Raw genomic sequence first — 56,964 nt, 5'->3', positions numbered from 1 at the left:
TGGAGGCGGCGGCGAAGGGTCACATCGAGGCCCAGGCCCGCCTCGACAACTCCAAGCGCCGGCAGGTCGCGCTGAATGGGCAGCTCAAGCAGATCGAGCTACGCCTGGTCGAGTTGAAGGCGCAGGTGGGTGAGGTGGCCGCGCATTCGTACCGGGTGGGCCGGCTGACCCCGGTGTCGGCGCTGCTGGCCAGCACCGATCCGGACTCGTTCCTGCAGCGCGCCGCCGAGCTGGACGTGATGGCCCAGCGGGACAGCCGACGGCTGCGGGACCTGCACGAGGCGCAGGCCGAGGCCACCCGGGCCAAGCTGGCCCTCGACGCCGAGGTCCGCGAGCAGCAGAAGCAGTTGGCGATTCTGGCGAAGAAGAAGCGGGACGCCGAGATCGCGCTGGCCAAGGTCAGCTCCGGCAGCAGCCGCGGGTTCAGCGGCGGCTCCGGGTCGGCCAAGCCCGCCCCGCGCAACCCCGACGGCTCGTGGCCGCCGGAGTCCTGCTCGGTGAACGACCCGACGCCGGCCGACGGCTGCATCACCCCACGCACGTTGCACATGCTCCAGCAGGCCAAGGCGGCCGGCTACAAGCGGTACGTCTCCTGCCACCGCAGCGGTGGCGGGGGTGAGCACCCGAAGGGGCGGGCGTGCGACTTCTCCGCCGCCAGCGGCGGCTTCGAGAACGTCTCGGCCACCGGCGGCGACAAGGCGTACGGGGACAGCCTCGCCAGCTACCTCAAGAACAACGCGAGCAAGCTCGGCGTCATGTACGTGATCTGGTACCGGCAGATCTGGATGCCGAACACCGGCTGGCGGTCGTACAGCGGCGGGGGCAGTCCGGCCGCCGACCATACAAACCATGTTCATGTCTCGATGTACTGACCCTGGTTGCCTGGAACGCTGCGTAGCATCGCCACGGTGAGCAGCACATCGTCCGACGTCGAGGCGGAGCCGGCCCCGAGCGCGCCGGCCCCGCCCCGGGCCCTGCCGAACGGGCTCGCCGCGTTTCTCGTCTTCCTCTCCAGCGGGGCCGTGCTGGTCCTGGAGACCGTCTCGCTGCGCCTGGTCGGCCCGTACGTCGGGGTGACTCTCCAGGTGACCAGCTCGGTCATCGGCATGGCGCTGGGCGCCATCGCGTACGGGGCGTGGATGGGCGGGTGGCTGGCCGACCGGCGGGACCCGCGCACCCTGCTCGCCCCGGCGCTGGTGCTGGCGGGCATCGCCACCGCGGTCACCCTCCCCGTCGTCCGGTACGCCGGCGAGGCGCTGCGCGGCGGCGCGGCGAGCGGGGTCCTCCTGCTGACCGCGCTGGCGGTGCTGGTGCCGGCCGCGCTGCTGGCCGGGGTGACCCCGCTGGTGGTCAAGCTCCAGCTCGCCGACCTGCGACGGACCGGGCAGGTGGTCGGCCGGCTCTCCGGCATCGGCACGCTGGGCGGGATCACCGCCACCCTGGTCACCGGCTTCGTGCTGGTGGCGGCGCTGTCCAGCACGGTGATCGTGCTCGGGCTGGCGGCGGTGCTGGGGGTGACCGGGCTGGCGCTCGGGGCGTACCTGCGCCGGCGGGCCGGGACCGGGCTGCCCGCCCCGACCCGGGTCAAGGCCACCCTGGCGGTGCTCGGCCTGGCCGCGGCGGGCCTCTCCGCGGTCGCCCCGAACCCGTGCGACGTGGAGACGGCGTACCACTGCGCGAAGGTGGAGACCGACTCGCAGTGGACGCAGGGGCGCGTCCTCTACCTCAACTCGGCCGAGCACTCGTACGTGGACCTGGCCGACCCGACCCACCTGAAATACGCGTACACCCAGTGGATCGGCCTGGTCGCCGACCTGGCCGCGCCGGCCGGGCAGCGGCTCGACGCCCTGCACCTCGGCGGCGGCGGCTTCACCATGCCGCGTTACCTCGCCGCGACCCGGCCGGGCACCGACAACCTGGTCTTCGAGATCGACGGCGGGCTGGTCGACCTGGACCGGCGGGAGTTGGGCGTGCGCACCGGACCGCAGTTGCAGGCCCGGGTCGGGGACGCCCGGGTGCTGCTCGGCGCCGAGCGCACCGACAGCCGCGACTTCATCGTCGGCGATGCCTTCGGGCACCTGGTCGTGCCCTGGCACCTGGCCACCCGGGAGATGGCCGCGGAGGTCCGCCGGGTGCTCCGGCCCGGCGGGATCTACGTGCAGAACGTCATCGACGTGCCGCCGGGCCGGTTCATCCGGGCCGAGCTGGCCACCGTCCGGGCCGAGTTCCGGCACGTCGCGCTGATCGCTCCGCCCTGGGGCATCGAGGGGCGGTCCGGTGCGAACTTCCTCATCGTCGCCTCGGACGCGCCGCTGCCGCTGGCCGGCGCCCTGTCCCGGCTGGGCATGCTGCCCGAGCCGGCCAGCCTGCTGTCTGGGGACGAGCTGACCGGGTACGTCGGCGACGCGCTGGTGCTGACCGACGACTACGCCCCGGTGGACCAGCTCTTGGCGACCGCCTGAACGGGTGACTTTCCTGACCGATTCCGACCCTTCAGGTGTACGGCGGTCCGCTCCGGGCAACAGGACCGACCATGGGTGCAGCGGTGAGGGGCGGCGCGCAGCTGCTGGGTGAGCGGTACCGGCTGGTCGAGCAGCTCGGTGCGGGAGGCATGTCGGTGGTCTGGCGCGGCTACGACGAGGTGCTCGGTCGGCAGGTCGCGGTCAAGGTGCTCGCCTCCCGGCTCGCCAGCGACAAGGCGTTCCGGCACCGGATCCGGATCGAGGCGCAGGCCGCCGCCCGGCTCTGCCACCCCAACATCACCAACGTGTACGACTACGGCGAGTCGGATCAGGCCGGGCTGACCGTGCCGTACGTGGTGATGGAACTGGTCGACGGCGGCCCGCTCAGCGCCCGGCTCGGCCGCGGCGGGCAGCTGCCCTGGCGGGAGGCGGTGACCATCGGCGCGGAGGTGGCGTCGGCGCTGGCCACCGCGCACGCCCGGGGCGTGGTCCACCGGGACGTGACCCCCGGCAACGTCATGCTCACCTCGACCGGGGTGAAGGTCGTCGACTTCGGCATCTCGGCGCTGGCCGGGGAGAGCGAGCAGGGCCCGGACGGCGCCCTGCTCGGCACGCCCGCGTACCTGGCTCCGGAGCGGCTGAACAACGGCCAGGTCTCCCCGGCCACCGACGTGTACGCGGTCGGTCTGCTGCTGTACCGGATGCTCACCGGCCGGCTGCCCTGGCAGGCCAGCACCACCACCCAGATGCTCCGGGCGCACATGTACCACGATCCGGAGCCGATGCCGCCGGTGCTGGGACTGCCCGACGAGGTGGCGCAGCTGGTCCGGCAGTGCCTCGCCAAGCGCTGCGCGGATCGGCCGGCGACCGCCGAGGTGGCCCGTACGCTCGCCGAGGCGGCCGGCATCGCGGCGATCGTGCCGGTCTCGCCGGCGGTCGGCCAGGTCGATCCGACGCTGGTGGAGAACGCCGGGACCACCATCCTGCCCTGGTCGGCGGAGACCGACGCGCTGCCCTTCTCCGCCGTCCGCACCCGTACCCGGGCCGCCGCGCGCAGGCGCAGGGTGGAGGCCGGGGTGGCCGCCGCCGGCCTGGTCGCGGTCACCGCCACCCTGTGGGGGATGACCTCGAAGAGCTCGGCCAGCGGCGGCGTCGAGCCGGCCCAGGCCCGGATGGAACTGCCGCAGTCGATCCCCTGCGCGGTCGACTACACGCTGCGGCGGGACTCCGGAAAGGACTTCACCGCGGAGCTGACCCTGACCAACACCGGTAACCGGGAGCTGCGCGGCTGGACGATGAGCTTCACCTTCCCGGGCCGGCAGACCGTGACGAGCGCCCAGCCGGCGGTCCACCAGCAGGGGCGGACCGTGCAGCTCCAGGCACCGGCCAGCGACCCGGCGCTGGCGCCGGGCGCGTCCCGGAAGATCTCGCTGACCGGTCGCTACACGGGCGGCAACCTGCTGCCGGTGGAGTTCAAGGTCGGCGACAGCACCTGCGGCGTGCAGGTCTCCGGGGTGGCCGGCTCAGTGCCGACCACCGCCCCGGCCCGCACGACGGCCCCGAAACCGCCCCCGAAAGCGAGCACGGCGAAGAGTAGCGGCAGCCGGGCCAACCCCGAGAAACATGGCAAGGGCAAGGGGGACGGCAAGGGAAAAGGCGACTGACCGAGGGAAAGGGGGACCACGGCGGCAAGGACCAGGACCGGGGCAAGGTCAAGGCCAAGCAGAAGTGATGCTCAGCCGAGCGCGGCGAAGCGCTGCACCTGGCTGATGCTGCCCTCCACGACGAGCACGCTGTCCGGTTGCAGCACCGTGTCCGGGCCGGCGTAGCGGAACGGCTCGCCGGGCAGTTTCGCGCCGACCACCATCACCCCGTACCGGTCCGCCGGGGTCAGCTCCCGCAACGGCCGCCCGACCATCGTCCGCGGTACGCGTACCTTGGCGATCGCGAAGTCATCGCCGAACTCGACGAAGTCGAGCATTTTGCTGACGATCAGGTGCGCGACCCGCTCGCCGGTCTCCGCCTCCGGAAAGATCACGTGATGCGCCCCCACCGAGCTGAGGATCTTCGCGTGCTTCTCCGAGGTGGCCCGGGCCCAGATCTGCGGGATGCCCAGCTCGGTCAGGGCCAGCACGGTCAGCACGCTCGCCTCCACCGAGGCGCCGATGGCGACCACCACCCGCCGGAAGTCCGCCACGCCGATCTGGCGCAGCACGTTCTCCTCGGTGGAGTCCGCCTGCACCACCCGGTCCAGCCGCGCCGACCAGCGCTGGACCCGCTCCGGGCCGCGGTCGATGGCCAGCACGTCGTGATCGAGGTGGGCCAGCGAGCCGGCCAGCCGCGAGCCGAACCGGCCGAGGCCGATCACCGCGATGCCGCTGTCGTCCGTCTTCCTAGCCGACAATGGGTTGCTCCTCCGGGTAGCGGTACTGGCGTCGTCGGGTGTTCAACGCGATCGCCGACCCGAGGGTGAGCGGGCCGATCCGACCGATGTACATGAGCGCGGTCAGCAGGTACTGCCCGGGTTCCTTCAGCTGCGCGGCGAGCCCGGTGGTCAGGCCGGTGGTGCTGAACGCGGACGTGACGTCGAAGAGCGCGGTGTAGTAGCGGACGTGCTTGGTCGTCGCGATCACCACGACCGTGCCGGCGACGACCAGCGCCACGCTGATCAGCGCCACGGTCAACGCCTGCCGCTGGCTGGCGGTGGCGACCCGTCGGCCTCCCACCGTCACGTCCGGTTCGCCGCGCAGCTCGGCCCAGATGACGAAGGCGAGCAGGAAGAAGGTGGACACCTTGATCCCACCGGCTGTGCTGGCGCTGCCGCCGCCGATGAACATCAGGACGATCAGCAGCGGGTAGCTCTCCTCGCTCAGCCGATCGATGTGGATCACGTCGAAGCCGCCGGTGCGGCTCAGCGCGATCTGGGTGAACGCGGACAGGATCTTTCCCCGCGCATCGAAGGTGCCGATGGTGGCGGGATTGCGCCACTCGGCGAACAGCAGGGCGCCGAAGCCGAGCGCGATCAGCGTCAGGGTGCCCCAGATCGTCAGCTTGGTGGCGATCGCCCAGCCCTTCGGCCGCCGTCGCTCCCGGACCGCTTCGAAGATCGCCGGGAAGCCCAGCCCGCCGATGATCGCGCCCAGCCCCAGCGGCAGCGCCACCCAGGGGTCGCGGGAGAAGGCGACCAGCCCGTCGGAGTAGAGGCTGAAGCCGGCGTTGTTGAACGCCTGGATGGAGTGGAAGGTGGCGTACCAGAGGGCCCGCCACGGGGGGTAGCCGTAGGTCAGCCAGAGCCGGCCGGTGATCACCGCCGTCATCACCGCCTCGGTGACGAGGACCGTCGCCGCGATCCGGGTCAGCAGCCGCCGGACGTCGCCGACGCCGAACTCGGCGGTCTCGGCCTGCACCAGCAGCCGGTTGCGCAGGCCGAGTTGGCGGGAGACCACCAGGATCACCAGCGCCGCGACGGTCAGGATGCCCAGGCCGCCAAGCTGCGTCAGCACGGTGATCATCGCTAGGCCGAAGCCGTTCCAGTAGTTCGGGGTGTCGTTGACGGCCATGCCGGTGACCGACACCGCCGAGGTGGCGGTGAACAGCGCCGTGAGGAACGGGGTGTACCGGTGGTGGCTGGTGGCCCAGGGCAGCATCAGCAGGCCGGTGCCGAGCAGGATGGCCGCCAGGAACCCGAACGGCACCAGCCGCACGGGGTTACGGAGCAGACGGCGCACCAGGTCATCTTCCGTCCGGACATTCACCGGCAGGTCAGGAAACGACCAACTGCCGGCCAACCGCGACCGGTCTGCTGTGCGTACCCATCGACGACAGGAGACGGTGTTGCGACGTACCCTTTCCGCCCTCGGCGTGGCCGGCACGCTGCTCGCGGCGGCCGTGGCGGTGCCGGCCGTGGCCGCCCAGGCCCGGCCCGAGGCCGCCGCCGACCAGCCCCGAGGGGCCCACCGCCCCATCGTGATCGCCCACCGCGGCGCGAGCGGCTACCGGCCCGAGCACACCCTGGAGGCCTACCGGCTGGCCGTCCGGATGGGCGCCGACTACATCGAGCCTGATCTCGTCTCGACGAAGGACGGCGTGCTGGTCGCCCGGCACGAGAACGAGATCTCCGGTACGACCGACGTGGCCGCCCACCCCGAGTTCGCCGCCCGCAAGGCGACGAAGACCATCGACGGGGCGCAGGTCACCGGTTGGTTCACCGAGGACTTCACCATGGCCGAGTTGAAGACGCTGCGGGCCAAGGAGCGGCTGCCCCAGGTGCGGGTGGCCAACACCGCGTTCGACGGGAAGTTCGAGGTGCCGACCTTCCAGGAGGTCATCGACCTGGCCCGGGCCGAGTCGAAGGCGCGGGGCCGGACCATCGGCGTCTACCCGGAGACCAAGCACCCCAGCTACTTCACCTCGATCGGGCTCCCGCTGGAGGAGCCGCTGGTCGCGGTGCTCGAAGCCAACAAGCTGACCCACCGCAACGACCCGGTCTTCATCCAGAGCTTCGAGACGGCCAACCTGCGCAAGCTGGACCGCATGATCGACGTACGGCTGGTGCAGTTGATGGACGCGGCCGGCCGCCCGTACGACTTCACCGCCGCCGGCGACCCGCGCAGCTACGCCGACCTGGCCTCGGCTTCCGGCCTGGCCTGGGTGGCCCGGTATGCCGACGGCGTCGGCCTGCACAAGAACCTGATCGTGCCCCGGGACGCGGCCGGCAAGCTGCTCGCCCCGACCACGGTGATCCGGGACGCGCACCAGGTGAAGCTGCTGGTGCACGCCTGGACGTTCCGCGCGGAGAACCAGTTCCTCCCGGTCGACTACCGGATCGGCACCGACCCGAATGCCCGCGGTGACATCACGTCCGAGTACGAGCTGTTCTTCGGCCTCGGCCTGGACGGCGCCTTCGCCGACCAGCCGGACACCGCCGTGGCGGCCCGCGCCGGCCGGTAGACGGTGTCCGCGCCGGGGGCCTCGGGGCCCCGGCGCGGCGCTCCCGCGATGTGGGGTGCCCGGCGGTTTCCGGGCACCCCACGTGCTGTTTCTCCGGCTGTTTCCTCTGGGCGCGGCGCAGTCGTGGGCGGCCTGGCCGGGCGCCGGGCGGCCGGGCGAGAGTGCTCCCGTTCGACGCTACGAACTTGATGACGTGAATGGATCGGCGAACCGGGCGGAGGTTGCGCTCATCGGTTCCTTTAGCTGATGGCGCGAACGATTCAGGCGCGGCCCAGCGTGCCTGAATCGTTTACGACATCAAGTCTGTAGGGAGTGCGGACCCTACTGCCCGGGGCGCTCGGCGACATAGGTGCCACGACCGGGGTGGCCGATGATCAGTTCCCGATCGTGCAGCAGCGAGAGGGCCCGCGAGGCGGTGTTCATGTGGACGCCGTAAGCCTCGGCCAGACCCGGCTCCGCGATGGCGGGGTGCGACACACCGGCCGGCGCCTCGATGGCGGCGGCGGCCATCCGGAGTCGACGAGGTTACGCGAGGATGTCGGGGGTTGTTACGCGGGGCCATCCCACCCCGATCACTTGTGTGTTTCGACCACATAGCTCGTGGGTGACGTCACTTCTAGCGTGAGCCGACAACTGACGTTCCCCCCTGTCCTCACCTGGAGTCGCAATGACGATCCGGCACACGCGACGGGTGTTCCTTTCCGCCGCCACGATGATGGCGGCCGCGGTGGCCGTCACGGCGTGTGGCAGCCCGCAGGACACCGCCTCCGGCGGCGGCGAAACCGCCCCGGTCAAGGTCGGGCTGGTGTATTCCCAGTCCGGGCCGCTCGCCAGCTACGGGAAGCAGTACATCGAGGGTTTCAAGGCCGGCCTCGACTTCGCCACCAAGGGCACCGGCAAGGTCGGCGACCGGAAGATCGAACTCACCGAGGTCGACGACGCGGGTGACCCCGCGAAGGCGGTCTCCGCGGCCAAGGACCTGATCGGCAAGGGCGCGAAGATCATTGCCGGCTCCACCTCCTCCGGCGTGGCACTCCAGGTCGCCCCGATCGCCGCGCAGAACAAGGTGCTCTTCATCTCCGGTCCGGCCGCCACCGACGCGGTGACCGGGGCGAACAAGTACACGTTCCGGTCGGGCCGGCAGTCCTACCAGGACGTGGTGACCGCCAAGTCCTTCATCGGCGACGCCACCGGCAAGAAGGTGGTCGTGTTCGCCCAGGACGGTGCCTTCGGTGACGCGAACGAGGCCGCCGTCAAGGCGGTGATCGGCGGTGCCGGCGCGACCGTGAGCAGCGTCCGGGCCCCGGCGAGCGCCACCGAGTTCACCCCGTTCGCCAGCCAGATCAAGGCCGCCAAGCCGGACCTGCTCTTCGTCGCGTGGGCCGGCACGACCGCTCCCGCCATGTGGCAGACGCTCGACCAGCAGGGCGTACTCGCCGCCACCACGGTCGTCACCGGCCTGGACATCCGCGCCTCCTGGCCGACCTTCGGCGCGGCTGGCAGCAAGATCTCCTTCCTGTCGCACTACTTCGACGGGGCCAGCGACACCGAGGCGGCCAAGGCGGCCAAGGCCAAGATCCCGGGCGGCACCCTCGACCTGTTCCACCCGGACGGCTTCGCCGCCGCCCAGATGGTGGTCCGCGCCGCGCAGGAGGGTGGCGACGACGTCGACAAGATGATCAAGGCGCTGGAGGGCTGGCAGTTCGACAGTGTCAAGGGCCAGATGACCATCCGGCCCGAGGACCACGCGCTGCTCCAGCCGATGTACCAGGCCAAGCTGTCGGGCAGCGGCACCGCGTACACGGCGACCGCGCAGAAGACCCTCACCGGTGACGAGACGGCGCCGCCGGTCACCCAGATGAAGGGCTGATCCGTGCTCGCCACCCGCGGTCTGACCTGGCGGATCGGTGAGGTCGCGATCGTCGACAGCGTCTACCTCGACCTCGCGCCCGGCGAGTTCCTCGGCGTGATCGGGCCGAACGGCGCCGGCAAGACCTCCCTGTTCAACCTGATCACCGGCCTGCGCCGGCCCACCGAGGGGCGGATCCTGCTGGACGGAGAGGACGTCACCGCCCTCCCGCCGCACCGGCGGGCGCGCCTCGGGCTGGGGCGCACCTTCCAGGCGTCCTCGGTGTTCGGCTCGCTGACGGTGCGGGAGAACGTCCGGCTCGCCGTACAGGCGCACCGGGGTGGCTCGATGAAGCTGTGGCGGCGGGCGGCGGCCGACCGGGAGGTGGCCGCCGCCGCCGACGCGGCGCTCGACCGGGTCGGCCTCGCCCACCGGGGTACGGCGCTCGCCGGCGCCCTGGCCCACGGCGAGAAGCGCAAGCTGGAGATCGCCCTGCTGCTCGCCGGGGAGCCCCGGGTGATGCTGCTCGACGAGCCGATGGCCGGGGTCAGCGCCGAGGACGTGCCCGAACTGGTCGCCGTCATCAAGTCGTTGACCGGCGACAGCGGGCGGTCGGTGCTCATGGTGGAGCACCACATGGACGTGATCCTGGAACTGGCCGACCGGATCGCCGTGATGCACCACGGGGCGCTGCTGGCCTGCGACACCCCGGACACGGTGATGGCCAACGCCACCGTGCAGGAGGCGTACCTGGGGGAATCGCTATGAGTGAGCCTGTCCTCAGCGTCCAGAACCTGTCGGTGCGGATCGCCGGGCTGCACATCCTCCAAGGGGTGTCGTTCGAGGTCGCGCCGACCGGGGTGACCGTGCTGCTCGGCCGCAACGGGGTCGGCAAGACGACCACGTTGCGCGCGATCGTCGGGCTGACGCCCCGCAACGGCGAGGTGCGCGGCACGATCCGGATGGGCGCGCGCAGCCTGCTCGCCCGCCCCACCCACCGGCTGGTCCGCGACGGCCTCGGCTACGTGCCGGAGGACCGCTGCGTCTTCGCCGGCCTCACCGTCGCGGAGAACCTGCGGCTCGCCGAACGGCGGGGCACCACCCCGGCGTACGACAAGGTCTTCGCCCTCTTTCCCGAGCTGGACCGGCGCGGCCGGCAACGGGCCGGCTCGCTCTCCGGCGGGCAGCAGCAGATGCTCGCCATCGGTCGGGTGCTGCTCAACGACAACCGGCTGCTGCTGATCGACGAGCCGACCAAGGGGTTGGCGCCGAAGGTGGTGACCGAGGTGGCTGAGGTGCTGGAACGGGTGGCGGAATCCGTGCCGGTGCTGCTGGTGGAGCAGAACCTGGCGGTGGTCCGGCGGCTGGCCAGGGACGCGGTGGTGCTCTCCACCGGCAAGGTGGCCTGGACCGGCGATGCGCAGGAACTGCTGCTGGAGACCGCGCTGACCAAGTCGCTGCTGGGCGTCGGCTCGGAGGTCACGGGGAGCGCGAGGAGCGAGCCGGGTCCGCGGGCCGCGCAGTCGCGAACGAAGGATGGCATCGCGTGAGCACGGTGATCCTGTTGGCGCTGACCGGGCTCGGCCTGGCGGCGCTCTACTTCCTGGTGGCCTCCGGCCTCTCCCTGGTCTTCGGCCTGGCCGACGTGCTCAACTTCGCGCACGGCCTGTTCCTCGGCGGCGGCGCGTACGCGACCTGGTGGGCGGCGGGCAACCTGCCCGGCGCCGGGCCGGGCGGCTTCGGGTTCGTGGTGGCGGTCGCCTTCGGCGTGCTCGCCGGGGCGATGGTGGCGGTGCTGGTCGAGCTGGTGCTGATCCGACCGCTCTACTCCCGCACCATCGAGCAGGTGCTGGTCACGGTCGGCCTGTCGCTGGCCGGGGTGGCACTGCTCCAGGCCACCTGGGGCGCCGACCCGCGGCCGTTCCCGCGCCCCGCGTGGACCCGTGAGGTGACTTCGATCCTCGGCGCGAACGTGCCGAACGCCGGGCTGCTGCTGATCATCGCCGCGGTGCTGGTGCTCGGCGGTCTGCTCGCCTTCCTCCGGTTCACCAGGTACGGCCTGATCATCCGGGCCGGCGTGGAGAACCGGGAGATGGTGACCGCGCTCGGCATCGACGTACGTAAGGCGTTCACCCTGGTCTTCGCGATCGGCGGGGCGGCCGCCGCGCTGGCCGGCGCGCTCGGCGGGGTCTACTTCGGCACCGTCTCGCCCGGGCAGGGCGGCTCGCTGCTGATCTTCGCGTTCATCGTGGTGGTCATCGGTGGGATGGGCTCGGTGGTCGGGTCCGCGTACGCGGCGGTCGCGGTCGGGCTGCTGCAACAGTTCGTCAACTACTACGGCACGTCCGGGCTGGGCGACCTCTGCGTCGTCGGGCTGCTCGCCGTGGTGCTGCTGCTGCGTCCGCAGGGCCTGGCCGGAAAGGTGGCTCACGCATGACCGAGGTGAAGAGTCCCGAGGTCGCGGCGCCGCCCGCAGCGGTGCCCGACGAGCTGACCCCCGGGCACTCCCGCTGGCTCGGGCTGCGCCCGTACGCGCCGCTGGCCGCCCTGGTGGTGGCGGCGATCCTGCCGTACTCGACGCTGAACCTGCCGGGCATCTTCGAGGGGCCGCTGAACTCGCCGGGCACCCTGCAACTGCTCGCCATCTGTCTGGTGTTCGGCGGCCTCGCGGCGGGCTACGACCTGCTCTTCGGGCGGACCGGGATGCTCTCCTTCGGGCACGCCCTCTACTTCGCCGCCGGCGTGTACGGCACCGACATCCTGATCACCCGGTTCGGGCTGCCGCTGTGGCAGGCCGCGCTGTTCACCGTCGTCGGCGGGGCGATCCTCGCCGCGCTGCTCGGGGCGGTCGCGCTGCGCACCGTGGGGATCGCGTTCGCCATGGTGACGCTGGCCTTCGCCCAGGTCGGGGCGATCCTGGTGGCCCGCGACTTCGGCGGCCTCACCGGCGGCGAGGAGGGGCTGCCGCTGGACGTGTCCGGGCTGCCGTCCGCGCTGGTCGGGGTCGCCAACACGGTGAACCTCTACTGGCTGGCGCTGGCGTACCTGGCCCTCGTGGTCTTCGTGGTGCACCGGGTGAGCGGCTCGCCCACCGGCCGGGTGCTGGCCGGGCTGCGCGACGACGAGCGCCGGATCGGGGTGCTGGGGCTCGACCCGTACCGCTTCAAGCTGGTCGCGTTCACCCTGGCCGGCGGGCTGGCGACGGCGGGCGGGGTGGTCTACTGCCTGATCGTGGGCGGTGCGAGCCCGCACGTCACGTCGTCCGAGCTGACCCTGTCGCTGCTGGTCATGGTGGTGCTCGGCGGTCCGGGCACCCGGTGGGGTCCGGTGCTGGGCGGCATCCTCTACATGTACCTGGACCACCGGCTGACCGCCTTCGGCACCAGCGACGCGGTGAACAGCCTCCCGGCGTTCCTCAGCCACCCGCTGTCCCAGCCGCTCTTCGTCCTCGGCACCGTCTTCATCCTGGCCGTCTACTTCTTCCCCGGCGGCCTGGCCAGCCTCCGATCCCGCCTAACCCCGGTGCTGGCCGCCCTCCGCCGCCACTGACCCCCACCTCCCGGGCCCTCGAGTTGATCAAGAGGGTTGCGTCAGGATTCCGCCGTAGGATGACGCAAACTTCTTGATCAACCGCCAAAGGGGAGGCGTCGTGGGGGAGAGCAAGCTCGCGGTGGTCAGTGGGGGTGGGACCGGGATCGGGGCGGCGGTGGCCGGGGGACTTGTCGCCGACGGGTACGACGTGCTGATCGTGGGGCGGCGGGCGGACGTGCTGCTGGCCACCGCCGAGCGGATCCGGGCGGAGTGCGGGCGGCCGGAGGCGGTCAGCGCGGTCACCGCGGACCTCACCGACCCGGCGCAGCTCGCCGGGGTGGTCTCGGCGGTGGGGGAGCGGACCGTCGACGCCGTGGTGAACAACGCCGGCGGCTACCTGGGCGGCCCGACCGACACGGTCGCCGACGTGGCGGCCTGGTGGCGGGCCAACCTGGACGCCAACGTGCTCACCGCCGTCCTGCTCACCGAGGCGCTGCGGCCCGCCCTGCGCCGCCCCGGCGGACGGGTGCTGCTGATCAGCTCGATCGCCGCCCAGCGGGGCGGGGCCGGGCCCTACTCGGCGGCGAAGGCGGCGCTGCACGGCTGGGCGTACGACCTGGCCGCGCAGCTCGGTCCGGAGCAGATCACGGTCAACGTGGTCAGCCCCGGGTACGTCGCGGAGACCGAGTTCTTCGGCGACCGGATGACCCCGGAGGGGCACGCCAAGCGGGTCGGCGCCACCCTGGTCGGGCGGGCCGGCGTGCCGGACGACATCGCGGCGGCCGCGCGCTACCTGGTCAGCCCCGCCGCCGGCTACGTTACCGGCCAGGTCCTCGGGGTCAACGGCGGCTCGGTCCTCGGCCGCTGACCCGACAACGACGCGGGGGCGGCGGCCCCCCGTGTGGCCGCCGCCCCCGCCCGTCGTGGGTCAGCCGTTCAACAGCTCGTACGCCAGCGAAGGTGCCTTCGTCACCGCGCTCCCGGTCGGCGCGGTGATCTTCTCCGTGCTGCCGAAGTCGGTGTAGGCGACGACGTACTGGTACGCCTTCTGCTTACCGGCCGCGGGCATCTCCAACACCAGCGAGGTGAGGTGCCCGTCCGGCCCCACCTGTGCGGTGAACGGCACGTGCTTGCCCGCCTCGCCGAGCGCCGCCGCCTCGCCGTCGTCCAGCGCCTTGGCCGCCTCGCCGCCGGTCACGTCGATGAACCCGGCGTACTTCCCGGGGCCCTGCTGCTCGACGGAGGTCGCCGCGTCGAGCAGCGGGCCCGCGTTGCCCTGGTCCGCGCCGTCGTAGCTCGGCACGCCGCTGGCGTCGGTCAGCTTGGCCTTGTCCAGCGCCATCCACTTCTCCGGGAGCTTCGGCAGGCCCGGCTTACCGCTGAACTTCGCCTTCATCCAGACCTTGTCCTCGATGACCAGGAACGACATCTTCACGGTGATCCCGTCCTCGGGTGGCATCGCCATGTTCATCTCCAGCGCCTTCGACGCCGGATCGATCCGCCCGCTCAGACTGGTGGAGGCGTCCTTGCCGGTGAACCGGAACGCGCTCGTGGCCTCGTCCGGGACTGTTGCGAGGAGCGCCTGCTTCGGGTCGACGGACGGGGACGCCGCAGGGGTGGATCCGGCGCCGGTGGAGGCGCCGTCCTTGATCGTGCCGCACCCAGCGGACAGGGCGGTGGCGGCCAGCACGGCCGTCGCGATGCCCGCGACCCGCCGGATCGTCGCGGCGGTGCCGATACGCTGCGTCATTTCGTTGACTCACTTTCCCAGGGGGCTGTTGCGGGGAGATCTTGGCAGGTCACCACGGCCGTCCCGCTGCCGATATGCTGCGGTCCGACTGCCGCGGGCCGCCGTCGGCGTACGGGGCGGGGTGTAGGAGCGGGAAACTCGCATGTCACAGGTCTTGCGCTTCGAGATCCTCGGGCCGCAGCGGGCCTGGTACGCGGACCGCCCACTCGATCTCGGCGCCGGCAAGCAGCGGGCGGTACTCGCCGTGCTGCTACTCTCCGCCGGCCGCCCGGTCTCCACCGGACAGGTCGTCGAGGCGGTCTGGCCGGAGGACCCGCCCGCGAACGGCCCCAACGTCGTGCAGAAGTACGTCGCCGGGCTGCGCCGGGTGCTGGAACCGGACCGGTCCCCGCGTACGCCGGGGCGGGTGCTGACCCTCACCGACGCCGGCTACTTGCTGCGGGTCCCGCCGGAGTCGGTCGACGCGGTCCGTTTCGAGCGCGGCGTGCACCGGGCCCGGCAGCAGCACGCGGCCGGGCGTACCGCCGAGGCGCTGGCGGAGCTGACCGCCGCGCTGGACCTGTGGCAGGGTGACCCGTTCACCGGGTTCCCGGGGCTGTACTTCGACACCGCACGGCACCGCCTCGTGGAGCTGCGGGCCGTCGCCCTGGAGACCCGCGCCGAGCTGGAACTGGACAGCGGGCGGCACCGCGAGCTGGTCGGCGAACTGGTGGAGCTGGTGGCCGAGTTCCCGGTCCGGGAACGGCTGCGGTACCAGCTCATGCTGGCGCTGTACCGCAGCGGCCGGCAGGCGGAGGCGCTCGCCGCGTACCGGGAGTTCGCCGTCCTGCTCCGCGAGGAGTACGGCATCGAGCCCGGCGAGGTGTTACAGGAGCTGCACGGACGGATGCTGCGCTCGGACGGCACACTGCTGCTCCCGCCTCCGCAGCGCGCGCTCACCGCACCGGACCCGGCCCCGGCCGTGCCGGTCCAGTCGGCGCGACCGGCCGAGAGGCTCGCCGCCGCCGCGCCCGCCGCGCCCGCCGCGCCCGCCGCGCCCGCCGCGCCTGCCGCATCCGAGCACCCGGCCGCGCCTGGCGCACCCGAGCACCTGGCCGCGCCCGCCGCACCGGTCGCACCTGGGCACCCGGCCGCACCGCCCGGATCGGCGTCGCCGTCGGTCCCGGCTGCCGGACCGGTCCCTCCGCCGCCCGTCGGCTGGCTACCGCCCGACACCGCCGGCTGGCCCGCCGACGGCCCGCCGCCGGTGCCGATGCCCGCGGTCGCGCGCCGCGGCGTGCCACGCTGGCTGAGCATCGGCACCACTGTCGTGTCCGCGCTCACCGCCCTGGCCTCCTTCGGCCTCCTCACCTGGCTGGTGGTGCTCCTGTACGCGATCTGGCGACGGAGCTGGCGCAACGGGCTCGCGGCGGCCTACTACCTGGCGGTGGCCGTGGCCTTCCTGGCTGGCGTCGGCGGCAGCGAGACCGACGAGGTCACCGACTTCGAGGGCTTCCTGATCACCATCTGGCTGATCACCGGGCTGGCGGGCGCGGTGCACGTCGTGTTGCTCAACGGGCGGCTGCTCGGCTGGTTCCGCGCCCACTGGGGCCGCCGGCCGCCGGCGGACGACCGCCGGCTGCGCCGAGAGCATGCCCGCTACCTGCTCTACCACTATCCGACGGCGCGCGGGGAACTGCGCATCGGCCGCCCCGACCTGCCCGGGGCGTACGACGACGGTGGTCTCGTCGACATCAACGCGGTGGCGGACCAGGTGATCATCGGGCTGCCCGGGCTGAGCCCGGCGCAGGCGCAGCACCTGGTGCTGGACCGGCGCGTGCGTGGCGCGTACGCCTCGATGGAGGAGTTGGCCGCGCGGTGCCTCCTGCCGCCCGCCGTGAGCGATCCGCTCCGTGAGGTGCTGCTCTTCCTGCCACCCCCGCCGGCCAACTTGCCCTCGTGATCCCGGACGCCGCCCAGGCGCCTGGTAGAAATGCCGGATGAGCCAGGATCGGGTGGCCGTACGGGAGCGGGCCGAGGCGGTGCTGCGGCGGCTGGCGGGGGAGCACGCCCGGCTCCGTGAGGACCAGTGGCGGGCCATCGAGGCGCTGGTGGTGGACCGCCGGCGGGTGCTCTGCGTGCAGCGCACCGGCTGGGGCAAGTCGGCGGTCTACTTCGTGGCCACCGCGCTGCTCCGCCAAGCCGGCGCCGCCGGGCCCGCCGCCGGCGTGGGAGGCGAGGCAGCCGGCCCGACCGTGATCGTCTCGCCGCTGCTGGCGCTGATGCGCAACCAGGTCGATTCGGCGGCCCGGGCCGGCATCCGGGCCCGCACCATCAACTCGGCCAACCTCGACGAGTGGGACGAGATCACCGCCGAGATCCACGCCGGGACGGTGGACGTGCTGCTGATCAGCCCCGAACGCCTCAACAACCCGGACTTCCGGGACGGGGTGCTGCCGAAGCTGGCCGCCACCACCGGGCTGCTGGTGGTGGACGAGGCGCACTGCGTCTCCGACTGGGGGCACGACTTCCGGCCGGACTACCGCCGGCTGCGGACCTTCCTCGGCAACCTGCCCGAGCGGACCCCGGTGCTCGCCACCACCGCCACCGCCAACGCCCGGGTCACCGAGGACGTCGCCGAGCAGCTCGGTACCGAGCTGACCGCTCCGGCCGCGCAGCGACCGGACGTCCTGGTGCTGCGCGGCACCCTCGACCGGGAATCGCTGCGGCTGGGTGTGGTCGACCTGCCGAGCCCGGCCCACCGGCTGGCCTGGCTCGCCGACCACCTCGACGGGCTCCCCGGTTCCGGGATCATCTACACGCTCACCGTCGCGGCGGCCGGCGAGACGGCGGAGTTCCTTCGCGCCCGGGGCTGGCAGGTGGCCGCGTACACCGGCCAGGCCGACGACGCCGACCGCCGCGCCGCCGAGCAGGACCTGCTGGACAACAAGATCAAGGCGTTGGTGGCCACCAGCGCGCTCGGCATGGGCTTCGACAAGCCGGACCTCGGCTTCGTGGTGCACCTCGGCGCGCCGCCCTCGCCCATCGCCTACTACCAGCAGGTGGGCCGCGCCGGTCGGGCCGTGGAGCATGCGGAGGTGCTGCTCCTCCCCGGCGCCGAGGACGCGGCGATCTGGCGGTACTTCGCCTCCCTCGCCTTCCCACCCGAGCAGCAGGTGCGGGCGGTGCTCGCCGCGTTGCACCCGGACCGGCCCAGCTCCACCCAGGCTCTCGAACCGATCGTCGACCTGCGCCGGACCCGGCTGGAGCTGATGCTCAAGGTGCTCGACGTGGACGGCGCGGTCCGCCGGGTGCGCGGCGGCTGGCTCGCCACCGGCGAGCCCTGGGTCTATGACGAGCCCCGGTTGCGGCGCGTCGCCCAGGCGCGCGCCGCCGAGCAGCAGGCCATGCTCCGGTACGCGAGCACGACCGGCTGCCGGATGCGCTACCTGCGGGAATGCCTGGACGACGGCGGGGCGGGCGACTGCGCCCGCTGCGACAACTGCGCGGGCCCGGTGGTCGGCGCCGAGGTCAGCGACACCGCGCTCACCGCTGCGCAGGCCTTCCTCGGCCGCCCCGGCGTGGCGATCGCGCCGAAGAAGCTCTGGCCGACCGGCCTCGACGCGGTGGGCGTACCCCTGAAGGGACGCATCCCCCCGGCGGAGCAGGCGCTGCCCGGCCGGGCCGTGGGTCGCCTCTCCGACCTGGGCTGGGGTGGGCGGCTGCGCGGCCTGGTCGGGCCGGACGCGGCGGACGGCGCGGTCCCCGACGACGTCGCGGCGGCCGTGGTCGAGGTGCTGAAGGCGTGGGCACACGGCGACGACCCGTGGCCGCGCCGGCCGGTCGGCGTGGTGGCGGTCGGCTCCCGCACCCGTCCGGCGCTGGTCGGCTCGCTCGCCGAGCGGATCGCCGCCGTGGGCCGGCTGCCGCTGCTCGGCCGGGTCGTCCGGCCCGGCCCGTCGGGGGCCGGCGGGCCGCGCGGCAACAGCGCCCAGCGGGTACGCGCCCTGCACGACGCCTTCGCGCTGCCCGACGAGCTGGCCGACGCCCTGGGCGGGCTGGACGGGCCGGTGCTGCTCGTCGACGACCTGGTGGACTCCGGCTGGACCATGACCATGGTGGCTCGGCTGCTGCGCCGGGCCGGCGCCCCGGAAGTGCTCCCGCTGGCCCTCGCGATCGCCGGCTGATCCGTCGACGGCTTCCGGTCGCGCCCTCGATCTGAGGTAGTCGTCCACCGGCCGGGGTAAGTTCCCCGGCCGGCCGGATTGCGAGCGTCGCCACCGTCAGCGACGGTGCCCCGGGCGGCACCCCGGTTGGCGGTACCGTGGGCGCATGACCGAGCAGCGACCCGTCACCCAGACGTACGCCGTCAGCGGGATGACCTGCGAGCACTGCGTGCGGGCGGTGACCGAGGAGCTGTCCGCCCTGCCCGGCGTCGAGGAGGTCCGGGTCGATCTCGCCGCGGGTACGGCCACCGTCACCAGCAGCGATGCGCTGCCGGTCGAGACGGTCCGGGCCGCCGTGGACGAGGCGGGCTACGAACTGGCCGGCGGCGTTGCCTGAGTCGCCGTCCGTCACCCGTCCCGAGGCACCGGCCGCGGCCGGTCCCGACGCGTCAACCCCGGCCGGTCCCGACGCGTCGCCGGCCGTGCTCGACCGCGACCTGCCGCCCGGGGCGGGCCCCGGCATGGTGGACCGGGCCACGTTGCGGCTCGCCCTGACGGTGGGCGGGCTGGTGCTCGCCGTGCTGCTCGGCTTCGGCCTCGGACGGCTGAACCCGCCGCCGACCACCGCGTCCGGCGCCGCCCCGGCGACCGCGACGCACAGCCACGCGCCGGGCACCGGCGCGCACTCGCACGGCGGGGCCGCAGTCACCCAGGGTGACGGCGCGGACGCGGTCGGGCTCTCGCTCAGCTCGGCCGGCTACACGCTCACCCCCCTGACGATGGAGTTCACCCCCGGCCGGGCCGGTGAGCTGCGGTTCCAGATCCGGGACGAGCGGCGGCGACCGGTCACCCGGTTCGCCGTCGTGCACGACAAGCCGATGCACCTCATCGTGGTGCGCCGCGACCTCATCGGCTATCAGCACCTGCACCCGACGATGGCGGCGGACGGCACCTGGTCGGTGCCGCTGACCCTGCCCGAGGCGGGGGTCTGGCGGGCGTACGCCGACTTCACCGCGGTCGCCGACGACGGCCGGCAGACCGCCGTGACCCTCGGCACCGACCTGGCCGCGCCCGGCGGGTACGCGCCCCGGCCGCTGCCGGCCCCGGCCACCTCGACCACGGTCGACGGGTTCACCGTCGGATACGAGGGCACCCCGGCGGCGGGGGCGGCGACCCCGCTGCGGTTCCAGGTGCTCACCCCCGGCGGTCCGGCCGCGGCGCTGGAGCCCTACCTCGGCGCGTACGGCCACCTGGTCTCGCTGCGCGAGGGCGACCTCGGCTACGTGCACGTGCACCCGGAGACCCGGCGGGACGGCGACCCGGTCACGTTCTCGCTCAGCGCGCCCGGGCCGGGCCGCTACCGGATGTTCTTCGACTTCCAGGTCGGCGGCGTGGTGCGTACCGCCGCATTCACCGTGACGGTCGGTTGAGGCGTCAGCCGGCCCGGCGGACCGGGCGGCGCGCCAGGTAGCGGAGCAGGTCCCGGATGTGGTGCTTCTCCTCGGCCGGGACGTTGGGATCGGCCAGCCGCGCCAGGATCACCCGGACGTCCGCCTCGACCGGGGCGTCCTCGGCGCGGCGGCGGGGGACCTGGCCGGCGTCGGGCAGGCCGAGAGCGCGGAAGGCGGCCGCCACCGGCAGGTCGAGTGCGGCACAGAAGCCGCGCACCTTGGCCAGCTCCGGGTAGTCCTGCCAGTCACCGGCCAGCCAGCGGAACACCGTGGACCGCCCCACACCCGTGTGCGTGGCCAGCTCGGTCACCGTCCAGCCGCGCTCCTCGCGGGCGTCGTCGATGGCGCGCCGCACGAACCGGGCGAACGCCATCTGCGGCGAAACCTCTGCGGAACCCATCCCTCCGGGTCTTCCCTCTCCGGCGCGAGCACCGGACGGTGCGGCCTCCGACAGGGTAGTACGAACGAGGGTCGAAGTAACTGACTGATCGGTCGGGTGGCGGGACGGCCGGGACGGCAGATCGGTTGTCCCGAATCAACTACCGCGACCGGCCGCAGTCAGGTCGGCGATCCGGACAGCAGGGTCTCCAGCCGGGGCGTCACGGCCCACTGGTCGACCAGCTCCCGATACTCCGCCCGCTGGTTGGCGGTCGGCGTGTGCCCGGTGTGCCGGGCCCGGATCAGCAGGTTGCGCGGGGTGTGCCGGGAGTCGACGAACTCCACCACGTCGGCCCGGTAGCCGTGCAGCCGGAGCAGGCCGGCCCGCAGCGCGTCGGTCAGCACGTCCGCGAACCGCTCGCGCAGGATGCCCTGCCGGGTGAGCAGCTCGTACGGCCCCGGGGTCGGACGGGCGCGGAGCTGGGCCGCCACGTCGTGGTGGCAGCAGGGGGCGGCGAGCACCCATCGGGCATTCCACCGGACGGCGCGGGCCAGCGCCTCGTCGGTGGCGGTGTCGCAGGCGTGCAGCGCCAGCACCAGGTCGGGTGCCGGCTCGACCACCGCCTCGGCGATGGTGCCGGCCACGAAGCTCACCCGGTCGGCCCAGCCCAGCCGCTCGGCCAGTTCGGTGTTGCGGCGGCGCTGGTCCTCGCGGACGTCCACCCCGACCAGCGTCACGTCCAGCCCGCGCCGGATCAGATAGCGGTACGCCGCGAACGTCAGGTAGGCGTTGCCGCAGCCGAGGTCGACCACGCGCAACGGCCCGGTCAGGTCGTCGGGCAGGGTGGCCGCCAGCGCGCGCAGGAACGCGTCCACCTGGCGGCGCTTGGCCGCCGAGCCGCCGATCTCGGCGAAGATCGGGTCGCCGGGGTCGAGCAGGTAGTCCTTGGCCCGGTCGTGGCCGCCCGGCTCCGGCGCCGGTCGGCTCGCCGCCGCCCGGTGCACCTGCGCCACGCCCGACTTGGTCACCCGGAGCTGGAGCGTGGTGTCGGCCGTCTCCACATGCCAGTTGCCGAAGGGCTCGGCGAGCAGTGCGTCGACCGCCGCGCCGGCCTCCGCGCCCGGCGCCACGTTGCGGGTGTACGGCCGGACGCCGTCCGAGGTGGCGATCTGCAGCCGCAGGCCGGCCTTCAGGGTGACCGGGCGCAGCTCGGCGCGGACCACCGAGGGACGCTCGCCGCGGCGCCGCCCGGCGGCGACCGCCCGGGTCAGGGTGGGGTCGAGCAGCAGCGCCCGTACCTCGGTCAGGGCGGCGTCCAGCGGTTCCGGCATGGCCTCATCTTCCTCGTCGTCGGGCGGGCCACCGCCGCGCCCCGTCTCGCGGGTGTCCCGCGTCGCCATCCCTGCCGCACTGCGCCCGTGGCTGCAGAGCGCTCTGCGGCCTTGACGCAGCGGTCTGTTGGTCCACTCCGGGTGCGGGATGTTGCGGTGTCAGGGAGCCCGGACCCCGCGACGTGCGGGACGTGGAGTCGATCTGAAGCGGGAACGGCCCTCGGACCGGTACCGGTCCGAGGGCCGTCGCCCATCGCTGTCAGTCGGCGGTCGCCTCGGCCGGCGTACCGCTGCCCGCACCACCACTGCGGCGGCGCCGGCGGCGGCGCGGCTTGGTCGGCGTCTCGCCCTCGGCGGCTGCGGCCACGGCCGGCTCGGCCCCGCCCTCGGCGGTGACCGCCGCGGTGGGCTCGCCGGCGACCGTCTCACCGGCCCGGCGGCGCCGGCGGCGGCGCGGCGTGCGGGTGCCCTCCTCGGCGGCCGACTCGGCGCCGCTGTCGTCCTCGGCGGGCGTCGCGGCGGCGTCGCCGCCCCGACCCCGTCGGCGTTCCCGGCCCCGGCCCTCGCCGCGCCGTGCACCGCGCTCGCCGCGGCGCGACCGGCCACCGCCCAGGTCCTCCTCGACCTCCGCCGACAGCCCGGCGCGGGTGCGCTCGGCGGTCGGCAGGGTGCCGGTGATCTCGCGGGAGATGTCCAGGTCGGTGTAGAGGTGCGCGGAGGTGTGGTACGTCTCCGGCGGCTCGGGCATGTCGAGCCCGAGGGTCTTGTCGATGATCCGCCAGCGCGGCATGTCGTCCCAGTCGACGAAGGTCACCGCGACGCCGGTCGCCCCGGCCCGGCCGGTACGGCCGATCCGGTGGGTGTAGGTGTCCTGGTCCTCGGGGCAGTCGTAGTTGATCACGTGGGTGACGCCGGTGACGTCGATGCCCCGGGCCGCCACGTCGGTGGCGACCAGCGTGTCGATCTTGCCGGCGCGGAACGCCCGCAGCGCCCGCTCCCGGGCGCCCTGGCCCAGGTCGCCGTGCACGGCGGCCACCGCGAAGCCGCGGAAGTCCAGGTCCTCGGCGACCCGGTCGGCGGCCCGCTTGGTGCGGGTGAAGATCATGGTCAGGCCTCGGCCCTCGGCCTGGAGGATGCGGGCGACGATCTCGACCTTGTTCATCGAGTGGGTGCGGTAGGCCAGCTGCTGGGTCTGCGGCGACGGACCGGTCTCGGCGGTGTGCCCGGCGTGGATCGTCACCGGCCGGCGCAGGAAGCGCCGGGACAGGGCGACGATCGGGTCCGGCATGGTGGCCGAGAAGAGCATGGTCTGCCGGTCCTCCGGCAGCATCGCGAGGATCTTCTCGACGTCGTCGAGAAAGCCCAGGTCGAGCATCCGGTCGGCCTCGTCGAGCACCAGCGCGTGCACCCGGTCGAGCCGCAGGTGCTTCTGCTTGGCCAGGTCCAGCAGCCGGCCCGGGGTGCCGACCAGGATCTCGACGCCCTTGCGCAGCGCCTCGATCTGGGGCTCGTAGGCCACGCCGCCGTAGATCGGCAGCACCCGGACGCCCCGGGTGCGGCCGGCGGCGTCGAGGTCCCTGGCGACCTGGATGCCCAGTTCGCGGGTGGGTACGACGACCAGCGCCTGCGGCAGGCCGTCGCTGCCCTCGGACGGGGCGAACACCCGCTCCAGCAGCGGGATGCCGAAGCCGAGGGTCTTGCCGGTGCCGGTCGGCGCCTGGCCGATCAGGTCGACGCCGCGCAGCGCGATCGGCAGCGCGTACTCCTGGATGGCGAACGCGCGGGTGATGCCGGCGGCCGCGAGGGCCTCGACGGTCTCCTGGCGGGCGCCGAGCTCGGCGAAAGTGGGAGCTTCCGGACGAACCGGAGCGGTGGGGGCCAGTTCCTGGCCTTGAATCTGCTCGCTCATATGGATTTGGGGGTGCCCTCTCGTGGTGCGCCCCTCATGTCCTCAGGGCGCGGTCGGTTTGGCGCGGGCCACACGGTCGGGGGCGGTACGCCGAGCCGGACCGGGCCGCACGCGCGCCGGGGGCCGGACAGTGATCAGCTCGGTTGATGTCCTCTGCTGATCGGTCGGTGCCCACGGCAACTGTTCCATACTACCTGAACAGCCCCTGGGCCGTCCTGATTCCGCTGCTGGGCCGCTGTTCCGGGGGTAGCAGGCGTGACCTGGGCCACAGATCGACGGGGTCAGCGGGGATGGCGGCCGGGCGGTAGCCTGCGCTCGTGCCCGCCCCCGATCCCGCCCTGGTCGACCTGCTCGGCCTCGTGGCGTACGGCGAACTGCTCGCCTTCGACCGGCTGGCCGCCGACGCCCGCCTCGCCCCCGACCTGCCCCGGCGGGCCGCGCTCAGCGAGATGGCCGCCGCCGAGATCGCGCACTACCGGTGGATCGCCGACCGGATCACGGCGCTGGGCGTACGGCCCGACGAGGCGATGGCCCCGTACGTCGAGGCGTTGCAGGCGTACCACGACTCGACCGAGCCGAAGGACTGGCTGGAGGCGGTGACCAAGGCCTACGTCGGGGACGCCGTCAGCGACGACTTCCTGCGGGAGATCGCCGACGGGCTCGACGGGCCGGACCGGCAGCTCATCCTCGACGTGCTGCACGACTCGCGGTACGCCGAGTTCGCCGCCACCGAGATCCGGGCGGCCATCGAGGCCGACCCCCGGGTGGCCAACCGGCTCTCCATGTGGGCGCGGCGGCTGGTCGGGGAGGCGTTGTCCCAGGCCGGCCGGGTCGCCGCCGCGGACCGGGGCGCGCTCACCGCGTTGATCGCGCGCCGGGAGGGGGTGGACGTGTCGGCGCTGTTCCGCCGGCTGACCGACGCGCACACCGCGCGGATGACCGCTGCGGGGTTGAACAACTGACGCCCGGAGCCGCCGTGGCGGGGTGCCCGCCGCAGCGGCTCCGGCCGGAAATCAGCGGACGGTGAACCCGACCGCGCGGGGTGCGGCCTCGGCGATCTCGACGTAGGCGACCTTGCCGACCGGCACGATGACCCGCCGGCCCTTCTCGTCGGTCAGGGAGAGCGTGCCCTCCCCCTTGGCGATCGCGTCGGTCACGATCTGCTCGACCTCGGCCGGCGACTGCCCGCTCTCCAGGACCAGCTCACGCGGCGCGTACTGCACGCCGATCTTGACCTCCACGGTGCCTCCTCAACTGGGGCGAAAAAGCCGCCGTGAGAAGGCTATCCGATCTGGCGTACCGATGTTCAGGCTGACTCGCCTTGCAGCGGGAAGCTGGCGATGCCCCGCCAGGAGAGGGCGGCGACCAGCGCCTCGGCCTCCGCCTTGGGCACCTGCCGGCCGCTGGCCAGCCAGAACTGGGCGGCCGTCTCGGCGGCGCCGACCAGGCCGGAGGCGAGCAGCTCGGCGTGCGCCCGGCTCACGCCGGTGTCCGAGATGATGGTGTCGGTTATCGCGGCGATGCAGCCCTGCTCGACCCGTTCCACCCGCTGCCGGACGGCCGGGTCGTTGCGCAGGTCCGACTCGAAGACCAGGCGGAACGCCTCGCTCTCGTGATCGACGAAGTCGAAGTAGGCGCGCACCGACGCGCTGACCCGCTCCTTGTTGTCGTTGGTGCCGCGCATCGCGTCGCGCACCTTCGCCACGATGGCGTCGCAGTGCGTGTCCAGCAGCGCGAGGTAGAGCTCCATCTTGCCCGGGAAGTGCTGGTAGAGCACGGGCTTGGAGACTCCCGCCCGCTCGGCGATGTCGTCCATCGCGGCAGCGTGGTAGCCCTGCGCGACGAACACCTCCTGGGCGGCGGCGAGCAGTTGCTTGCGGCGCGCCGAGCGGGGCAGGCGGGTGGGCCGGCCGGCGGTCTGTGCACCGTTCCCCACAGCGGTCATGGGAACCTCCGAGTTTCATCGTACGAGCCGGCACTTATCACCCGAACCGGTCGGGGCTCGTGAACCCGTCGCGGAATTGGCCCGCCGCTGTAACTTATCGCCACTGTCGCCACACGGTAGCCTCAGCGGGGGCGACCAAGGAGCGCGCGGTGAGTGATTCAGGGCAACCCGGAGCCGCCACCCCGGGAGAGCACGGCGACGGGACGGGTCAGCACGACGACCTGGCCCGCACCGGCGGCGGGTGGGCGCCCCCGGCGTCCGGCTGGGCCCGGGGCGCGGAGCCGCCGGCCGCCTGGCCCCGCGCCGATCTCACCGGTTGGGGCGCCTCGTCGCCCCGCCACGGCGACCTCCCGGCCCCGCTGCCGGGGCTGCCCGCCGAGGAACCGTCGGGCCGGGTCAACGGCCGCCACGTCAACGGCGTGGACCACGCCGGGGAGGAGTCGCCCGTGACCCGCCAGGCGCCGGTGAGTGCCCCGCCCGTCGACGAGCCACGCCGGGAGACCGACGCCGACCGCCTGGTCGTCCCGGCCCAGCGGCCCGCCCCCGCGGTGGAGCAGCCGTCCGCCGAGGCGGAGCCGCCACCGGCCCGGCATTCATCGGACGAAGCGCTGCCCGGCCGCGTGTCGCGCCGGGCGGAGGGCAGGGGACCCACCTCCGCGCCGCCGGCCCTCCAGGTGCCGCCGGTCGGCGCGGCCGCCTCCGGCTTCGAGGTCCCGCCCGGCTTCCACGCCCCGGCCGCCGAGCGGGCCGCCGCCGAGCCGCCCCCGTCACTCTCCCGGGGCTGGGCCGACCCGCGCCCGCCCGAGTCGCCGGCCGCGGCCGGGGACTGGGCCGACCAGCGCCTGCCGGAGTCACCGGCCGAGCCGCCGTCCGGGTCCCGGGGCTGGGCCGACCGAGGGCCGGGCGAGCCGCCGTCGCTGTCGCGCGGTTGGGCCCCGGCCGACTCGCCAGCCGGGCCGCCGTCGCTCTCCCGGGGTTGGGCCGAGCGCCCCTCGTCGGCGCCGCCGGCCGGGCCGGCCGTGGACCCGCCCGAGGAGCCGCGCACCCCGGCGGCCGACGACCCGCGCGCGCCGGCGGACGAACGCCGACCGTCGCCGGCCGAAGAGCCGGAGTGGTCCGAGCCCGGCTGGGGCGGCGGCTGGGCGCCGGCGTGGTCGCGCGAGGCGGAACCGGCCGGCCGCCGAGCCCGGGAGGACGAGACAACGGGCCGCCGCGCCCGCGAGGAGGAGCCGGTCGGCCGCCGCGCCCGCGACGAGCGCGCCGCCGAGTGGGCACCCGAGCCGGCCGAGCAGCCCACGCCCCACGAGCCGCCGCGCGGCGAGCCGACCCGCCCGCACGAGCCGGTCCGGGCCGAGCCGCCGTCCGGGTACGGGCCACCGCGCCCCGAGCCGGCCCGGCCGTACGAGGTGTCCCGGAGCGACGCCGAATCCCACCCGGCCTACGAGCCGGTGGCGCGGGAGAGCCGCGAACGGCCCTCCTGGGCCGGGCCGCCGGTGCCGGTGACCCCGTTCAGCGCGCCGCCGCACGCCGCTTCGACCAGCGCCCCGCCGGTGCCGCGGGAGGCCCCGGCCAGCGCCCCGCCCGCCGGGTACGGCCCGCCGGCCGGCGCCCGGGCGGAGGAGCGCGAGGGCGCGTCGTACCGGCCACGCACCGACGAGACGCCGGGCCCCGTCGCCGGCGGCGGGTCCCGCGTCGACCGCACCCCCGCGCCCGCCCCGACGAGCGCGCCCCCCTACGCGGCCCGCCGGTCCGCCCCCGAACCGGTGCCGACGGCCGAGCCGGCCGCCGAGACCCGGCCGGCGGACCCCGCCGCGGCGGTGCTGCCGCAGCGCGTCCCCGCCGAACCGGACGTGCCCGTCGTGCCGGAGCCGCCAGCCGTGGAACCGCCCGCCGAAACCCCGGAACTCGCCCGCATCGCCACCCACCTGCGCCGTGACGACGAGCCCGCGCCGCTGCGCGAGCGGCCCGAGGGCTTCGACGTCAACGCCATCCTCGACGCCGTCCGGGAGGTGGCCGGCGTCCGGGACGCGGCGCTGCGCCGTACCCCGGCCGGGGCGCACAGCCTCCGGCTCGACCTCGCCGACGGCGCCGACCCGGCGGAGGTGAGCCGGATGGTGGCCCGCCTGCTCCAGGAGCGGATGGGGCTGGCCGCGGCCCCGCAGAACCTGCCCGGTGCTCCCGTCGCCGCACCGCCCCCGGTCCGTCGCCGGTCGGCCCAGACGCGCCCGGAGCGGGCCACCGGCGAGCCGCGGGTGGCCGAGGACCGACCGGGCGCGCCCCGACCGGTCCCGAGCCGGTCGGCGGAGGGCCCGTTCGGCGCGCCTGAGGCGCGAGCCGGCCGGCCCGCGGAGCTGCCGACCGAGGGCGCCGAGCCGGCTGCCGAGCCGCCCCGCCGGCGCCGGCAGGCCGCGACCCACCGGGGCCGGGCCACGGTGGAGGAGTCGTCGCTCGCCGCCGCCCCGGCCGGCGCGGCCACCGGAAGCCCGGTCACGCTCGGTACGTCGTACTCGGGCGGGCAGATGACCACGACGGAGACCGCACCCTCCCGACCGCTGGACACCAGCGGCGCGCCGGGGCCCCGGGTGCTGATCGACCACGTCCAGATGAGCACCTTCGGCCTCGACGCCACCGTGGAGGTACGCCTGATCGCCGGGGACCGGACGGCGGAGGGGCACGCCACCGGGCCGGCCGTCGACGGTTACGTGCTGCGGCTCTGCGCGGTGGCCGCCGCGGCGGCGGTGGACGAGCTGCTCGGCCGCGCGGCCTCGACCGGGGAGCGGGGACGCTGCTTCGTCGAGCACGCCGCGGTGGTGCCGTTCGGCAACTGCGAGGTGGCGACCGTGGTGGTGCTGCTGGTCTGTGCCGGCTGGGTGGAGCAGCTGGCCGGTTCGGCGCTGGTGGCCGGCGATCCCCGGCAGGCGGCGGTCCGGGCGACCCTGGCCGCGGTGAACCGCCGGCTGGAAGCGCTGCTCGCCTGAGCCGAAGGCCGGTGTCGGGCGGCCGGGGCGCGGGAACACTGGAGCCATGAAACGCGCCGCCCTCTGGCCGGATCATCTCCTGCCCGCGCACCATGTCCCGCCGCCCTGGCCGGGCCGGGGCGTACGCCTCGACGGCACGGTGACGTACGTCCGGGAGACCCCGGCCACCGGCCCCGGCGCCGAGCCGGCGCTCTACGTGCACGGCCTGGGCGGCTCGTCGCAGAACTGGACGGACCTGGCCGGCCTGCTCGCCGACCGGCTCGACGGGCAGGCGATCGACCTGCCCGGCTTCGGCCGCAGCGAGCCTGGCCGGCGATACACCGTGCCGGCCTTCGCGGACCGGGTGATCCGCTGGATCGAGCACAGCGGCCGGGGCGCGGTGCACCTGTTCGGCAACTCGCTCGGCGGTGCCGTCTCGGTACGGGTGGCGGCGCTGCGGCCGGACCTGGTCCGGACGCTGACCCTGGTCTCCCCGGCGCTGCCGTTCCTGGACTTCCGCCGCTCGTTGCAGGGGCGGATGCTGCCGCTGCTGGCGATCCCCGGAGGGGAACGGGTGGCCGCCTGGCGGCTGACTCAGCTCGCCCCCGAGATGCTGGCCCAGGAGGTGATGGAGGCGTGCATCGCCGACCTGACCCGGATCTGTGACCAGCGCCGGCAGGAGGCGATCGAGGAGATCCGGATCCGCTACGAGGCGGACCACTACGCCGCCGTGTACGTCCGGACGTTCCGGGGCCTGGTCGCCAGCTTCCTGCGGTCGTACCTGCCGGGCACCGGTTCGCTGTGGCGGCTGGCGGCGGCGGTGCGCGCGCCCACCCTGGTGGTCGGGGGACGGCAGGACCGGCTGGTGGACGTCCGGGTGGCGCCGCAGGCCGCCCGGGTGATCCCGGACAGCCGCCTGCTGATGCTCGACGGGGTCGGGCACGTGGCCCAGTTGGAGGTGCCCCGGACCGTGGCGCGGGCCGTCCTGGCACTGCTCGCCGAGGCCCGGGCCGACGCGGCGGCGGCCGGGTCGCGGGCCGGAGCGGTGCCCGCCGAGCCGTGGGTCGGCGGAGGGTCCGCCGAGGCCCGGGGTGGCGCGGTGCCCGCCGACCCCCGGGACGGTCTGCTCGCCGGAACGGAGGACAGCGCCCTCCGCCGGGACATGGCAGGCTGAGCGCGATGTCCTCCGCCCCCCGTCCGCGTCGCGCCGCCGCGCCGGTTGCCGCCCGTCGCCCGACAGTCCGCTGGCGATCCGCGATCGTACTGCTCGCGTTCCTGAGCGCCGCCGGGATCGCCGTGGCCGCCGCGGTGCAACGGCCGTCGGCCTGGGCCGAGGTGCTGGTCGGCGACGAGGGGCTGATCCAGCCGCCGGCACCGTCGAGCACCGGGTCGACGCCGTCCGCCCCGACGACTCCGGCGCCGACGCCGTCCGCACCGGTGAGCCCGTCGTCGACGCCGAGCCCGGTCAGCCCGGAGGCGGTGCTGAGCCTGCCCGGTCCGGTGCCCGCGCACGGGCGGGGCAGCTTCGCGTACGACGACCGGTCGGGCGAGGTGCTGGGCCGGGCAGGGGTGCTGCGGCGCTTCCGGGTGGCGGTGGAGGACGGCTCCGGCGAGGAGGTGCCGGCCTTCGGCGACGCCGTGCAGCGAGCCCTGGCCGGGCCCGGGAGCTGGGTGGACAGCGGCCGGCTCCGGCTGCAGCGGGTGGCCCCCGGCGAGCGGTACGACTTCACCGTCTACCTGGCCACCCGGGACACCGCCGGCCGGCTGTGTCTCGCCGGCGGAATCGACATCCGGGTGGGCGGGCGGCCCTACACGTCCTGCCGGGTGCCCGGCAAGGTGGTCATCAACCTGGACCGCTGGCGTACCTCGGCGCCGCATCTGGTCGCGGCGAAGGTGCCGCTGGACACGTACCGGCTCTACGTGATCAACCACGAGGTCGGCCACCAGTTGGGGCACCATCACGAGGGGTGCCCGGGGGCGGGGAAGGCGGCACCGGTGATGCAGCAGCAGACCCTCTTCCTCAACGGCTGCCGGCCGAACCCGTGGCCCTACCTGAACGGCAAGCGGTACACCGGTCCGGCGCTCTGACGTGCCCCGACGGCATGATGAGAACCATTCGCGTTATCTTGCAGCAAAGGCGGCCGCTCACCCCAATCGCGTGACACGCTGGCGATATGACCTCCCCGTCCCCTTCCGGCCCGAATGCCGAGCCCGGTCAGCCGCCGCCCGACGGTCCGGCCCGGCTCGACTTCGACCGCCCGCCGGCCCATCCGGGGACCACCGCCCCGGTCCCGCCCGGGCCGCGCCGGCTGCGGTGGCGGCGCCGTCGTACCGCCCTGCTCCTGATCGCCGTGCTGGCGGCGGGTGGCAGCGTGGCAGGTCTGCCGGTCCTGGTCCACCGGTCCGCCGACCGGCCCCCGGTGGCCACCTCGAACCAGCGGTCGGCGGACGGCGGGCGCGACGAACCCCGGGTGGCGCCGAGCGGCTACCCGACCGTCGGCCCCGGCAGCTTCGCCGCGGCCGACGGCCGCTCACCGGTCCGGGGGTACGAGGGGCCGCTGCGCCGCTACCGCGTCGAGGTGGAGCAGGACACCGGCCAGGACGCGGACGAGTTCGCCGCCACGGTGGACGCGGTGCTCGGCGACCCCCGGAGCTGGATCGCCTCCCGGGAACTGCGGGTGCAGCGGGTGGCCGAGGCGTCCGCCGCCGACTTCACCATCTACCTGGCCACCCCGGCCACCTCGGAGCGGATGTGCGCCGACGGAGGCCTGAGCACCCAGCGGTACACCTCCTGCCGGTTGCCCGGCCGGGTCGTCATCAACCTGGCGCGCTGGATGGAGGCGGTGCCGGACTACGGTGCGCCGCTCGAGGTCTACCGGACGTACGTGATCAACCATGAGGTCGGGCACGAGTTCGGCGAGCTGCACCAGGCCTGCCCGAGGCCGGGCGAGCCGGCCCCGGTGATGCAGCAGCAGACGTACGGACTGGACGGCTGCCTGCCCAACGCCTGGCCGTACGTCGACGGGGTCCGCTACGAGGGGGCGTTGACCGAAGGGGTCTGAGCTATTCCCGCTCCCGCATGTCGGGCTACGTGTCGCTCATCATGGCCGATCCCTACCGCGGCGAGTGACAATTACCGGGTCCCGCCGCCGATCCCGGGGAGTCCACCGTGTCGCTGCCCCCGCTCGTCGAACCCGCCGCCGAGCTGACCGTAGACGAGATCCGTCGCTACTCGCGCCACCTGATCATCCCGGACGTCGGGGTGGAGGGGCAGAAGCGGCTGAAGAACGCCCGGGTGCTCTGCGTCGGTGCCGGCGGTCTCGGCTCGCCGGCCCTGCTGTACCTCGCCGCCGCCGGCGTCGGCACCCTCGGCATCATCGACTTCGACACCGTCGACGAGTCGAACCTCCAGCGGCAGGTCATCCACGGCGTCTCCGACGTCGGCCGGTCGAAGGCCGAGTCCGCCGCCGCGTCGATCCGCGAGATCAACCCGCTGGTCACCGTGGAGATCCACAACACCGCGCTGGACCGGGACAACGTCAAGGAGATCTTCTCCCAGTACGACCTGATCGTCGACGGCACCGACAACTTCGCCACCCGCTACATGGTCAACGACGCGGCGGTGCTGCTCGGCAAGCCGTACGTCTGGGGTTCGATCTACCGGTTCGACGGCCAGGCGTCGGTGTTCTGGGCCGAGCACGGCCCCTGCTATCGCTGCCTCTACCCGGAGCCGCCGCCGCCCGGCATGGTCCCGTCCTGCGCCGAGGGTGGCGTGCTGGGCGTGCTCTGCGCGTCCATCGGCTCGATCCAGGTCAACGAGGCGATCAAGCTCCTCACCGGCATCGGCGAGCCGCTGGTCGGCCGGCTGATGGTCTACGACGCCCTGGAGATGAGCTACCGCAAGATCAAGGTCCGCAAGGACCCCAACTGCGTGCTCTGCGGCGAGAACCCGACGGTCACCGACCTGCTGGAGGACTACGAGGACTTCTGCGGCGCGGTCTCCGTCGAGGCGCAGGAGGCGGTGGTCGACTCGACCATCACCGCGCTGGAGCTGAAGGAGTGGCAGGACGCCGGCAAGGACGTCTTCCTGGTCGACGTCCGGGAGCCCGCCGAGTACGAGATCGTCCGGATCCCCGGCGCGACCCTCATCCCCAAGGGCGAGATCATCTCCGGTGAGGCGCTCGCCAAGCTCCCGCAGGACCGGCAGATCGTGCTGCACTGCAAGTCCGGCGTCCGCTCCGCCGAGGCGCTCGCCGCGCTGAAGGCCGCCGGCTTCAAGGACGCGGTGCACGTCCAGGGTGGCGTGCTCTCTTGGATCAAGCAGATCGACCCGTCGCTGCCCGCCTACTGAGTCGGACCGAGCGGGCCCTTCCGCGATGCCGGTAGGGCCCGCTCGTACCCGCCGGTGAGCCGGGCCCTCCTCAGCCGAGATACCGAGGCGGGAGCACGTTCCCGCAGGTAGCGTCTCCGTCGTGGTCGATCTGGACGCCGCCATCGGCTTCGTCGTGGCGCATGGGGACGCGGTGGACCGCGCCCGCCTCTCCCGGCTGCGCACCGGTGCCCCGGTGCCGGCCGAACTGCTAGACGCGGCCGAGGCCGGGCAGGCACCCGGCGGTGGTTGGCCCGCCCTGCTCGACGGCGAGGTCGCCTCGGTCGACGCGACCTGCTTCCGGCTGTCCGAGCTGGACGACCTCGGGGGGCTGAGCCGCCCCGCCGCCCGGCACGCCCTGGACTGGCTGGCCGCCCGGCAGCTGCCGGACGGCGGCTGGGACGAGGACCCGTCACTGGCCGGGTTCGCCCCCGAGTGGGCCACCCCGGGTGACCCGGAGGCGCAGCTGTACCTGACCGCCAACGCCGGGTTCTGGCTGACCGTCGCCGGGCTGGACGCCCGCGCCGCCGGCCCGCTCGACCACCGGGTCGGTGGGGCGTACGCCGGGGTGGTGCAGGCGGCGGCGCAGGCGCTCGCCGCGCAGCTCGCCCCCGACGGGAGCTGGCCGTCCTTCCTTTCCACCGGCTGGCTGGCCGCGGCCGTGCTGCACCGCCAGCAGATGTACTACGAGTCGGCGCGGATCCAGGCGGTGCTGGCCGAGCGGATCCCGCAGCTGTCCCCGGCCGACGTGGCCTGGCTGGCCGCCACGCTGCGCCGGGTCGAGGTGGGCGAGGAGCAGTGGCTGATGGTGGCGGCGCGCCAGCGGCTCGCCGAGACCCAGCGCAGTGACGGCGGCTGGGACAGCGACGATGGCCACCAGTTCGACGTGCACACCACGCTGCGCGCGATCCGGGCCTGCCGGCCGAGCGCCCCCGAGGCCCGGTTGTCCGGCAGCCGGTTCGTGCCGCCGCAGCCGGCCGCGCTGCCGAGCCCGCCCGCGGTGCCGGCACCGCGCCCGGCGCCCCCCGCGGACGCCGTGCCGCCGCCGGTCGCGCCGGCCATCGAGCTGCCCTCGGACGTCGTGGCGCCGTCCGCCCCGCTGGCCCGGCCGTTCGTGCCGCCGCCCGGCACGCCGCCGTGGTCCGCCGACCCGTCGCCGGACGCCGGCGCGCCGGTGCCGCCGCCCGTGGTGCTGCCGCCCGTCGTGCCGCTGTCCGGGCCGGAGCCGGCGGGGCCGCCCGCGCCGCCCGCGCCGCCCGCGCCGCCCGAGCCGGCCGCACCGGCTGTCTGAGCAGGGCGGCGCCCAGGCGGGTCAGCGCAGGTGGCCGTCCCCGGTGACCACGTACTTGGTGCTGGTCAGCTCGGGCAGCCCCATCGGGCCCCGGGCATGCAGCTTCTGTGTGGAGATGCCGATCTCGGCGCCGAAACCGAACTCGCCGCCGTCGGTGAACCGGGTGGACGCGTTCACCATCACCGCCGCCGCGTCCACCCGGGCCACGAACTCCCGGGCCGCGGACTGGGAGTCGGTGACGATCGCCTCGGTGTGGCCAGTGCCGTACCGCCGGATGTGCCGGACCGCCGCGTCGAGCGAGTCGACGACGGCGACCGAGATGTCGGCGGAGAGGTACTCGGTGGCGAAGTCCTCCTCGGTGGCCGGGACCACCGCGGCCGAGTGGGCGGCGACTCGGGCGTCGCCGTGCACGGTGACCCCGGCGTCGGCGAAGGCGGCCAGCATCGCCGGCAGGAAGGCGTCCGCGACGTTCGCGTGGACCAGCAGCGACTCGGCGGTGTTGCAGGTGGAGAGGCGCTGGGTCTTGGCGTTGAGGGTGACCGCCACGGCCTTGGCGACGTCGGCGGCGGCGTCCACGTAGACGTGGCAGTTGCCCACCCCGGTCTCGATCACCGGCACGGTCGACTCCTCGACCACGGTCCGGATCAGCGAGGCCCCGCCGCGCGGGATCAGCACGTCGACCAGGCCCCGCGCGCGCATCAGCTCCTTCACCGAGTCCCGCGAGGTGGCGTCGAGGAGCTGCACCGCGTCCGCCGGCAGGCCGGCCGCGGCGATCGCGTCCCGGAGCACGGCGACCAGCGCGGCGTTGGAGTGGGCCGCCGAGGAGGAGCCGCGCAGCAGCGCCGCGTTGCCGGACTTCAGGCAGATCCCGGCCGCGTCCACGGTCACGTTCGGCCGGGCCTCGTAGATGATGCCGACCACCCCGAACGGCACCCGGACCTGTCGCAGCTCCAGCCCGTTCGGCAGGGTCGAGCCGCGGACCACCTCGCCGACCGGGTCGGGCAGCGCGGCCATCTGGCGCAGCGCGTCGGCGATGCCGGCCACCCGGTCCGCGTCGAGCGCCAGCCGGTCCAGCACCGCCGCGGTCAGCCCGGCCTCGCGCCCGGCCGCCAGGTCCGTCGCGTTCGCGGCCAGGAGCTCCGGGGTACGCGCCACCAGCGCGTCGGCCATCGCGTGAAGCGCGGCGTCCTTGACCGTACGCGGGGCGACCGCGAGGGCCTCCGCCGCGTCCCGGGCCCGCCGGGCCTGCTCGACGACGCTCATCCTGCACTCCTCAGGCGTCAGTGGGACGGCCACCCGTCCCGGATTCACAGCAGCACCAGGTCGTCACGGTGGACGACCTCCCGTTCGTACGCCGGGCCCAGGGCCGCGGCGAGTTCCGAGGTCGAGCGGCCCAGCAGCCCGGGCAGCTCCACCGCGTCGTAGTTGACCAGCCCCCGGGCCACCGGCGCGCCCGCGGCGTCCACCAGGTCGACCGGGTCGCCGGCGGTGAACGCACCGTCCACGGCGGTGATCCCGGCCGGCAGGAGGGACTTGCGCCGGCCGACCACCGCCTGCACCGCGCCCGGGTCGAGGTGCAGCCGGCCCCGGGGCGCGGTGGCGTGCGCGAGCCAGAACAGCCGGGCGGCCGGGCGGCGGCTGCTCGGGTGGAAGAACGTGCCGACCGGCTCGCCGGCGAGCGCCGCGGTGGCCAGCGGCGCGGCGGTGAGCACCACCGGGATGCCGAAGCCGGTGGCGATCCGGGCCGCCTCGACCTTGGTCACCATGCCCCCCGTGCCCACGCCGGCCCGGCCGGCGCCGCCGATGTCGACACCGGCCAGGTCGCCCTCGCCGTGCACCTCGGTGATCCGGGTGCTGCCGGGTCGGGTCGGGTCGCCGGTCCACAGCGCGTCCACGTCCGAGAGCAGCACCAGCAGGTCGGCGTCGACCAGGGCGGCGACCAGGGCGGCCAGCCGGTCGTTGTCGCCGAACCGGATCTCCTCGGTGGCCACCGTGTCGTTCTCATTGACAATCGGCACCGCCCGCAGGTCGAGCAGCTTGCGCAGGGTCCGGTACGCGTTGCGGTAGTGCGCCCGCCGGGTCACGTCGTCCACGGTGAGCAGCACCTGGCCGACGGTGCGCCCGTGCCGCGCGAAGCTGGCCGCGTACCGGCCGATGAGCAGGCCCTGCCCGACGCTGGCGGCGGCCTGCTGGGTGGCCAGGTCGCGCGGGCGTCGGGGCAGGCCGAGCGGGGCGAGACCGGCGGCGATCGCGCCGGAGGAGACCAGCACCACCTCGCGGCCGGCGCCGGCCAGTGCGCCGAGGGTGTCGACCAGGGCGTCGACCCGGGTGTCGTCCAGGCCGCCCGCCGCCGTGGTCAGCGAGGACGATCCGATCTTGACGACGATCCGGCGGGCCGAGGTGACTGCTTCGCGCACCCGACCATTCTGCGCGTCCGGGTCCCCCGGGCCCGGACGCGTTCCCATATCGTGGCCGGTCATGACGCCTGAGGAGTACGTCGAGGCGGTGCTCGACCTGGTCGAGCGGATCCCGCCGGGCCGGGTGATGTCGTACGGGGCGGTGGCCGACGCGCTCGCCGAGCGCTCGGGGCGGGCCTCGGCCCGGCTGGTCGGCTCGATCATGGCCCGGCACGGGGGCGGAGTGCCCTGGCACCGGGTGGTGAACTCGGCCGGACGGCTGCCACCCGGGCACGAGGTGGAGGCGCGGGCCCGGCTGCGGGCCGAGGGCTGTCCGCTGCGCCCGTCGGGGGTGGACATGGCGGCTGCCTGGTCGCCGGAGGAGGGGATGTGATCCACGCCATAACGTGAGTAGCATTCGGGCTCATGGACGGGACGGGGTCGCAGCCGGGCGGCCGGCTGCCCCGCCGGGTGCACCTCGGGTACGCGCTGGGCTCGCTGGTCACCGGGGCGTTCGGGACCGTGCCCGGGCTGCTCCTGCTGCCCTACCTCACCGACACGCTGGGCGTCGCGGCCGGGGCGGCCGCCCTGCTGGTGCTCCTGCCCAAGGCGTGGGACGTGCTGGTCAATCCGGTGGCCGGGCGGATCTCCGACCGCACCCGGTCCCGCTGGGGTGCCCGCCGGCCGTACCTGCTCGGCGGCGGGCTGGCGCTGGCCGTGCTCTTCGCCGCGATCTTCGCCGCGCCGTTCGGGGCCGGCCCGGCCGCCGGGGCGTACGTGGCGGTGGCGTTCCTGGCCACCGCGACCGCGTTCGCCTTCTTCCAGGTGCCGTACGTGGCGATGCCGGCCGAGCTGACCGGCGACCCGGCGGAGCGTACCCGGCTGATGAGCTGGCGGATCGCCGTGCTGGCGCTGGCCATCCTGGTCTCCGGCGCGGTGGCCCCGGCCGTGGTGACCGCCGGCGGCGACGGGGTGCCGGGACACCGCTGGATGGGCCTGTTCGTCGCCGCGCTGATCGTGGCCGGCGCGGTCGGCGCGTTCCTCGGCACCCGGTCCGCGCCTGCCGGCACGATGGGGGAGAGCGAACCGAGCCTGCGCGCCCAGCTCGCGGTCGCCGGCCGGAACCGGCCGTTCCGGGCCCTGCTGGTCTGCTTCGTGGTGCAGTCCGCCGGGGTGGCGACCGTGCTGGCCGGGGTGAGCTACTTCGCCGGCCAGGTGCTCCGCGCCCCGGAGACCGGGCCGACCCTGCTCTTCGCCTGCTTCGTCGGGCCGGCGCTGCTGGTCATGCCGCTCTGGAGCCGGGTGGGCGCGCGGGTCGGCAAGCGGGCCGCGCTGGTTGTCGCGTCGCTGCTCTTCGCGGCCGGCGCGCTGGCCCTCGTCGCCGCGCCCGCGCTGCCGGCCACCGGGGTCTACGCCGTGGTCGCGCTGATTGGCGTCGGGTACGCGGGCCAGCAGGTCTTCGCCCTCGCCATGCTGCCGGACTGCATCGCGTACGACACCGCGCGCACCGGGCGGCGGCAGGCCGGCGTGTTCACCGGGCTGTGGACGGCCGGGGAGACGTTCGGTCTGGCCCTCGGCCCCGGTATCTACGGCCTGGTCCTCCAGCTCTCCGGGTACGTGTCGTCGTCGACCGGGGTCGCCGCCGACCAGCCCGCCGGCGCCCGCCTCGGCGTGCTGCTCGGTTTCACCATCCTGCCGGCCCTGCTGGTCGCCGCCCCGGTGCTGCTGCTGCGCGCCTACACGCTGACCCCCGCCCAACTCGCCGCCGGCCCGCCGCAGTCGGCTGCCGCGACCGCGGGCGCATGAGCCGCCAAACCGCTTCCGAGGAAGGGCGCCATCGATGACCGAGGAAGGGACGGGCGCGCTGCCCGTCGAGGGGGTGCCCGCGGAGCGGGTGCTGGCGGAGATCCGGGCCCTGCGCGCGGCCGACCGGCCGACCCACGGCGGGCGGCTGTTCGCGTACGTCTACGACCCCGGGGTGGCCGGGCTGGACGAGCTGGCCCGGGCCGCGTACGCGGAGAGCGTCCACGTCAACGGACTCGACCCGACCGCCTTCCCGTCCCTGCTGGCGATGGAGAACGCCCTGGTCGGGGCGGCCGCCCGGCTGCTCGGCGGCGGGCCGGGCACGAGCGCCCCGGACGTGGTCGGCAGCGTCACCGGCGGCGGTACCGAGTCACTGATCCTGGCCGTCAAGGCGGCCCGGGACGCCCGGCCGGATCTCGCCGAGCCGCGGCTCGTGGTGCCGGCCAGCGGGCACGCCGCGTTCGCCAAGGCGGCCCACTACCTGCGGGTGGCCCTCGACACCGTGCCCGTGAACCCGGTCACGCTGCGTCCGGCGGTGGCCGACGTGGCCGCCGCGATCCGGCCGGAGACCGTGCTGGTCGCCTGCTCCGCCCCCGCGTACGCGCACGGCGTGGTCGACCCGGTCGCGGAGATCGCGGCGGTGGCGGCGGCCGCCGGGGTGCGCTGCCACGTGGACGCCTGCTTCGGCGGCTGGACGCTGCCCTGGCTGCGCCGGCTCGGCGAGCCGGTGCCGGCGTTCGACTTCGCCGTCGACGGGGTCACCTCGATCTCCGTCGACCTGCACAAGTACGCGTACGCCCCGAAGGGGGTGTCGGTGCTGCTGCACCGGGATCCGGGGCTGCGAGCGCCGCAGTACTTCGGGTACGCGGACTGGCCCGGGTACACGATGGTCAACCCGGTGATCGCCTCGACCCGGTCGGGCGGCCCGATCGCCGCCGCCTACGCCACCCTGCGCCATCTGGGCGAGACCGGCTACCTGCGGCTGGCGGCGCTGACCCGAGCGGCGGTGTCCGGGCTGGCCGACGCGGTACGCGCGGTCGACGGGCTCCGGCTGCTGGCCGAGCCGGAGTCCACCGTGGTCTGCTTCACCAGCGACGACCCGGGACTCGACCTGTTCGTGCTGGTCGACGAGTTGACCGCCCGCGGCTGGCACACCCAGCCCCAGCTCGGGTACGCCGGCCTGCCGGCCAGCGTGCACCTCACGGTGACCGCGGTGGTGGCCCCGCGGGTGGCCGAGTTCGGCCCGGCGCTGGCCGACGCGGCGGTGGCCGCGCGGGCGGCCGGTCCGGTCGCGCTGCCGCCGGAGCTGCGCGCGCTCGCGGCGTCGCTGACCCCGGCGGCGCTCACCCCGGAGCTGATCGCCGGACTGGCGGCCGGCCTGGGGCTCGGAGCCGGGCCGGCGCCGGACCGGATGGCGGCGGTGCACACCCTGCTTGACGCCGCCCCGGTGCGGCTGCGCGAGCGGCTGCTCGTGGAGTTCGTCGGGCTGCTGCAACGCCCGACCTGGTGAGCCCGTCCGGGGCCGGGAACCGACGTGGTGCCGGCCCCGGCCCTGGAGCGCGATCAGGTCTGGTCGATGGCCGTCAGCGCGAACGACGGCGTGTTGTCGGCCGGGGAGACGTCGGCGAGTTCGTCGATGAACAACTGGGCCCGGAGGTTGAACGAGCCGGTGCCGAGGGCACCGGGCAGGGTGTCCGCCGGAGCGCTGAAGTACACGGTCAGGGTCCGCGACTCGCCCGCCATGAACCTGTGGCCGGGGACCTCGAACCAGGTGCCGGGGAAGCCGTTCGGCTCGAGCCACGGGTCCGTTCCGGTGACCAGGGCCCCGGCGGGAAGGTTCGCCTCGACCTGCAGGAAATCGTGGCCCGCGTCGCCGTTCCAGGTGACGGTGACCCGCATCTCGCCGTGGTATTCCGCACCGGGGAAGGTTCGATACAGCGTCACGTCATGGGCGGTGATGCTGGCGTTGCTGAGCGTGTCCTGGACGTAGGGCACCGGGTTGCGAAGCTTGCCCTTGGTGGACCGGAAGAGCGTGGCGTAGGTGGTGGTGTCGGCGGCGATGCCGCCCGTCTCCGGCAGCACCATGATCTGGCCGCCGTCGACGATCATCGGGTAGTCCCGCGTCCGGGTGAGCACGTGGAATCCGATGCGGACCAGCTGGCTCGCGCCGGGCTCGATGACCGCGCCGCCCCCGCAGTGGATCTGGCGCAGGCCGTTCACCTTCTCGAGGTAGACACAGCCGGCGAGCGGGTCGGTGGTCGTCAGCGAGCCGACCGCCGGCTCGGTGAAGGTGAGGCCGAAGGACTGCGCGGTGGGGCTGCCGTTGGTCACGGTCACCTGCAGCGTGCCGACGTAGCCCCGGTCGGTCGGCTCCAGCACCAGCTGCTGCGCGGTGACGGACAGCGTGTCACTGGACTGGTTCGGCGCTGCGGCGGCCGGCGCCCCGGCCGCGAGCAGCGCAAGCGCGGAGCCGAGCAGGCCGGCCGCGATCCGGCGGCCGATGGGCATGGTGACTGCCATGAAGTTCCTCCCCGTGGTCGGTGTCACGCCGCTGTGGGCGGACATCGACCAGCACGATAACGAGCGAGATCGACTGCGGGTGTCCCCGGTGGACGAAACGGGCCCGGCGACCCGCATCCATGACGAGGGCCCGGAACCCGTGCGGTGCGGTCCCGGGCCCTCGTGGATGGTCAACTCGCGTCGGCCGCCGTCAGAGTGAACGAGGCGAGGTTGTCCGCCGGGTCGGCGTCCGGCACCAGATCCATGCCCCACCGCGTGTCGAGCTGGAAGGTGACCTCGCCGAGGTCACCCGGGACGGTGCCCGGGTCGGCGCGGAGCAGCACGTCGAAGCTGCGCTCCTCGCCGGCCATGAAGCGCCCGCCCGGCACGATGAAGCTGGTGAGGGAGCCCGGCAGGTCCTGCGGGTCGGTGCCCCAGATCTGCACGTCCGCCGGCAGGGTGGGCGCATCGACAAAGAGGAACTCATGCGCGGCGTCACCGGCCCACCGGACGGTCACCGGCAGTCGGCCGTGGTAGCTGCCGTCCGGCTGCCGCACCAGCGTCGCGGCACCCGCCGCGCTGATCGACGCCCGCGCCTGGCTGTCCTGGACGTAGGGCACCGGGTTGCGCAGGGAACCCGAGGTGGAGCGGAAGAGTGCCCCGAAGCTCTCCCGGTCGGCGATCGCCGGGTTGCCGTCGCCGACGTTGACCGAGATCCGGCCCCCGTCCGCGCTCATCGCCACGTTCCGCGGCGTGGTGAGGGCCGCGAAGGCGACCGAGAACGACCGCCGCTCGCCCGGCTTCAGGTTGGGACCGGGCACCGAGCAGCTGATCACCCGCCGGTTGTCCTGCGGACTCCCGTAGCCGCACGGGCTGTCCGGGGACAGGTTGCCGATGGAACCGGCGACCGGCTCGACGATCGTGACGTTGAAGTACGTCTCGGCTGACCCGCGGTTGGTCACCGTGACCGGCAGACTGCCCCGGTAGCCGCGCTCGGTCGGGTCGAGCACCAGCCGGCCCACCGAGACGTCGGCGTCGAGCCGGCCGCCGGCCGGTGCGGCTGTGGCCGGTGCGGCGAACGCCAGCAGCGCCGCGGTCGGGCCGATCAGGACGGCGGCGAGCCGGCGCCTGGTACGTGTGGTCATGTCAAAGTCCTCCCGTGATCCCCGTTGCCGCGACGGGTCGTCCGCCGCGGTGTCGCTGGTAGCACGTTCCGGACCCGGCCTGGGTTGCGATCACATTTGTCAGCAACGCGACGGTCGAGGAGCACCGGTGCCCCGCCGTCGACAAACCCGGAGAACCGCGTACGGCCCGCCGGGTGGTCACCGAGCGGGCCGTACGAGCAGGTCGGGTCAGCGGTAGCGGTAGCGGTCCTCGTTGTTCTCCCAGGACGAGTCCATCAGCGGGTCAGCGTCGGTGCCGATCGGGGCCACCTCGGCGACGCCGGTGCCGGACATGACGCTCGAATCCCGGAGACCGAACCGGAAGGTGCGCAACGCGCCCGGGCCGAGGGGCCCGAATCGGCAGCTGAGGGCATCGTCGGGTGGTGGCGGGCGGTCCTGGCAGGTGGACCAGTCGCCGCCGTCGGCCGTCGCGCCCGGCTGCATCCGCAGATGCACCTCGACCAGGCCGGCCGGGACCCGGCTGAGGTTCCGGACGGTGACCTTGATCGTGCCGGTGCGGGTGCCGTCGGCTTCCTTCGGCCCCCAGGCCAGGTCGCTCGCGGTTACCGACAGGTCCGCCAGATGCGGGTTCGGGCCGAACGAGGTGGGCCCCTCGACCTGGGTGAACCGTTTGCCCGTCCACCGGTATCCGCGCCACTGGCGCTGTGACCAGTCCAGCGACCAGCCGCCTCCGGGGCTGATGTCCGCCATCTCCACCCGGACCGTCCCGCGGCTGGTGACCTGCGTCGTCAGCAGCCACTCCGGCGTCGGTCGGTCGGAACGGGTGACCTGGCCGAGGGTCACGATCCCCCCGGCGGTGTCCCGGTCGAACGCCACCACCTGCGACGGGCCCCGCTGGAAGACGGAGCACCGGAGCAGCGCGACGGTCTCGACCGCACCGTCGCCGTCCACGTCGCCGTAGGCGAGGTCCTCCAGCAGGACGTCGCCCTCGGTCCGGTACCTGGCCGCGATCCGGGTCGGCCCCGCCTTGCACACCGGACCGGGCAGCCAGGCGGGCAGGTCGACCCGGGCGGCGAGGAGCTGTGCTCTGCTGATCCGGCCGTCCGGTGCCGCCGCGGTGGGGCCGGCCGTGCTCGGCGTCGCCGCCGCGCTCGGCGACGGGGCCGGTGACGGGGTGGTCGCCGACGGGGTCGATGACCGGGTCTCGGCCGGTACGGGCGGCGGACCGGAGCGCCGGTCCAGGCCCGCGTTCGCCGCGACCGGGATCGCCACGGCGAGCACCACGGCCGCCGCGGTGGCCACGGCGGTCCGGCGCCGCCGGCGGCGTACGGTCCGGCGCACGATGTCCGGGCCGGCCGGCTGCACCGCTTGGGCGTACGCCGCGCGGAACGCGGCGAACTCGCTGCTGACCAGGATGTCCTCGAACTCACTCATCGTCGTCCACCTCGTTCGTGCCGGCCAGTTGCGCGGCCAGCGCCGCCCGGCCCCGGTGCAGCCAGGACTTGACCGTGCCCTCCGGCACCCCCTCCTGCTGGGCGATCTGGGTGACGGAGAGGTCGGCCAGGTAGTGCAGCACCACCGCGCGCCGCTGGGCGGGCGGCAGCTGGGCCAGGGCGGCGGTCAGGGCCACCCGGTCCGGGTCCGGCCCGGGCACGTGCTCCTCCCGCTGCCGGCGCAGCCAGGCCTGGGCAGTCCGCAGCCGTCGCCAGCGGCTGGTGGCGAGGTTCCAGGCGACCCGGCGTACCCAGGCCACCGGGTCGTCGTAGCGGGACACCCGGGACCAGCGGGCGAACGCCCGGCAGAACGCCTCCTGGACCAGGTCCTGGGCCTGCGACAGGTCCCCGCAGTACGCGGCGAGCTGGAGCGTCAGGGACCGGAAGTGCGCATGGTAGAGCCCGTCGAAGTCGATCGCCTCGGCCCGCTCCGGGCGCTCCGCGGTCCGCTCAGGTGGCGGCTCACCGAGCCGCGGTTCCCTGGTCACCGTCATCTGGTCCTCCCCGTGCGCGTCGCCGCCGACGCGATCGACATCCGTCACACGCATCGACGCCGGCGACGGTTGCGCGGGTTGCCACCTCCGGCGCTGTGGTTGACTGTCACATCGGGGACAGGTGAGGGAGGCCCGAGGTGCAGGTTCCGGCGGTGCTCGGCGAGCCGATCCGGTTCGTGCTGAACTGGGGCCGGCGCTACTCGCTCTGGGTGTTCAACTTCGGGCTGGCCTGCTGTGCCATCGAGTTCATCGCCACCAGCATGGGCCGCCACGACTTCATCCGGCTCGGGGTGATCCCGTTCGCCCACGGCCCCCGGCAGGCCGACCTCATGGTGGTCTCCGGCACGGTCACCGACAAGATGGCCCCGGCGATCAAGCGGCTCTACGACCAGATGCCCGAGCCGAAGTACGTGATCTCGTTCGGCGCCTGCTCCAACTGCGGCGGCCCGTACTGGGACTCCTACTCGGTGACCAAGGGAGTCGACCAGCTCATTCCGGTCGACGTCTACGTGCCCGGCTGCCCGCCGCGCCCGGAGGCGCTGCTGCACGGCATCCTCCGGCTGCAGGAGAAGATCGCCGCCGAGGAGTCCGGCGTCGGCGGGGTGGCCCGCCCCGACCGGCTCGCCCCACCGGTCGACCCGCGGCCCGCGGAGAGCACGCCGCGCCCGGTGGAATCCCTCACCGCGCCGCCGGTCCGCCCGCCAACCGGCTGAGGTGGCGGGGCCGGTCTAGCCTGCGGGCCATGACCCAGTCCGCGGACCAGCGCTCCGCCGTTATCGTCGACGTGCTGACCGAGGAGTTCGGCGCGTCGATAGCGCTCGACCCGGCGGCGTTCCGCCGCAAGTTCCGCAAGATGGCCGCCTCCCCGTTCGCCTTCTACCGGGGCAGTGCGTCACTCTTCTACGCCGACCAGCGCGGCGACTTCGCCAGCGACCGATACCTCGACGACCGGACCAGCCGGGTGTGGATCCACGGCGACCTGCACGCCGAGAACTTCGGCACCTACATGAACGCCTCCGGGCAGCTGGTGTTCAACGTCAACGACTTCGACGAGGCGTACGTCGGGCCGTTCTCCTGGGACCTGAAGCGCTTCGCGGCCAGTGTGGCCCTGCTCGGCTATGCGAAGGCGCTCTCCGATCGGGTGATCGGCGACCTGGTCACCGGCTTTGCCCGGTCGTACCTGACCGAGCTGCGGGCCATCGCGGCCGGCGGGGACGACGCGATCGGCTCGATCACCCTGGAGAACGCCGACGGCGTGCTGCGCCGGGTGCTCCAGCAGGCCCGCCTGAACACCCGGGTGGACCTGCTCGCCGAGCAGACCACCATCGACAACTACGACCGCCGGTTCTCCCTCGGCGACGGCGTCTTCCAGGTCGACGCCGCGACCCGGGAGAAGGTCTGCGCCGCGTTCCACGACTACCTGGCCACCCTGCCGGCGGCGACCGCCCGGCCCCGCCCGGTCGCCGCCAACATCAAGGACGTGGTGCTGCGCAAGGGCGTCGGCATCGGCTCGGCCGGGCTGCCCTCCTACAACCTGCTGCTCGAGGGGCACACCCAGGCGCTGGAGAACGACGTCGTCATCTATCTGAAGCAGGCCCAGGTGCCGGCGGTGGCGCGGCACATCGACGACGAGCGGGTCCGGTCCTACTTCCGGCACCAGGGGCACCGGACCGCCGAGTCGCAGCGGGCGCTCCAGGCGTACGCCGACCCCTGGGTGGGGTTCACCGAGCTGGACGGGGTCGGCCAGCTCGTCGCCGAGGTCTCCCCGTACGCGGCCGACCTGGACTGGGCCGACGTCAACGAGCCTGAGGAACTCGCCGGGGTGCTCACCGACCTCGGCCGGGCGGTGGCCCGGATGCACTCGGTCGCCGACGACGAGTCCAGCCACGATCTGGTCGACTACTCCACCGAGGAGGCGATCGTCGCCGCGGTCGACGCCGACGCGCCGGGCTTCGTCCAATACCTGGTCGACTTCGCGCACGCGTACGGGGTCCGAGCCCGCGAGGACCACCAGCTCTTCGTGGACCTGTTCCGCAACGGCCGGCTGCCCGGCAGCTGACCCTGCGGGCCGGTCGCCGGCTCAGGCCGTGAAGTCCAGCACCACCTTGATGTCGTCCGGTCCGGAGGTGTACGCGTCGGCGTACGCCTCCACCGGCACCCGGCGACTGATCAGCGAGTTCAGCCAGCCCTGGTCGGCCCGGGAGAGGGCCTCGGCGGCCAGTTCCCAGTGCCGCCGGTTGGCGTTCACCGAGCCGAAGACCACGTTGTTCTCCAGCACCAGGTCGCGGTTGAGGGCTCCCGCGTCGAGGTCGATGGTCCGGCCGCCGCTGGACACCCCGGTCAGGCAGACGATGCCGGTCGGCCCGGCCTGGAACATCGCGTCCAGCACCACCACCGGCGCGCCGGTGCACTCCACCACCACGTCCGGCTCGAAGTCCAGCTCGGTCACCTTGGAGGTGTGGTAGGTCGCGCCGAGCGAGCGGACCAGGTCCGGCTTCGGCCCGGTGGTGGCCCGGTCCAGCACGTGCACCGACAGCTCGCGCTGGGTGGCGAGCAGCGCGGCCAGCAGACCGATCGGCCCGGCCCCGGTCACCAGCACGGTCTGCGGCTTCCACTCGGCGCGGCGGCCGATCCGTTCGATGTGGTCCCAGGCCTTCGCCACCACGCTGGTCGGTTCCAGCAGCATCCCCACTGAGGCGAGGCAGGGGTCCAGGCCGACGGCGAACTTCGGCTGCACCCGCCACCGGTCCCGGGCGTACCCGGAGAGTCCCTTGATGCCGTGCTCGGTGTACTGCCCGTTGCGGCACATGTCCCACTCGTCCACCGCACAGTTCGGGCAGGGCACCGGGTCGGGGCGCCGGACGATGCCGGCCACCAGGTCGCCGGGCTGGAGGGTGCCGGTCGGGTCCTCCACCACCCGGCCCAGCGCCTCGTGACCGAGCACCAGCCGCTCCTGTCCGGGCGGCGCCTCCCCGTACGCGCCGGAGATGATCTCGTGGTCGGTGCCGCAGATGCCCACGGCCAGCGCCTCGACCAGGATCGCGCCCTCCTCGGGGGCGGCCTCGGGCCAGTCCTCGGTCAGCTGCAGCGAGTTCGGGACGCCGGGAGTCACAGTCACAGCACGCACCGCTCAATTCTTTCCTGCGGGCGTGGTCTCGGTGTCGAAACCGCCAAGCCGGCCCGGTGCGGCCGGACGAGCCGCCGGGTGCTCGGGCGCGTGGTTGGTGGCGGGCGGGGACCCGGCCACGCCGGGATCGGGCGGCGGGGAGCGGCAGTGCAGCGGGTCAGCTGCCCAGCCTGAGGCGGTCCGTCCACGCCGGTGGCCCGTAGGATCGCGGGCATGACGCCGGAAGAGGTCGGTGACCGGGCGCGCAGCGTGCTCCTGCGGGCGGCCGGATTGGCCGAGGACGCGGTGACCGTCGGGCGCTCGGGTGGCGAGGCGCACGCCCGTGCGACGGTCGACGTACCGCCGGACGCCTGGCAGGACGCGGTGCGGGCCGTCCGCGACGACGCCGAGTTGGCCTGTGACTACTTCGACTGGCTCTCGGCTGTGGACGAGCTGGCCGACGGCTTCGACGTGGTCGCCCACCTGTGGTCGACGAGCCGCCGGCACGGCGTGCTGCTGCGGACGCGGGTGCCGCGACAGGAGCCGCGGCTCGCCTCGGTCGTGGGCATCTTCCCCGGCGCCTCCTGGCACGAGCGGGAGACGCACGAGATGTTCGGCATCCGGTTCGACGGGCATCCGGACCTCAAGCCGCTGCTGCTGCCGCCGGAGTTCGAGGGGCATCCGCTGCGCAAGGAGTTCGTGCTCGCCTCCCGGGTCGCCAAGCCCTGGCCGGGCGCCAAGGAACCGGGGGAGTCGGAGGCGGGCGGCGGTCGCCGGCCGATTCGCCCGCCGGGCGTACCGGCGCCGGGCGAGTGGGGGACGACGCCCACGCCCGCCGGCGCGGCCGGGATGGGCGAGGGCCCGCGCGGGGGTACGCCCGCCCGCCCGGCCCGGGAACGCCCGCCGCGCCCCGCCCCGGGCGAGCGCCCGGCCCGGCCCACCACCGCGGAGCGACCGGCGGGTCCGGCCCGGCCGACACCAGGCGAGCGGCCGACCGGCCCGGCCCGGCAGGAGCCGGCAGACCTGCCAGCGGCCGAGTCCGGGCCGCCCGGCCGGCCGACGCCCGGGGAGCGGCCGACGGGCCCGCCCCGGCAGGAGCCGGCCGCCGAGCCCACGCCCGAGGAGGGGGACGCCTGATGCCCGCCTGGCTGGAGCTGGTCATCCGGGTGGCCGGCGTGCTGGTCGCGTTCCTCACCCTGCCGCTGATCGTCGGGCAGGCCGAGCACAAGGTCATGGCGCACATGCAGGGCCGGCTCGGCCCGATGTACGCGGGCGGCTTCCACGGCTGGGCGCAGCTCGTCGCCGACGGCATCAAGTTCGTGCAGAAGGAGGACGTCACCCCGCGCGACGCGGACCGGCCGGTGTTCCGGCTGGCCCCGGCGGTGGCCCTGGTGCCGTACCTGCTCGCCCTGCTGGTGATCCCGCTCGGCCCGGGTGACCTGGTCGGGCAGCCGCTGGACATCGGCCTGTTCTTCGTGCTGGCCGTGGTCGGCATCGGCGTGCTCGCGGTGCTGATGTCGGCCTGGGCCTCGGCCAACAAGTACAGCCTGCTCGGCGGGCTGCGCGGCGCCGCCCAACTGCTCGGCTACGAGCTGCCGCTGGTGCTGGCCGCCGCGTCGGTGGCGATGGCGGCGGGGACGCTCAGCCTGCCCGGGATCGTCGAGGCGTGGCGGCCGTGGTGGCTGCTCTGGCAGGCGCCGGCGATGGTGATCTTCTTCGTCGCCGGGCTGGCGGAGATCCGACGGCCGCCGTTCGACATGCCGGTGGCCGACTCCGAGCTGGTCTTCGGCTACATGACCGAATACACCGGCCTGCGCTTCGCGTTCTTCCTGCTCGCCGAGTACGTCGGCATCGTGGTGATCGCCGCGCTGACCACCGTGCTCTTCCTCGGCGGCTGGCAGGGCCCGTTCGCGGACGCCCAGTTGGGCTGGCTGTGGACCCTGCTCAAGGTCTTCGCCGTGGCGTTCGTGATCATCTGGCTCCGGGTGTCGTACCCGCGGCTGCGCGAGGACCAGCTCCAGCGGCTCTGCTGGCTGGTGCTCGTCCCGCTGGCCCTCGCCCAGCTCGTCCTGACCGCGGCCGTCCGGCTGGTCATGTGAGGAAGGGCCCCCGCGTGACGGAGGGCCTTTCGACGTCAGTCGATCCGCAGCGGGGTGTGGGCGGGGTCGACCGGCTCGGCCGGCGGCGGGGGCGGGGTGCCGTCGCCGAAGGGGCGACCGCCCAGGGCCTCCCGCCCGTGCGGGGTGAGCCAGCCCGACAGGTCCGGGCCGAGCGGCACGATACCGGTCGGGTTGATGTCCCGGTGCACCTCGTAGTAGTGCCGCTTGATGTGGTCGAAGTCGACGGTGTCGCCGAAGCCGGGGGTCTGGAACAGGTCCCGGGTGTACGCCCAGAGCGCCGGCATCTCGGTCAGCTTCTGCCGGTTGCACTTGAAGTGGCCGTGGTAGACCGGGTCGAAGCGGACCAGGGTGGTGAACAGCCGCACGTCCGCCTCGGTGATGGTGTCGCCGACGAGGTAGCGCTGCCCGCTCAGCCGCTCGCTCAGCCAGTCGAGCCGGTCGAAGAGCCGGCGGTACGCGCTCTCGTACGCCTCCTGGCTGCCGGCGAAGCCGCACCGGTAGACGCCGTTGTTCACGTCCTTGAACACCACCGCGTTGACCTCGTCGATCTCGTCCCGTAGCCGCTCCGGGTACAGCTCCGGCGCGCCCTCGCGGTGGTAGGCGGTCCACTCGGTGGACAGGTCCAGGCTCATCTGTGCGTAGTCGTTGGTGACCACCTGCCCGGTCGGCACGTCCACGATCGCCGGCACGGTGATGCCCCGCTCGTACCCGGGGAAGCGCTTGAAGTACGCCTCGGCCAGCCGCGGAATGCCGAGCACCGGGTCCACCCCGCCCGGGTCCAGGTCGAAGGTCCAGCTCCGGGCGTCGTGGGTCGGCCCGGCCACCGCCATCGAGATCGCGTCCTCCAGCCCGAGCAGCCGGCGGACGATGATCAGGCGGTTCGCCCACGGGCAGGCGCGGCTCACCGCGAGCCGGTAACGGCCGGACTCCACCGGCCAGCCGTCCCGCCCGTCCGCCGTGATCCGGGTGGCGATGTAACGCTGGTCCCGGGTGAACTCGCCGCCCGGCTCGACGTACTTCCCGCCGGTCCGGTTCAGGATCTCCTCGTTGCTCTCCGTCACCGTGCCACCTCGGCTCGCGACTGCGGGGCTCGCAACCCCGGCTCACTCCTCGCGCTCACGCCGCTACCTCCGTTTTCTGTCGCTGTCGGCCCTGTCCCATCATGGTCGTTCCGGGCCGGTCCGGCAGGCTCGGCGCGGGGAGTGGGGGCTACGCTGCCGCGGTGACCGATGTGGAGGCCGTGGCCCGGCGCTTCATCGCCGACGTGTGGAACGCGACCCGCGAGGAGACCGCGTACGAGCTGGTCGCTGAGGACTGCCCGGGGCTGGGCGGGACCGGGCCGGCGGCCGCCCTGGCCTGGCACCGGGACCGCCGGGCGTCGTTCCCCGACCTGCGCTACAAGATCGTCGAGGTGGTGGCCTCCGGTGCGCGGGTGGCCGTGCACTGGCGCGCCGCCGGCACCCAGGCCGGGCAGTTCGGCCCGGTGCCGCCGACCGGCCGGGTGGTCAGCTACTCGGGGGCGACCTTCCTGCGCTTCGACGACAGCGGCCGGATCGTGGACGTGTGGAGCGTCAACGAGCTGTTCCAGGTCCTCCAGCAGCTCGGCGTCGAGGTGCTCCCGCCGGTGTGAGCGCGCCTCGGCCCCGAAACGGTCGGGCGGGCCGGACCGGTGGTGCCGGTCCGGCCCGCCCGGGCCCGGTCAGCGGGTGCCCGCCACCACGGCCGGACCGGTACGGATGTCGGTCCGGACCGGCTTGCAGGTCTCCCCGGTCACCAGGCTGACGGTTTCGACCACCTGTCCCGCGGTGAGGTTGACCGGCGTCGGTCCCAGCGTGCGGTGCAACCGGGCGCCGATGGGCGGCCCGACGTACCAGCACTCCGTACCGTTGATGAGCCGGTAGAGCAGCAGCACCGGTCCGGCCGGGAGCCCGATCCGGGACGGGTCCGTCGTGCTTAGGAAGGCCACCCGGTCCCCGGTCATCGGGTGGTACGCCTCCACCGTGCCCTGCCCTCCAGAGGGGCCCAGGTACAGGGTCCGGATCCGGGCACCCTTCACCAGCACGATGCCCGGCGCGGTCGTCGTGGCACCGGCCGTCACCTGGACGAGGGTCGCCGCGAACCGGTCCGTGGTGTTCCCCGACCAGGCCGGAGCGAGGGCCGGGCCGGAGACCGAGCTCGCGCCGGCGACGTGGACCGGCCACCGGTATGGCCCCAGGCCCTTGATTACGTACCGGCCGGGTGTCTGGTCGGAGTCGTCGTAGCTGCAGCGCTGCAGCGGATTGTCGTAGGTCAGGTCCGGGTGGTTGCCGAAGACCTGCACGCAGGTGTTCACCCCGTCGCCGGACTCGTCCCGCATGCTGCCGGTGATCGAGCCGGCCCGGTCGAGCTTGATCGGCGGCGCGGTCAGGATCCGCCCGGCCCGCAGTGCGTACGCCTTCGCCAGACGCCGGTCGCCGGTGCCGCCGGTCTCGGTGTACCACTGCGCCCCGTACGGTGACGGCGGCAGGACCAGCAGCTGCACCGGTCCGTCCGGGAGCGGCCCGATCCGCACCTGGCCGCTCGCGTCGGAGCAGTAGCCGGTGGACTGGCTGACCTCCTGCCGCAGCGCGGAGGTGACCAGCTTGGCCGACTGGACCGGCCGGACGCAGGCCTGCGGCACCGTCGAGCCGCTGGTCGCGTCCACCACCGTGGTCTCCAGCACGGCGGCCGGCTCCAGCGGGATGGTGAGCCGCGTCGTCTCGCCGCTGACCACCCGCACCGATCCGACCCCCTTCTGCCAGTGGGTGGGGCCGGGCTGGGCGGTGACTCCCTCCAGGCTCGTGCCGGTGGCCCACACCTTCGGGAAGGTGATCCGGCCAGAGCTGTCGGCGCACGCCCGCTCCGCAGCCAGCGAGAGCCGGGCGCAGCCGGACACCGGCGCGCCGGTCACCGCGTCCATCAGGGTGACCTCGATCGCCCCCGGCGCGAGGAGCTGCTCGTCGACCGTGGTGACCTCGCCGTCGGCGACGTGCACGATGGCGCCTTCGTCCAGGACCGTCTTCCCCGGGTGGTACTGGATGTTGCGGTCGAGCGGCTTGACTGCCACCCGGTAGTCGCCGGGCGGCACCCGGTCGAACTGGTACCGCCCGTCGACGGCCTCGGTCCAGGCGGACCAGGAGTTGTCGACGGCGACCACCCGGACCGAGTTGGTCAGCGCGGGGGTCGCGCCCGGGTAGTCGGTGAGCTGGCCGCGTACCGTGCCGCCGCCCGTCCGCAGGGCGACGTCGACCACCACCTCCTTGCCGAACTGCGCGGCATACGCTTGGGCGTTGCGGCTGTCCACCGCGTTCGGCGCCCACTGCTCCGGGAAGCCGTCTGCGCGGATCCGCAGCTTGTACGGATCGTTGGTGGCGACCGTGAGCCGGTAGCGGCCGGTGGCGTCGGCGCACGCCTGCCCGGCCTCATTCCCCTTGAGGCCGGAGAAGGCGGTGACGCAGGCCCCGGCGACCGGCGCACCGGTCGCCGCCGCGGTCACCTTCCCGGTCAGCACGCCACCCTGGAACGTGCTGTTCCCCACCAGGTAGCGCTCGTCGACGGTGGTCGTCGAGCCGGCGGTCACCTCGAAGACCGTGGCAGCGGCGGGGTCGGTCTTGCCGGGCACCCACTGCTTCGGAGGGTAACCCCGAGGGGCGATCCCGAGCCGGTAGGTGCCGACCGGCAGATTCCCGAGCCGGTAGCGGCCGTCGCTGTCCGTCGGGGCCTTGGCCGTCCAGCTGCCGTCCGCTGTGCTGGCGGTCACCTCGGTGGCGTACGCCGGGCTGCCGTCGGGCTGGGTGATCCGGCCACTGAAGCCGCCCGCCGCGACGGGCAGCGCGAGGTCCGCCATGAAGACGCCGTTCGTGGCCTGGGAGGCGAAGATGAAGGTGGCGTTGTAGTAGTCGGGCGCGGACCGCCACCACAGCTCCGCGTGGCCCGTCGCCCGCGCCCGCAGCCGGGGGCTCACGCCGCTGGTCAGGCCGGCGAAGGCGTACCGGCCGCTCTCGTCCGCGCAGCGGGTGGCGAGCAGCCGGTCGGGCGTCTGGTACAGGTCGAGGCAGGCACCGGGCAGCGGTGCTCCCGTGGCCCGGTCGGTCACCGTACCGGTGACGGTGTAGGTCGGCACGGCCTGCGCGGCCGGTGCGCCCGCCAGGACGGCAGCGACGACGGCGGTCGCGGCCAGGGCCCGCGTCCACCTCTTGGTGAGTCTCATTGGGCCGTGGTCCTCCTGGGCTCGTCGGCCGGAGCAGAATTGATGATCAAGAGAAGCTTGGTGCCCGGCGGGCCGGTGGTGTCGGTCCGGCCCGCCGGGGCCGGTCAGCGGGTGCCCGCCACCACGGCCGGACCGGTACGGATGTCGGTCCGGACCGGCTTGCAGGTCTCCCCGGGCACCAGGCGGAGGGTTTCGACCACCTGCCCGGCGGTGAGGACGATCGGGGTCGGTCCCAGGCCCCCGTGCGTCCGCGGCCCGATGGGTGGCCCGACGTACCAGCACGGGGTGCCGTTGGTGAGGACCGCGCGTAGCACGATCGGTCCGGCCGGGAGGCCGGTGAGCGTGCTGCCGGCACCGAGGACGGCACCATAGTCGATCCGGTCACCGGTGGTCGGCTGGTACACCTCCACCTGGCCGATCTGCTTGGCGGTGGTGCCGACGTCCATGCTTCGAATCCGGGCGGCGGGTGGCAGCACGATGGCCGGGACGGCCGTGGTGGTGCCGGCGGTCACCTGCACGAGGGTCGCGTCGAAGCGGTTGGTGGCGTTGCCCGACCAGGCCGGGGCGAGGATGTTCGTCTCGCTGAGAGCCTGCCGGTCCACGTTCAACGGCCAGCGGTACGGGCCGAGACGCTCCAGGGTGTAGCTGCCGGAGCTGCCGGCGCAGGTCCGCAGCGGGGGATAGTTGAGATCCGCGCTCCGGCCGAACGGCTGGAGGCAGCTGCTGACGGCCTTGCCGGACCGGTCGGTGATCCGGCCCGTCAGCGCACCGCCCCGGTCGAGTCGGATCGGCGGCGCGGTCATCGTCTGCCCGACCCGCAGCGGGTACGCCTTCGCGGCCCGCTGGTCACCGGTGCCCCCCTGCTCGGTGTACCACTGGGCGCCGTACGGGGCGGGCGGGATGACCAGCAGCTGCACCGGACCGGACGGCAGCGGCCCGATTCGGATCTTGCCGCTGCTGTCGGAGCAGTAGCCGCCGCCGGACGTTGGCTCCTGCTGGGTGGGGCTGACCAGCAGCTTCGAGGTGCTGACCGGGCGGACACAGGTCTTCGGGGGCACGGAGCCGTCCTTGGCGTCCACGACGCTGGTCTCCAGGGCGGCGCCCGGCTCCAGCGACACGGTCAGCCGGGTCGTCTCACCGCTGACCACCGCGACCGGGTTGACGTCCTTGCTCCAGTGGGTCGGCTTGGGATCGACAAGGATCCGGTCGGGGGTGTCGCCGGTGGCCCACACCTTCGGGAAGATGACCGTACCGGCGTCACCACAGGCCACCTCCTGCGCGGTGACCAGCCGGGCGCAGGCCTTGACCGGCGATCCGGTGACCGCGTCCACCAGCCTGAGCTCGACGGCACCGGGGGGCACGAGCTGCTCGTCGACCGTGGTGACCGCGCCGTCGGCGACGTGCACGATCTTGCCCTCGGCCGCGGTCGCCTTGCCCGGGTGGTACTGGAGGGTACGTTCCAGCGGCTTGACCGCGATCCGGTAGTCGCCCGGCGGCACGTGGTCGAACTGGTACCGCCCGTCGACGGCCTCGGTCCAGGCGGACCAGGAGTTGTCGACGGCGAACACCCGGACCGAGTTGGTCAGCGCGGGGGTCGCGCCCGGGTAGTCGGTGAGCTGGCCGCGTACCGTGCCGCCGCCCGCCCGTAGGGCGATGTCGACGATCTTGTCGGTGTTCCACTGCGGGAAGTACGTGGAGCCGTTGCGGCTGTCCACGGCGTTCGGCGCCCAGTGCGCGGGGAAGCCGTCGGCGCGTACCCGCAGCTTGTAGCCGAGGTTGGTGGACAGACTGGCGAGCCGATAGCGGCCGGTGGCGTCGGTGCACGCCGTCGCGGCGTCCTGGCCGCTGTAGACCGAGACCGCGGTCACGCAGGCGGCCGCGACCGGCGCGCCGGTCGCGGCCCTGGTCACCACGCCGGTCAGCGTGCCGCCCTCGTACGCGGTGTTCGCCGTCAGGTACCGCCCGTCCACCGTGGTCGTGGCGCCCGGGGTGACGTCGAAGACAGTGGCGACGGGCGGGTTACCAGTGCCGGGCAGCCACTGGGTCGACGCCCAGCCCCGCGGACCGATGGCGAGCCGGTATGACCCGACCGGGAGATTGTCGAGCCGGTAGCGGCCGTCGCTGTCGGTCGGCGCCTTCGCCGCCCAGTAGGCAGTCCCGACCGCGATGGCGGTGACTTCGGAGGCGTATGCCGGGCTGCCGTCCGGCTGGGTGATCCGACCGGCGAAGCCACCGACCGCCACCGTCAGCGCCAGGTCCGCCTTGATGGTGGTGCTGCCGTCGGTCGGGTAGCGCAGCTGATCCGCGTTGTAGTAATCAGGCTCAGCGGGCCACCACAGCTCCGCGTGCCCCGCCGCCTGCCCTCGCAGGCGCGGCTGGATTGTGCGAGTCAGGCCGGAGAACGTGTAGCGCCCCTGCTCGTCGGCGCAGCGGGTGGCGAGCAACCGGTCGGGCGTCTGGTACAGGTCGAGGCAGGCGCCGGGCAGTGGTGTTCCCGTGGCCCGGTCGGTCACCGTACCGGTGACGGTGTAGGTCGGCACGGCCTGCGCGGCCGGCGCGCCTGCCAGAACGGCGGCGACGACGGCGGTCGCGGCCAGGGCCCGCGTCCACCTCTTGCTCAGTTTCATTCCCCGTGGTCCCCCAATGCTGGTCCGCCGGAGCAGCATAGATGATCAACAAAGTCCTCGATGTTCCCGTTGAGCTGCCGTGCGGGCGGTCGAGCCGATTGGCGGACAGGTCCACCTGATCGGCGGGAGCGGCACGTCACCCGACCGGTCGACGCCGCGCCGGTCACCCCCGGCGCAGCCAAGAGCCGGGTGGTGGTCGCGCGGGGCGTGGGCACAGGGCAGGATGGGCGGCATGAGCGAGCGGACCGGTGTTCCCGGCGAGGGGCTGGCGAAGGGGTTGGCGGTCACCCTGCGGACGATGACCCGCCGCTCGACCACCCAGCAGTACCCGGACGTCGCCCCCGAGCTGCCACCCCGCTCGCGCGGGGTGATCGCGCTGCTCGAGGAGAACTGCACGGTCTGCATGCTCTGCGCCCGGGAGTGCCCGGACTGGTGCATCTACATCGACTCGCACAAGGAGGAGGTGGCGGTCCCCGGCGCCGCCCGTCCCCGCCAGCGCAACGTGCTCGACCGGTTCGACATCGACTTCTCGCTCTGCATGTACTGCGGCATCTGCGTCGAGGTCTGCCCGTTCGACGCGCTCTACTGGTCGCCCGAGTTCGAGTACGCCGAGTACGACATCAAGGACCTGCTGCACGACAAGGACCACCTCGGCGAGTGGATGGGCACCGTCCCGCCCCCGCCGGCCCACGACCCGCGCGGCGAACCCTCGAAGGAGGAGACCACCGCCGCCCGCAAGGCCGCCGGCCCCGCCC

47 protein-coding genes and 2 pseudogenes (2 of these 49 only partly in view) are annotated in these 56,964 nt (G+C 73.9%); 30 read left to right on the top strand and 19 right to left on the bottom strand.

Annotated features, from left to right (window positions below; all coding sequences use genetic code 11):
• The 3 genes from ABZ783_RS16120 to ABZ783_RS16110 all read left to right on the top strand — a co-directional run.
• Positions 1 to 872, top strand: the 3' portion of a protein-coding gene (locus ABZ783_RS16120; RefSeq protein WP_357438532.1) for a hypothetical protein. Its footprint begins 118 nt before the window's first position; 872 of the gene's 990 nt are visible here — the last part of the coding sequence; its start codon lies off the left edge, out of view; the stop codon is at positions 870 to 872.
• A 36-nt stretch (positions 873 to 908) separates the two neighbouring features.
• A complete protein-coding gene (locus ABZ783_RS16115) occupies positions 909 to 2,462 on the top strand; it encodes a fused MFS/spermidine synthase (RefSeq protein ID WP_357438363.1) in 1,554 nt (517 codons plus the stop codon).
• Between the two features lie 71 nt (positions 2,463 to 2,533).
• Positions 2,534 to 4,126 (top strand): serine/threonine-protein kinase, encoded by a 1,593-nt coding sequence (locus ABZ783_RS16110; protein ID WP_357438360.1) that lies wholly within the window; start codon positions 2,534 to 2,536, stop codon positions 4,124 to 4,126.
• A 71-nt stretch (positions 4,127 to 4,197) separates the two neighbouring features.
• On the opposite strand, the gene ABZ783_RS16105 is transcribed toward ABZ783_RS16110, so the two are convergent.
• Complete coding sequence (locus ABZ783_RS16105; protein WP_357438357.1) at positions 4,198 to 4,866, bottom strand: TrkA family potassium uptake protein; 669 nt, start codon at positions 4,864 to 4,866, stop codon at positions 4,198 to 4,200.
• A complete protein-coding gene (locus ABZ783_RS16100) occupies positions 4,856 to 6,190 on the bottom strand; it encodes a potassium transporter TrkG (RefSeq protein WP_357438354.1) in 1,335 nt (444 codons plus the stop codon). Before ABZ783_RS16100 ends, ABZ783_RS16105 begins: the two co-directional genes overlap by 11 nt.
• 106 nt (positions 6,191 to 6,296) lie before the next feature.
• Here ABZ783_RS16100 and ABZ783_RS16095 point away from each other — a divergent pair, with 106 nt between their 5' ends.
• Positions 6,297 to 7,412, top strand: a complete 1,116-nt coding sequence (locus ABZ783_RS16095; protein WP_357438352.1) for a glycerophosphodiester phosphodiesterase — start codon at positions 6,297 to 6,299, stop codon at positions 7,410 to 7,412.
• A gap of 321 nt (positions 7,413 to 7,733) precedes the next feature.
• On the opposite strand, the gene ABZ783_RS16090 is transcribed toward ABZ783_RS16095, so the two are convergent.
• Positions 7,734 to 7,922, bottom strand: a complete 189-nt coding sequence (locus ABZ783_RS16090; protein ID WP_357438349.1) for a GntR family transcriptional regulator — start codon at positions 7,920 to 7,922, stop codon at positions 7,734 to 7,736.
• A 157-nt stretch (positions 7,923 to 8,079) separates the two neighbouring features.
• On the opposite strand from ABZ783_RS16090, the gene ABZ783_RS16085 reads away from it, so the two are divergent.
• The 6 genes from ABZ783_RS16085 (at position 8,080) to ABZ783_RS16060 (ending at position 13,660) form a co-directional block, all read left to right on the top strand.
• Positions 8,080 to 9,282 carry a substrate-binding domain-containing protein gene (locus tag ABZ783_RS16085; protein ID WP_357438347.1) on the top strand — a complete coding sequence of 401 codons (1,203 nt, stop codon included), beginning with the start codon at positions 8,080 to 8,082 and terminating at the stop codon, positions 9,280 to 9,282.
• A 3-nt stretch (positions 9,283 to 9,285) separates the two neighbouring features.
• Positions 9,286 to 10,029: an ABC transporter ATP-binding protein gene (locus ABZ783_RS16080; RefSeq protein ID WP_357438345.1), complete on the top strand. Its 744-nt coding sequence runs from the start codon at positions 9,286 to 9,288 to the stop codon at positions 10,027 to 10,029.
• Positions 10,026 to 10,811, top strand: a complete 786-nt coding sequence (locus tag ABZ783_RS16075; RefSeq protein ID WP_357438342.1) for an ABC transporter ATP-binding protein — start codon at positions 10,026 to 10,028, stop codon at positions 10,809 to 10,811. Before ABZ783_RS16080 ends, ABZ783_RS16075 begins: the two co-directional genes overlap by 4 nt.
• Complete coding sequence (locus tag ABZ783_RS16070) at positions 10,808 to 11,698, top strand: branched-chain amino acid ABC transporter permease (protein WP_357438339.1); 891 nt, start codon at positions 10,808 to 10,810, stop codon at positions 11,696 to 11,698. Before ABZ783_RS16075 ends, ABZ783_RS16070 begins: the two co-directional genes overlap by 4 nt.
• Positions 11,695 to 12,810, top strand: coding sequence for a branched-chain amino acid ABC transporter permease (locus ABZ783_RS16065; RefSeq protein WP_357438337.1), 1,116 nt, complete (start codon positions 11,695 to 11,697; stop codon positions 12,808 to 12,810). The genes ABZ783_RS16070 and ABZ783_RS16065 overlap by 4 nt, the downstream gene beginning before the upstream one ends.
• 100 nt (positions 12,811 to 12,910) lie before the next feature.
• Positions 12,911 to 13,660, top strand: coding sequence for an SDR family oxidoreductase (locus ABZ783_RS16060; protein WP_357438335.1), 750 nt, complete (start codon positions 12,911 to 12,913; stop codon positions 13,658 to 13,660).
• A gap of 60 nt (positions 13,661 to 13,720) precedes the next feature.
• Here ABZ783_RS16060 and ABZ783_RS16055 read toward each other — a convergent pair whose 3' ends face one another.
• Positions 13,721 to 14,542, bottom strand: coding sequence for a hypothetical protein (locus tag ABZ783_RS16055; RefSeq protein ID WP_357438333.1), 822 nt, complete (start codon positions 14,540 to 14,542; stop codon positions 13,721 to 13,723).
• 142 nt (positions 14,543 to 14,684) lie between these two features.
• Between ABZ783_RS16055 and ABZ783_RS16050 the strand changes: the two genes are divergently transcribed.
• The 4 genes from ABZ783_RS16050 to ABZ783_RS16035 all read left to right on the top strand — a co-directional run bounded on the left by ABZ783_RS16050 (position 14,685) and on the right by ABZ783_RS16035 (position 20,117).
• On the top strand, positions 14,685 to 16,484 hold the full coding sequence (locus ABZ783_RS16050) for a BTAD domain-containing putative transcriptional regulator (RefSeq protein WP_357438331.1): 1,800 nt from the start codon (positions 14,685 to 14,687) through the stop codon (positions 16,482 to 16,484).
• A 37-nt stretch (positions 16,485 to 16,521) separates the two neighbouring features.
• Entirely contained in the window at positions 16,522 to 18,708 is a 2,187-nt protein-coding gene (locus ABZ783_RS16045; protein WP_357438328.1) for a DEAD/DEAH box helicase, read from the top strand.
• Positions 18,709 to 18,853: 145 nt separating this feature from the next.
• Positions 18,854 to 19,084 (top strand): heavy metal-associated domain-containing protein, encoded by a 231-nt coding sequence (locus ABZ783_RS16040; protein ID WP_073834377.1) that lies wholly within the window; start codon positions 18,854 to 18,856, stop codon positions 19,082 to 19,084.
• A 124-nt stretch (positions 19,085 to 19,208) separates the two neighbouring features.
• A complete protein-coding gene (locus tag ABZ783_RS16035; protein WP_357438529.1) occupies positions 19,209 to 20,117 on the top strand; it encodes a hypothetical protein in 909 nt (302 codons plus the stop codon).
• 4 nt (positions 20,118 to 20,121) lie between these two features.
• On the opposite strand, the gene ABZ783_RS16030 is transcribed toward ABZ783_RS16035, so the two are convergent.
• The 3 genes from ABZ783_RS16030 to ABZ783_RS16020 all read right to left on the bottom strand — a co-directional run bounded on the left by ABZ783_RS16030 (position 20,122) and on the right by ABZ783_RS16020 (position 23,757).
• Complete coding sequence (locus ABZ783_RS16030; RefSeq protein ID WP_357438324.1) at positions 20,122 to 20,538, bottom strand: helix-turn-helix transcriptional regulator; 417 nt, start codon at positions 20,536 to 20,538, stop codon at positions 20,122 to 20,124.
• Between the two features lie 158 nt (positions 20,539 to 20,696).
• Positions 20,697 to 21,848, bottom strand: a complete 1,152-nt coding sequence (locus ABZ783_RS16025; protein WP_357438321.1) for an SAM-dependent methyltransferase — start codon at positions 21,846 to 21,848, stop codon at positions 20,697 to 20,699.
• Between the two features lie 259 nt (positions 21,849 to 22,107).
• The gene (locus ABZ783_RS16020) at positions 22,108 to 23,757 is read right to left on the bottom strand and encodes a DEAD/DEAH box helicase (protein WP_357438319.1); all 1,650 of its coding nucleotides are present in this window, start codon (positions 23,755 to 23,757) and stop codon (positions 22,108 to 22,110) included.
• Positions 23,758 to 24,074: 317 nt separating this feature from the next.
• Between ABZ783_RS16020 and ABZ783_RS16015 the strand changes: the two genes are divergently transcribed.
• Entirely contained in the window at positions 24,075 to 24,719 is a 645-nt protein-coding gene (locus ABZ783_RS16015; protein WP_357438317.1) for a ferritin-like fold-containing protein, read from the top strand.
• Positions 24,720 to 24,770: 51 nt separating this feature from the next.
• Here the strand turns inward: ABZ783_RS16015 and ABZ783_RS16010 are convergent, their stop codons facing one another.
• Positions 24,771 to 24,998 carry a DUF3107 domain-containing protein gene (locus tag ABZ783_RS16010; protein ID WP_073834372.1) on the bottom strand — a complete coding sequence of 76 codons (228 nt, stop codon included), beginning with the start codon at positions 24,996 to 24,998 and terminating at the stop codon, positions 24,771 to 24,773.
• Positions 24,999 to 25,063: 65 nt separating this feature from the next.
• Positions 25,064 to 25,702, bottom strand: a complete 639-nt coding sequence (locus ABZ783_RS16005) for a TetR/AcrR family transcriptional regulator (protein ID WP_073834371.1) — start codon at positions 25,700 to 25,702, stop codon at positions 25,064 to 25,066.
• 1,019 nt (positions 25,703 to 26,721) lie between these two features.
• Between ABZ783_RS16005 and ABZ783_RS16000 the strand changes: the two genes are divergently transcribed.
• The 6 genes and pseudogenes from ABZ783_RS16000 to ABZ783_RS15975 form a co-directional block, all read left to right on the top strand.
• Entirely contained in the window at positions 26,722 to 28,680 is a 1,959-nt protein-coding gene (locus ABZ783_RS16000) for a hypothetical protein (RefSeq protein ID WP_357438527.1), read from the top strand.
• A gap of 46 nt (positions 28,681 to 28,726) precedes the next feature.
• The gene (locus ABZ783_RS15995) at positions 28,727 to 29,833 is read left to right on the top strand and encodes an alpha/beta hydrolase (RefSeq protein WP_357438314.1); all 1,107 of its coding nucleotides are present in this window, start codon (positions 28,727 to 28,729) and stop codon (positions 29,831 to 29,833) included.
• A gap of 5 nt (positions 29,834 to 29,838) precedes the next feature.
• Positions 29,839 to 30,747 (top strand): DUF3152 domain-containing protein, encoded by a 909-nt coding sequence (locus tag ABZ783_RS15990; protein WP_357438311.1) that lies wholly within the window; start codon positions 29,839 to 29,841, stop codon positions 30,745 to 30,747.
• Positions 30,748 to 30,833: 86 nt separating this feature from the next.
• Positions 30,834 to 31,721 carry a DUF3152 domain-containing protein gene (locus ABZ783_RS15985; protein WP_357438308.1) on the top strand — a complete coding sequence of 296 codons (888 nt, stop codon included), beginning with the start codon at positions 30,834 to 30,836 and terminating at the stop codon, positions 31,719 to 31,721.
• Between the two features lie 107 nt (positions 31,722 to 31,828).
• On the top strand, positions 31,829 to 33,010 hold the full coding sequence (gene moeZ / locus ABZ783_RS15980; protein WP_357438305.1) for an adenylyltransferase/sulfurtransferase MoeZ: 1,182 nt from the start codon (positions 31,829 to 31,831) through the stop codon (positions 33,008 to 33,010).
• Positions 33,011 to 33,089: 79 nt separating this feature from the next.
• Positions 33,090 to 33,950: pseudogene (locus tag ABZ783_RS15975) on the top strand (hypothetical protein); the annotation flags it as partial.
• A 390-nt stretch (positions 33,951 to 34,340) separates the two neighbouring features.
• Here the strand turns inward: ABZ783_RS15975 and ABZ783_RS15970 are convergent.
• Together ABZ783_RS15970 and proB are read right to left on the bottom strand one after the other, a co-directional pair.
• Complete coding sequence (locus tag ABZ783_RS15970; protein ID WP_357438303.1) at positions 34,341 to 35,582, bottom strand: glutamate-5-semialdehyde dehydrogenase; 1,242 nt, start codon at positions 35,580 to 35,582, stop codon at positions 34,341 to 34,343.
• A 44-nt stretch (positions 35,583 to 35,626) separates the two neighbouring features.
• Complete coding sequence (gene proB, locus ABZ783_RS15965; RefSeq protein WP_357438300.1) at positions 35,627 to 36,784, bottom strand: glutamate 5-kinase; 1,158 nt, start codon at positions 36,782 to 36,784, stop codon at positions 35,627 to 35,629.
• Between the two features lie 13 nt (positions 36,785 to 36,797).
• Here proB and ABZ783_RS15960 point away from each other — a divergent pair, with 13 nt between their 5' ends.
• The 3 genes from ABZ783_RS15960 to ABZ783_RS15950 are packed head-to-tail and all read left to right on the top strand — an operon-like array spanning position 36,798 to position 40,028.
• Positions 36,798 to 37,109 (top strand): MGMT family protein, encoded by a 312-nt coding sequence (locus ABZ783_RS15960; protein WP_357438297.1) that lies wholly within the window; start codon positions 36,798 to 36,800, stop codon positions 37,107 to 37,109.
• Positions 37,110 to 37,141: 32 nt separating this feature from the next.
• Complete coding sequence (locus ABZ783_RS15955) at positions 37,142 to 38,521, top strand: MFS transporter (RefSeq protein WP_357438295.1); 1,380 nt, start codon at positions 37,142 to 37,144, stop codon at positions 38,519 to 38,521.
• Between the two features lie 34 nt (positions 38,522 to 38,555).
• Positions 38,556 to 40,028, top strand: a complete 1,473-nt coding sequence (locus ABZ783_RS15950) for an aminotransferase class V-fold PLP-dependent enzyme (protein WP_357438293.1) — start codon at positions 38,556 to 38,558, stop codon at positions 40,026 to 40,028.
• A 53-nt stretch (positions 40,029 to 40,081) separates the two neighbouring features.
• Here the strand turns inward: ABZ783_RS15950 and ABZ783_RS15945 are convergent, their stop codons facing one another.
• The 4 genes from ABZ783_RS15945 to ABZ783_RS15930 all read right to left on the bottom strand — a co-directional run bounded on the left by ABZ783_RS15945 (position 40,082) and on the right by ABZ783_RS15930 (position 44,128).
• Entirely contained in the window at positions 40,082 to 41,038 is a 957-nt protein-coding gene (locus ABZ783_RS15945; protein ID WP_357438290.1) for a hypothetical protein, read from the bottom strand.
• Between the two features lie 170 nt (positions 41,039 to 41,208).
• A complete protein-coding gene (locus tag ABZ783_RS15940; RefSeq protein ID WP_357438288.1) occupies positions 41,209 to 42,162 on the bottom strand; it encodes a hypothetical protein in 954 nt (317 codons plus the stop codon).
• 207 nt (positions 42,163 to 42,369) lie between these two features.
• Positions 42,370 to 43,575: a hypothetical protein gene (locus ABZ783_RS15935; RefSeq protein WP_357438286.1), complete on the bottom strand. Its 1,206-nt coding sequence runs from the start codon at positions 43,573 to 43,575 to the stop codon at positions 42,370 to 42,372.
• Positions 43,568 to 44,128, bottom strand: coding sequence for a SigE family RNA polymerase sigma factor (locus tag ABZ783_RS15930; RefSeq protein ID WP_357438283.1), 561 nt, complete (start codon positions 44,126 to 44,128; stop codon positions 43,568 to 43,570). The genes ABZ783_RS15935 and ABZ783_RS15930 overlap by 8 nt, the downstream gene beginning before the upstream one ends.
• Positions 44,129 to 44,265: 137 nt before the next feature.
• On the opposite strand from ABZ783_RS15930, the gene ABZ783_RS15925 reads away from it, so the two are divergent.
• Complete coding sequence (locus tag ABZ783_RS15925) at positions 44,266 to 44,841, top strand: NADH-quinone oxidoreductase subunit B family protein (protein ID WP_357438280.1); 576 nt, start codon at positions 44,266 to 44,268, stop codon at positions 44,839 to 44,841.
• 29 nt (positions 44,842 to 44,870) lie between these two features.
• The gene (locus ABZ783_RS15920) at positions 44,871 to 46,187 is read left to right on the top strand and encodes a DUF2252 domain-containing protein (protein ID WP_357438277.1); all 1,317 of its coding nucleotides are present in this window, start codon (positions 44,871 to 44,873) and stop codon (positions 46,185 to 46,187) included.
• A gap of 21 nt (positions 46,188 to 46,208) precedes the next feature.
• Here the strand turns inward: ABZ783_RS15920 and ABZ783_RS15915 are convergent, their stop codons facing one another.
• Positions 46,209 to 47,255 carry a glucose 1-dehydrogenase gene (locus ABZ783_RS15915; RefSeq protein ID WP_357438274.1) on the bottom strand — a complete coding sequence of 349 codons (1,047 nt, stop codon included), beginning with the start codon at positions 47,253 to 47,255 and terminating at the stop codon, positions 46,209 to 46,211.
• Positions 47,256 to 47,468: 213 nt separating this feature from the next.
• Between ABZ783_RS15915 and ABZ783_RS15910 the strand changes: the two are divergent.
• Both ABZ783_RS15910 and nuoH read left to right on the top strand, forming a co-directional pair.
• Positions 47,469 to 48,053 (top strand): annotated as a pseudogene (locus tag ABZ783_RS15910) (NADH-quinone oxidoreductase subunit C); the annotation flags it as partial.
• A 317-nt stretch (positions 48,054 to 48,370) separates the two neighbouring features.
• Positions 48,371 to 49,333, top strand: a complete 963-nt coding sequence (nuoH, locus tag ABZ783_RS15905; RefSeq protein WP_357438271.1) for an NADH-quinone oxidoreductase subunit NuoH — start codon at positions 48,371 to 48,373, stop codon at positions 49,331 to 49,333.
• 35 nt (positions 49,334 to 49,368) lie between these two features.
• On the opposite strand, the gene ABZ783_RS15900 is transcribed toward nuoH, so the two are convergent.
• Positions 49,369 to 50,415 (bottom strand): glutathione S-transferase C-terminal domain-containing protein, encoded by a 1,047-nt coding sequence (locus ABZ783_RS15900; RefSeq protein WP_357438267.1) that lies wholly within the window; start codon positions 50,413 to 50,415, stop codon positions 49,369 to 49,371.
• 161 nt (positions 50,416 to 50,576) lie between these two features.
• Between ABZ783_RS15900 and ABZ783_RS15895 the strand changes: the two genes are divergently transcribed.
• Entirely contained in the window at positions 50,577 to 50,984 is a 408-nt protein-coding gene (locus ABZ783_RS15895) for an ester cyclase (protein WP_357438264.1), read from the top strand.
• Between the two features lie 69 nt (positions 50,985 to 51,053).
• Here ABZ783_RS15895 and ABZ783_RS15890 read toward each other — a convergent pair whose 3' ends face one another.
• The gene (locus ABZ783_RS15890; protein ID WP_357438260.1) at positions 51,054 to 53,582 is read right to left on the bottom strand and encodes a carboxypeptidase-like regulatory domain-containing protein; all 2,529 of its coding nucleotides are present in this window, start codon (positions 53,580 to 53,582) and stop codon (positions 51,054 to 51,056) included.
• A 104-nt stretch (positions 53,583 to 53,686) separates the two neighbouring features.
• Complete coding sequence (locus ABZ783_RS15885; RefSeq protein WP_357438257.1) at positions 53,687 to 56,209, bottom strand: carboxypeptidase-like regulatory domain-containing protein; 2,523 nt, start codon at positions 56,207 to 56,209, stop codon at positions 53,687 to 53,689.
• Positions 56,210 to 56,432: 223 nt separating this feature from the next.
• On the opposite strand from ABZ783_RS15885, the gene ABZ783_RS15880 reads away from it, so the two are divergent.
• Positions 56,433 to 56,964 carry the 5' portion of an NADH-quinone oxidoreductase subunit I gene (locus ABZ783_RS15880; RefSeq protein ID WP_073837322.1) on the top strand. Its footprint extends 68 nt past the window's final position, so 532 of the gene's 600 nt are visible here — the first part of the coding sequence; it begins with the start codon at positions 56,433 to 56,435; its stop codon lies beyond the right edge, outside the window.

The sequence above is a fragment of the Micromonospora sp. NPDC047738 genome (genome assembly GCF_040642675.1).
Taxonomy (GTDB): domain Bacteria; phylum Actinomycetota; class Actinomycetes; order Mycobacteriales; family Micromonosporaceae; genus Micromonospora.
Note: the sequence above shows the minus strand (reverse complement) of the source record. Positions and strands in the feature narration are given on the sequence as shown.

Bases quoted from the DNA above. Each gene is read 5' to 3' on its own strand.
- ABZ783_RS16110 (WP_357438360.1), top strand. From the start codon at position 2,534: ATGGGTGCAGCGGTGAGGGGCGGCGCGCAGCTGCTGGGTGAGCGGTAC.
- ABZ783_RS16090 (WP_357438349.1), bottom strand. From the start codon at position 7,922: ATGGCCGCCGCCGCCATCGAGGCGCCGGCCGGTGTGTCGCACCCCGCC.
- ABZ783_RS16085 (WP_357438347.1), top strand. From the start codon at position 8,080: ATGACGATCCGGCACACGCGACGGGTGTTCCTTTCCGCCGCCACGATG.
- ABZ783_RS16075 (WP_357438342.1), top strand. From the start codon at position 10,026: ATGAGTGAGCCTGTCCTCAGCGTCCAGAACCTGTCGGTGCGGATCGCC.
- ABZ783_RS16065 (WP_357438337.1), top strand. From the start codon at position 11,695: ATGACCGAGGTGAAGAGTCCCGAGGTCGCGGCGCCGCCCGCAGCGGTG.
- ABZ783_RS16055 (WP_357438333.1), bottom strand. From the start codon at position 14,542: ATGACGCAGCGTATCGGCACCGCCGCGACGATCCGGCGGGTCGCGGGC.
- ABZ783_RS16050 (WP_357438331.1), top strand. From the start codon at position 14,685: ATGTCACAGGTCTTGCGCTTCGAGATCCTCGGGCCGCAGCGGGCCTGG.
- ABZ783_RS16045 (WP_357438328.1), top strand. From the start codon at position 16,522: ATGAGCCAGGATCGGGTGGCCGTACGGGAGCGGGCCGAGGCGGTGCTG.
- ABZ783_RS16040 (WP_073834377.1), top strand. From the start codon at position 18,854: ATGACCGAGCAGCGACCCGTCACCCAGACGTACGCCGTCAGCGGGATG.
- ABZ783_RS16035 (WP_357438529.1), top strand. From the start codon at position 19,209: ATGGTGGACCGGGCCACGTTGCGGCTCGCCCTGACGGTGGGCGGGCTG.
- ABZ783_RS16030 (WP_357438324.1), bottom strand. From the start codon at position 20,538: ATGGGTTCCGCAGAGGTTTCGCCGCAGATGGCGTTCGCCCGGTTCGTG.
- ABZ783_RS16025 (WP_357438321.1), bottom strand. From the start codon at position 21,848: ATGCCGGAACCGCTGGACGCCGCCCTGACCGAGGTACGGGCGCTGCTG.
- ABZ783_RS16020 (WP_357438319.1), bottom strand. From the start codon at position 23,757: ATGAGCGAGCAGATTCAAGGCCAGGAACTGGCCCCCACCGCTCCGGTT.
- ABZ783_RS16005 (WP_073834371.1), bottom strand. From the start codon at position 25,702: ATGACCGCTGTGGGGAACGGTGCACAGACCGCCGGCCGGCCCACCCGC.
- ABZ783_RS15995 (WP_357438314.1), top strand. From the start codon at position 28,727: ATGAAACGCGCCGCCCTCTGGCCGGATCATCTCCTGCCCGCGCACCAT.
- ABZ783_RS15990 (WP_357438311.1), top strand. From the start codon at position 29,839: ATGTCCTCCGCCCCCCGTCCGCGTCGCGCCGCCGCGCCGGTTGCCGCC.
- ABZ783_RS15985 (WP_357438308.1), top strand. From the start codon at position 30,834: ATGACCTCCCCGTCCCCTTCCGGCCCGAATGCCGAGCCCGGTCAGCCG.
- ABZ783_RS15970 (WP_357438303.1), bottom strand. From the start codon at position 35,582: ATGAGCGTCGTCGAGCAGGCCCGGCGGGCCCGGGACGCGGCGGAGGCC.
- proB (WP_357438300.1), bottom strand. From the start codon at position 36,784: ATGGGAACGCGTCCGGGCCCGGGGGACCCGGACGCGCAGAATGGTCGG.
- ABZ783_RS15960 (WP_357438297.1), top strand. From the start codon at position 36,798: ATGACGCCTGAGGAGTACGTCGAGGCGGTGCTCGACCTGGTCGAGCGG.
- ABZ783_RS15955 (WP_357438295.1), top strand. From the start codon at position 37,142: ATGGACGGGACGGGGTCGCAGCCGGGCGGCCGGCTGCCCCGCCGGGTG.
- ABZ783_RS15950 (WP_357438293.1), top strand. From the start codon at position 38,556: ATGACCGAGGAAGGGACGGGCGCGCTGCCCGTCGAGGGGGTGCCCGCG.
- ABZ783_RS15945 (WP_357438290.1), bottom strand. From the start codon at position 41,038: ATGGCAGTCACCATGCCCATCGGCCGCCGGATCGCGGCCGGCCTGCTC.
- ABZ783_RS15940 (WP_357438288.1), bottom strand. From the start codon at position 42,162: ATGACCACACGTACCAGGCGCCGGCTCGCCGCCGTCCTGATCGGCCCG.
- ABZ783_RS15935 (WP_357438286.1), bottom strand. From the start codon at position 43,575: ATGAGTGAGTTCGAGGACATCCTGGTCAGCAGCGAGTTCGCCGCGTTC.
- ABZ783_RS15930 (WP_357438283.1), bottom strand. From the start codon at position 44,128: ATGACGGTGACCAGGGAACCGCGGCTCGGTGAGCCGCCACCTGAGCGG.
- ABZ783_RS15920 (WP_357438277.1), top strand. From the start codon at position 44,871: ATGACCCAGTCCGCGGACCAGCGCTCCGCCGTTATCGTCGACGTGCTG.
- nuoH (WP_357438271.1), top strand. From the start codon at position 48,371: ATGCCCGCCTGGCTGGAGCTGGTCATCCGGGTGGCCGGCGTGCTGGTC.
- ABZ783_RS15890 (WP_357438260.1), bottom strand. From the start codon at position 53,582: ATGAGACTCACCAAGAGGTGGACGCGGGCCCTGGCCGCGACCGCCGTC.
- ABZ783_RS15885 (WP_357438257.1), bottom strand. From the start codon at position 56,209: ATGAAACTGAGCAAGAGGTGGACGCGGGCCCTGGCCGCGACCGCCGTC.